The organism is Glaciihabitans tibetensis (assembly GCF_003003265.1).
Taxonomy (GTDB): Bacteria; Actinomycetota; Actinomycetes; order Actinomycetales; family Microbacteriaceae; genus Glaciihabitans; species Glaciihabitans tibetensis.
Window position 1 is genome coordinate 1 of record NZ_PVTL01000001.1, and the last position, 57,435, is coordinate 57,435.

The window sequence follows — 57,435 nt, forward strand, 5'->3', positions numbered from 1 at the left end:
CGCCAAGGGTTTGTGCGTTCCAGCACGAGTGGAGTTGACCATAAGGACTTCCTGTCTGCCACCAGAAATCCCTCACAACAGGCTGACACAGAGGGTCCAGAAACTGAAGTGTCACGTTGCGTCGGGTCCAAAAACTCACGTGTCTCGTTTGGTCGAAACCAACGAAACAGTTGCGACCAAACAAGTCACCTCGGCGAGGGGGTGGTACTGGGTGTGGCTGCAGTTGCGACTAAACGTGGCACTTCGGCGAGGGGTGGTTCTGGGTGTGGCTGCGGTTGCGACTAAACGTGGCACTTCGGCGAGGGGTGGTTCTGGGTGTGGCTGCGGTTGCGACTAAACCTGGCACTTCAGCAGAGAGTGACGCGGGGCCGAACGGGACACCGCGGCTACAGCTACAGCTACAGCCACTGCTACGGCTATTGCCGCTACGGCTACGGCTACGGCTACGGCTGCTGCTACGGCGTTTCCGTTTCCGTTTCCGTCGGTGCGTCGACGGGGGAGCCGCCCTCCAGGATTTCATCGGGAGTGACGCACGCACGTTCGGACGGAATGATGCTGACGGCGGCGGACAGGTCGGTCAGTGCGGTACTGCCACTGACGTTCTCGCTATTGACCACCACGGCGATGGCCGGGTCGCGCCCGTACGTAATGAAGGTGAAGTTCGGGTCGTCCTCGGGGTCGCGCAGCCAATCGATCCCATCGACGGTGACGCAGGTCAGGCTCGCGGTCGGGTCGGGCACCGCGACGCCGCAGTAGAGAAGCACGTCCGCGGGACTGCCCCAGGCACTGGTGGCCTGCGCGTTGGTATCGCGCTGACCCAGCTCGGCAACATACTCGGGCAGACGCGTGGTGACCTCGGCGCATTCGGGGTTCGCCGCGTCGGTCGCCGGTGTCAGCGGAACGGTCTGCGAGCATCCGGTCAATAAACCAAGGGCCAGCACCGCCAGCGCGGTCAGGCGAAGCGTCGCTCTCATCGCATTCAGACTACCGTGGACACCATGACCACAGCCGACACCCTCGACGGCATCGGGGAGTCGGCGACGCTGGCGCGAATCTTCCCCCGGTTGCCCGCGTCTTCGTTGCAATTGCTCGGCCCCGGTGACGACTGCGCCGTGGTGGCGGCCCCGGACGGACGCTTCGTCGTCACGACCGACATGATGATCCACGGGCCGGACTTTCGCCTCGCCTGGTCGAGCCCGCACGACCTCGGGTGGAAGGCTGCGGCGTCCAACCTCGCCGATGTCGCCGCGATGGGCGCGGTGCCGACCGCGCTTGTCGTAGCGATCGCCGCCCCCGCTACGTCGCCTGTTTCCCTACTTGAGGGCATCTCCGATGGACTTCGCGACGGTCTCGCCGCCCTCGCGCCCGGCTGCGGGGTGGTCGGGGGAGACCTGTCCGTCTCCAACACCCTGACCATCACCGTCACCGCGTTCGGCGACCTCGAGGGGCGCGCTCCCGTGCGGCGCTCCGGCGCGCGGATCGGCGACGTGATTGCTGTCGCGGGGGTTCTTGGCATGGCTGCGGCCGGGCTGCGCCTTCTGTTCGCCGACGCGGTTGTTGGGGGAGAACCGGATGCTACGGCCGCCGCGATCCTGCGTGCGAGGCATCCCGCCCTCATCTCGGCCCAGCTCGCCCCGACACCCCCGATCTTCGCCGGACGAATTGCCGCCCTCGCCGGCGCCACGGCGATGCTCGACCTCAGCGACGGGCTCGCCCTCGACGCGCGACGCATGGCCCGGGCGAGCGGAGTCTCGATCAACCTGGATTCTGGCGCCGTGGGATCTCGCGCGGCGCTCGACGGCGGGGAGGATCACTCGCTGCTCGCCGCGTTTGGCGCGGAGGCCCCGCTGCCCGCGGAGTTTCGGCGGATCGGCGTTGTGCAGGCCGCGGATCCGGGCCACGGACCCGGGGTGCTGGTCGACGGACAGCCGTACGATGCCCTCGGTGGATGGGACCCCTACGCGGGGTGGAATGGAGAAACCGGATGAGTCCGAACCAGCTGGGGCAGGCCGACATCTTCACGGCGATTGGCGATGCGCGTCGCCGCCGCATCCTGGAGTTGCTCGCCGAGAAGGAACGATCGGTCGGGGAGTTGACCATCGAGCTCGGCATCGCGCAGCCCTCGGTGTCGCAGCATCTCGCGGTGTTGCGCGGTGTCGGCGTCGTTGCGGTCGAGAAGCGAGGCACCAGCTCGATCTACCACCTCGAGCGCGACCCGCTCGCCGCCGTCATCGGCTGGATCGCCGCGCTCTGACCCGTTGTTCCGAACCGCGGGGCCCCCTAGAGTCCATCGTGAGTTGGGACACCCGGCGCGGCTGCGTCGTGTGCGAAGGCGCGAGACGAGGAGGAGATCACCATGAGCGGTCAGGTTGTGCACTTCGAAATCCCGGCAGAGAACGTCGACCGGGCGTCAGAGTTTTATCGTTCGGCATTCAGCTGGGACGTGACCCCCGTCAAGGGCATGAATTACTGGGGCCTGACTACCACGCCCCATGATGACGAGGGGTCTCCGTTGGCTCCCGGAGCGATCAACGGCGGATTGTTCGAGCGGGACGCGAAGCTGACCACACCGATTCTCACGATTGACGTGGCCGACATCGATGCCGCGCTGGCGAAAATCGAGGAGCTCGGCGGAGCGACCGTGCAACCGAAGGCGGACGTGCCCGGGATGGGGTTCTCCGCCTACTTCACTGACAGCGAAGGCAACCTCATGGGGTTGTGGCAGAACCTGGAGTAGAGGAGACCGGTTCTAGGACGGACGTAGCCAGAAGAGCGACGTGTCGCCGTAGTCCTTGCGCCGCTCCAGTTCGAGCCCCTCGGGCCAGACGGGAGCGGCGCCGCGGGAGCTGCGTTCGAGCACCACCACCGCATCCTCCGAGAGTCGATGCACCAGGGCGGCAAGGTTCGCTTCAACTTCGGCGTTCGAAAACTCGTAGGGCGGATCGATGAACACGATGTCCCAGGGTTGCCTTGGTGTGTCGAGAAACTGCTGAACCGCCGATCCCGACACGTCGATGGTGAGTTTCGACCCGCGCGGGGCTGCCTTGAGTACCGTCGCCGCGTTTTTTTTGCACGCGGTGGTCGCCGCAGACGCTTTGTCGACGAGGATGACGGATGCCGCTCCGCGGGACGCAGCCTCGAGACCCAGGGCACCGCTGCCGGCGTACAGGTCGACCACGCGGGCGCCGGAGATCACCCCGCGCGCGTCGAGGGAGGAGAAGATCGCCTCGCGCACGCGGTCGCTGGTGGGCCGGGTTCCGGCAGGGGGAACCACGATCGTGAGGGAGCCGGCAAAACCGGAAATGATGCGCGCCATGGTGCTTCAACGGTACCGCTCCGCCATTCCGACAAGTGACGGCGCCTCATGCGCGGAGCCGTTAGTGGCTATTCGACAACGTTTTCGCCCTGCAGCGCCGGAAAGCTCACAATCGGGGGATGGGCATCGTCGACCGTACCGTCAAACCAAGTTTCGCCAAATCACTGTTCCTGGGGCAGGTGGCGAGCGAACTGGTGATGCCCTATCCGAACTTCACCCCGGAGGAAGCGGGGCGGGTGGCGGCCGCGACCACCAGCGCCCGCGAATACCTCGCCGAGAGCTACGACCCGTGGGAGGCCGAGCGTGAGGGGTGGGTCGGCGACCGCGTCATCCGCGAGCTGGGAGAACGGGGGCTCACCGGACTGTTCATCGACGAGCAATACGGCGGCCTCGGGCTGAGCCAGACCGGGTACTGCCGGGTGATGGAGGAATTCGGTCGGGTCGACGCCGCCCTGAGCGTGGTGATGGGCGTGCACCAATCCATCGGGTCCAAGCCGCTCTTTCTCTACGGCACCGACGACCAGAAGGCGCGCTGGCTGCCGGACCTCGCCGCCGGTCGCAAACTCGCCGCGTTCGTGCTGACCGAACCGAACGTGGGATCCGACGCGTTCCACCTCGAGACCTGGGCCGAGCGGCAGTCCGACGGCTCGTGGCTGCTCAACGGCGAGAAACGGTGGATCGGCAACGGGGATCGCGATGTGCTCACGGTCTTCGCCCAGAGCGACCTCGGCCACGTCGCCCTGATCGTGGAGAAGGGCATGGACGGGCTGTCCACCGGACCCCGCTTCGAAACCCTGGGCTTGAAGGCGAACCACCTGCAGCGGGTGCACTTCAAGAACGTGCGGGTGCCGGCCGAGAATCTGCTCGGCGAGCCCGGTGACGGCTTTCGGATTGCCATGAATACCTTGAATAACGGGCGGATGTCGATGGGCACAGCCATTTCGGGTGGCATGAAACAGTTCCTCCAGCTGAGTATCGAGCACACCACGACCCGCCAGCAGTTCGGTCGCCCGCTGATCGACTTCGAACTTGTCGAGGACAAGCTCGCCTGGATGAACACGCAGATCTACGGCCTCGAATCCACCAGCTACCTCACCACCGGACTCGTCGACCGGGGCGTCGCCGACTTCGCGCTGGAGTCCGCGATGACCAAGGTGCGCGCCAGCGACACCGGCTGGTACGCCCTCAACCGGGCGGTGCAGGTTCACGGCGGCGAGGCGTACATGGCCGACCATCCGCTGTCGAAGGCACTGCGCGACTTTCGGATCTTCCCGATCTTCGAGGGCTCCAACGACGTGATGCGCGCCTATGTTGCGCTGAACGGTCTCAAGGCACTCAGCGAGGACCTCCCCGACGTCGCGTCGCTGAAGATCTCCGACCCCGCGAAGTCGCTCGGCATCATCGGTCCGTATATTGCTGGGCGGATGTCGCGGGCCCTCCGCCCCGAGAAGCTGCTTGGTGCCCACGCGGCCGTAGCAAAGCAGGCGACTGCGGTGTCGGAACAGACCGGGCGATTGCGGGACCGAGCAGAGGCGGCACTCCGCAAGCACGGCAAAAACGTGCAGGAAAAGCAGCTCGTGCAGAAGCGGTTGTCGGAAGCAGCCTCGGGCATCTACTCGCAGGTCGCGGTGATCAGCCGCATCTCGGCGGCGCTCAGTCGGGACGGCGTCGCCGCATCAGCCGACGAAAAGACCGTTGCGATCAACTTCTGCAAGAGCGCCGAGCGCGAGGTCGGCCGCCAGCTGCGCGCGCTCGAAATTAACGACGACCGGCACACCCGAATGATCGGCGCGTCGGTGAGAAAGAGCGCGGGGTACTCGTTCAGCCTGTAGGTGGGGGCGCAGTCGCCGGTTATTGGATGCGGTCGCGTAACTCACGCCTGTGGGTGCAGCGGCGCGCGCGTCGGAGGCGGACGATAACCTCAAACGGTGACAACGCCTTTCGACGTCGACCCGCTCGACGTAAAGCTCAGCACCGCGGTGGGTGGACGCACGGCGGCCGCCCTCAGCAAGGGCCTCGGTCTCGAAACGGTGGGCGACCTGCTCACCCACTTTCCCCGCCGGTACGCCCGCCTCGGAGAGTTGACCGCGCTCGCCGAGCTTGAGCTTGACGCGAACGTCACCATCGTCGCCGAGGTATTGCAGGTGGTCGAGCGCACGATGAAGTCGAAGCGCGGCAGCATCGTCGAGGCGAAGATCACCGACGGTAACGGCATCCTGACCCTCACCTTCTTCAACCAGGCGTGGCGCATGAAGGAGCTGAAAGCCGGGGTGCGGGGAATGTTTTCCGGCAAAATCAGCGATTACCGTGGCATGCGCCAGCTGGCCCACCCGAACTACCAACTCTTTGACACCGAGCTGGATGACGCGGGAGTGGCCATCGAGCTGCAGAAGGTTCTCAAACCCATCCCGATCTACCCCGCGACCGCTGCGATGCCGTCCTGGTCGATCCAGGACGCGGTCGGGTTGGTGTTGCACTCGCTCGACACCAACCCCCTCGTCGACCCGGTGCCGCTGGGTGTGCGCGCCGAGAAAAACCTGTTGCCTTTCTCGCGCGCGATCGAACTCATCCACCGCCCGGCGAAAGACGCCGACTGGCTGCAGGCGCGCGACAGCCTGCGCTTCCAGGAGGCGTTCGTGCTGCAGGCGGCGCTGCTGCAACAGCGCGCCCAGTTGCGCCTGGCGACCGCCGTCATCCGCACTCCCGGAGAGATGGCCACCGGATTCGACCGTTCGCTGCCGTTCACTCTGACGAGCGACCAGAAGCAGGTGGGGGAGGAGATCGCCCGCGACCTCGCAACCCTCGCCCCGATGAACCGGCTGCTCCAGGGTGAGGTCGGCTCCGGCAAGACCCTCGTGGCGCTGCGGGCGATGCTCTCGGTCGCGGACTCGGGCGGACAATCGGCGTTGCTTGCGCCCACCGAGGTGCTCGCCGCGCAACACCTGCGGTCAATCGTCGCAACGCTCGGGCCCGATCTCGCCGCCCGGTTGCGCCCCACCCTGCTGACCGGTCAGTTGAGCGCGGCCGAGCGCCGCAAGGCCCTGCTTGCCGCGGTGTCGGGCAGTGCGCACATTGTTATCGGCACCCATGCGCTGCTCGGGGACGCCGTGAACTTCTATGACCTCGGATTGGTAGTCGTCGACGAACAGCACCGGTTCGGGGTCGAGCAGCGCGAGGCGCTGCGGCAAAAGGGCACAACCCCGCCGCACGTTCTCGTTCTGACGGCAACCCCGATCCCGCGCACGGTCGCGATGACCGTCTTCGGTGACCTCGACATTTCGACGATCGCCGAGCTGCCGTCTGGGCGCGTTCCGATTAGGAGTTTTGTCGTTCCCTACGCGAACAAGGTGTTGTTCGGGCGCATCTGGGGACGGGTGGCCGAAGAAATTGGCCAGGGCCGCCAGGCTTTTGTGGTCTGCCCCGCAATCGACGCGAACGTGGTCGAACCCGCAGAGCCGCTCGAGGGCGAGGCCCGAACCGCGGCCGGGGCCGAAACCACGCCAGACAAGTCGGGCACGGCGGGGCCGGCGCAAACCACGGCGGCTGGTGCAACCGCGCGGCCCATCGCGACGGTGACCGACATTACCGAGCGATTGCGCCAGCGCCCAGAGTTGGCGCAGTCCCGCATTGCCTCACTTCACGGGCGGATGTCGAGTGATGAAAAAGACACGATCATGCGTGCCTTCGCCGCGGGGGACATCGACATCCTGGTCGCGACGACGGTGATCGAGGTCGGGGTCGATGTTCCGAACGCCTCCACGATGGTGATCCTCGATGCGGAGCGGTTCGGGGTGTCCCAGCTGCACCAGCTGCGCGGGCGGGTCGGCCGCGGCTCGGTGCCCGGAATGGCGATGTTTGTCACCGGGGCGGAGGAGGAGACTCTCGGGCGCGAGAGAGTCGAGGCCGTGGCATCCACCCTTGATGGCTTTGAATTGGCACAAAAAGACCTCGAACTGCGGCGGGAGGGCAATGTGCTCGGCGTGACGCAATCCGGCGGAAAGTCGAGCCTACGGCTGCTACGCGTCGTCAAAGACGAGGACCTCATCCGCGACGCGCGCGAGGTAGCCGACCGGATCCTTGGGCTCGATCCCACCCTCGACGAGCACCCGGCGCTGCGGGGCGCACTGCGACGACGCCTCGACGAAACAGAAGCCGCGTTCCTCGCTAAGAACTAGGCGCAGAAGGCCTGTCACAAGTCGGTAACGTGCACCCGATAGGGTGAAGCCATGAGCAGGATCGCAGTCGTTCCTGGGTCGTTTGACCCGGTCACTCTTGGACATCTCGACGTGATCGGCCGTGCTGCCGGGCTCTTCGATGAATTGCACGTGCTGGTGGTGCACAACCCCGGCAAAACGGCGATGCTTCCGGTTCCCCAACGGGTGTCGCTCATCCAGGAGTCGGTGGCTGAGGCGGGTTTGCCCGGCACCATTCTGGTGACCAGCTGGAGCGTCGGGCTGCTGGTCGACTACTGCACCGAGGTCGGCGCCAGCGTCATCATCAAGGGCATTCGATCTCAGGTGGATGTCGCGTACGAAACACCCATGGCGTTGGTCAACCGCAACCTCGCGGCCGTGGAGACGGTGTTTCTGCTGCCCAACCCCGCGAACGCCTACGTGTCGAGTTCGCTCGTGCGCCAGGTTGCCGCGCTCGGGGGCGATGTCGCGCCCTACGTACCCCGCGCGGTGGTGGACTTCCTTAAGCGAGACTTGTAAACATGCTTCCTCTCAAACTTGGTTATAAAGCTTCAGCCGAGCAGTTTGCGCCGCGCGAACTCGTCGAGATTGCGGTTGCCGCCGAGCAGCACGGCTTCGAGTCCGTCGCGGTGAGCGACCACTTCCAGCCCTGGCGGCACACCGGGGGGCACGCGCCGTTCTCGCTCGCCTGGATGGCCGCGGTGGGGGAGCGCACGTCGACGATCCAGATCGGCACCTCGGTGATGACCCCGACGTTCCGCTACAACCCGGCGGTCATAGCGCAGGCCTTCGCCACGCTCGGCTGCCTCTACCCCGGGCGAATCATGCTCGGCGTCGGCACGGGTGAGGCGCTCAACGAGATCGCCACCGGATTCCGTGGCGCGGGCGAACAGGACTGGCCCGAGTTCAAGGAGCGCTACGCGCGCCTGCGCGAAGCGATTGCGTTGATGCGCGCGCTCTGGAGCGAAGACCGGGTCAACTTTGAGGGCGAGTACTACTCCACCCACGATGCGAGCATCTACGACCGCCCGGAGGGCGGCATCCCCGTCTATATCGCCGCAGGGGGACCCTTGGTCGCCGGGTACGCCGGACGCGCGGGGGACGGCTTCATCTGCACCTCCGGCAAGGGAATGGACCTGTATACGGAGAAACTGCTGCCCGCGGTCGCCGCGGGAGCCGAGAAGGTCGGACGCGACGTCGGCGAGATCGACCACATGATCGAGATCAAACTCTCCTACGACCCCGACCCGGAGCTGGCTCTCGAGAACACCCGGTTCTGGGCGCCCCTGTCGCTGTCGAAGGAACAGAAGCACGACATCACCGACCCGTCCGAGATGGAGAAGGCAGCCGACGCGCTGCCCATCGAGCAGGTCGCTCAGCGCTGGATCGTCGGGTCGGATCCCGACGAGACCGTCGCGCGTATCGGTGAATACATCGACGCCGGATTCAACCACCTCGTGTTTCACGCTCCCGGGCACGACCAGGCCCGGTTTATGACCGCGTTCGAGAACGACCTCGCCCCGCGACTGCGCGCGCGCGGGTAGCGATGAGCCCATTCTCCATCGGGTATGCGGCGATGCTCGAACAGTTCCACCCCACCGAGGCCGTGGCGCTGAGCGCCTACGCCGAGAGCCGCGGGTTCTCCGGCGTCATGGCGACCGATCACTTTCAGCCCTGGGTTCCGCAACAGGGCGAGAGCTCCTTCGTCTGGAACGTGCTGGCGGCTCTCGGAGAGCGCACCACCGGCGACATCGGCCCGGGGGTGACCGCACCGACGTTCCGCTGGCATCCGGCGATGGTCGCGCAGGCATCGGCCACGCTCGCCGCCATGTACCCGGGACGGCATTGGCTCGGGCTCGGCTCGGGCGAGGCGTTGAACGAGCACGTGGTCGGACAGTACTGGCCCGAGGCGCCGGAACGCATCAACCGCCTGTTCGAGGCCATCGACATCATCAAAAAGCTCTTCGCTGCGTCCCTCGCGGGCAAGGACACCAAACACGCCGGTCAGTTCTACAAGCTCGAATCCACCCGTCTGTGGACTATGCCGGCGGTGCCGCCCGAGATTCTCGTCGCGACCGCCGGGCCCGTGACCGCCCGGCGAGCGGGCAAAAGCGCGGACGGCCTGATCACCGTGGCGGCCCCGCTGGAGAAAATCAGCGGCCTGTTTGCGCGTTTCGCCGAGGGCGCGCGGGAGGCGGGCAAGGATCCGTCACGCATGCCGAAGGTGCTGCAGCTGCACCTCAGCTGGGCTCCCACCGCGGAGGAGGCGATGCGCAACGCGTTGGTCGAGTGGCCGAACGGCGCGATGCGCTTTCCCAAAAGCGACATCCGCTCTCCCTACGAGCTTGAACAGATCGCAAAACTGGTGCGCCCCGAGGATTTCGACGGGCGGATGGTGATCGATGACGATCCCGATGTGCACCGCGAGCACATCCAGCGCTACCTCGATCTTGGTTTCGATCGCATCTACCTGCACAACGTGGGGCGCAACCAGCGCGAGTTCATCGACGTCTTCTCCCGCGACGTTCTGCCGAAACTGAGGCGTTAGTGCTCACCGTTTTTGCCATCCCCGGAATCGGCGAGATCACCGAGGGTGACGACCTCGCGGCGATCATCGGCGACGCGCTGGTCGCTGCCCATCCGTCCACCTCCCGGCCCGGTGTGGCGGTCGCTGTTCTCGAAGAGGGTGACATCCTCGCCGTGACGTCCAAAATCGTCAGCAAGGCGGAGGGGAGGATGATCCGTGCCGCAGATCGGGAACAAGCGATCACCGACGAGACCGTGCGCGTCGTCGCCAGCCGGGTGCATCCCGGTGGCGTGACCCGTATCGTCGAGAATCGCCTGGGCATCGTCGCCGCCGCGGCCGGGGTTGACGCGAGCAACACCCCGGAGGGCACGGTACTGCTGCTGCCCGTGGACCCGGATGCCTCGGCCGCTCGTCTGCGGCAAGCTCTGCAGTCGCGGTTCGGAGTGAAACTCGGCATTGTGATCACCGACACGCTCGGGCGTGCCTGGCGGGAAGGTCAGACCGACGCGGCCATCGGAGGTAGCGGCGTGCGGCTCATCGACGACCTGCGGGGAACCCACGACACGCAGGGGCGCGTGCTCGACGTGACCGCACCGGCGGTCGGCGATGAGATCGCGGCCGCAGCGGACCTCGTCAAGCGCAAGAGCGACGGGCTTCCTGTCGCGGTGGTGCGGGGACTCGGGCACCTGCTCGACACAGACGCGCCCGGCGCCCGGATTCTCAACCGCAACGGACCGACGGACATGTTCCGTCTGGGCACCGCGGAGGCCTGGCAGGAGGGGTACGCGGCGGGGGTGGCCGCTGCTGCTGGCGAGAACCACACATCAACGCGATGACCGGGTGGATCGTGGTGATCCCGGTGAAGGGCACCGAGCTGGCGAAGTCCCGGCTGGAGGTATCGCGCGAGACGCGCAGCGCACTCGCGCTCGCCTTTGCCCTCGACACCGTGCGGGCCGTCCTGGCAGCGGAGCAGGTGGCGGAGGTGCTCGTGGTCACCGCCTCGGAGGTTGTCGACAGCGCCGTCCGAGCCCTTGGAGCGGGGTCGATGCGTGAGTCGGATGCCGCGGGGCTGAACCGGTCGATAGAACAGGCGATCGCTGTGGCCGAGCGAAACAACCCGGGGGCCCCGGTCGCGGTGCTGCTGGGCGACCTCCCGGCTCTGCAACCGCAAGACCTCGACGCCGCGCTGGTCGCCGCAGCCGCGCACCCGCGCGCGATGGTGGCCGACGCGGCGGGCGTCGGCACGGTCCTGCTGTGCGCGCGGGATGTCGGCACCCACGCCGTTCGCTTCGGCGGACGTTCCCGTGCTGCTCACCTCGCCGAGGGTTATGTCGAGCTTGCTGTCGACGTGCGCTCGGGCCTCCGCCGCGACATCGACACCGTCGAAGACCTGACTGCGGCGCGCGCCCTGCCGCTCGGCGCCGAGACCCGTCGCGTGCTCGAGCGGCACGCGATCGCCGGTTCTGCCAACCCGACGGGCGCCAGCACCGGTTCTGCCATCCCGAAAGGCGCCAGCGCCGGTTCTGCCATCCCGAAGGGCGCTACGCCGAGCAGCTGATCCCGCGATCCTCGCGGTTCTCCGCTACGGCTGTGGGCCACGCCCGATGATGCCTTGCTTCCCCGCGTCCTTGCCGTGTTCGTCCTCGAAAGACTCGGTATCCCGGCGGGCGCGACGGAGGGTGCGGACGCTCACAGCGCTGATGAACACCCACCCGGCGGCAAGAACAAAACTGACCGGGTCGAACTCCCGCAGAATCGAGCCCACCGCCCACACGACGGCGAGACCGGCTCCGCCCCAGACGCCAAACAAGGCGCGAGTCCGCGCGCGATCGAGAGCCATTCGTTGCTGGATGAGTGACGCCACGTGCCCCGCCTCCCGGTTTTCGCCTCCGGTTCCTGCCGCCTGATCCAGTCCGTTCCTTCCATGAGCATAAATCAACGGGCGGGCGCTGTGGTGGTGGGAATGGCAAACGTCCCCGAGCTGTTGAAAGAATAGACATACCGCCCCATCACCACTATCCCGCGCTGTCGAGGGACCACACGCATCACGGGAGACACGATGACGATTCTGCGCTGGCTATTCGACGCCCAGCTGGTCATCGGCGACCAGACAGTGTTGTGGCGCGAGATCATCGGTAACGTGTTCGGTCTGTTGAGCGCGCTCGGCGGAATGCGCCGCAGGGCGTGGGCGTGGCCGGTCGGCATCGTGGGCAACGCGCTGCTGCTTACCGTCTTCCTCGGCGCGGTCTTCGACACACCCAACCCGGTCAACCTGCTTGGGCAGGCCAGCCGCCAGGTGATGTTTATTGCCGTGTCGATCTACGGATGGCGAGCCTGGACCCGCAGCAAAGGCAACGAGGGCAAAGCGGTCGAGCCGCAGTGGGCGGGTATGCGCACCCGCGTGGTTCTCATCATCGCCCTGGTCGCGGGCACCGCGGTGCTGACGCCGATCTTCCGCGCACTCGGATCCTACGAGCCGGTCTGGGCCGACGCCTGGATCTTTATGGGATCCCTCCTCGCCACCTACGGCATGGCCAAGGGGTGGGTCGAGTTCTGGTTGATTTGGGTGGCGGTGGATGTCGTGGGTGTGCCCCTTCTGCTGGGCGCCGGCTATTACGCCTCCGCTTTTATGTACATCTTCTACGGTGCCTTCACCCTCACCGGCTTCTTCGTCTGGGCGCGAACGCGTCGACGCGCGAACACGATCGCCTCTATTCCCGAGGTGCACACCGTCGGCTAACCGGGCGCGTCTATTCCCGAGGTGCACGGCGCCGGCTAATCCGAGTGGCCAGTTCGCGTTGGTGCAGTCCGCCGAGGGGACAGCTCCCGTGGGTGAGCCACCATCGAGCGGTCAGTCCCGACGCGATCCGGGCCGAGAATTTCCCACGCCTGTCCTGTGGATATTGGTGGATGTCGGGTTCTGTCCTGTCGAGCGTGCGCAGCATCGACTGCTGTCCACTCGGCGTCGCGGTGGCCGGAATTGCTTGCGTGTGAGCGCCGAAGCGCGAACACGATCGCGTCTATCCCCGAGGTGCACAGCATTGGCTGACCCGGCTAGCCTCGGCTGAACCGGCGAGCGTTGGCTGACCCGTCGAACCTAGAGACTCCGAACCCGGGTCGCGGCGTCCATTGCGTCGGCGGCGAGTTGCTTCGCCGTGGGCACGTCTCGCATCCACAGGGGTACGACTGTGGTGGCGATGCCCGCCGCCTCCACGTGGCTCGCGACCGCGGCATCCGCTTCGTCAATCAACCACGCGTCGAGAAGCCCGCCGGCGGCCCTGCTGCCGTAGTGCACAGCCACCGAGTCGGCCGCTGTGGCCACGCCGATGGTCTGGAGGCAGGCGTCGGCCATTCCCCGCACGACGGACCCGTTGATGATGGGGGACACTCCCACGACGGGAGCGGATGTCGCCGCCAGCGCCGCACGAATGCCGGGGATGCCCAGAATGGTGCCGATCGACACCACCGGGTTCGACGGGGCGACGAGTACAACGTCGGCGGCCGCGATCGCGTCGAGCACGCCGGGAGCCGGCGTCGACCGCTCCACATCGAGTTGGCGGAACTCGCGCGCCGGGATGGATGCGCGGTGGCGCGTCCACCACTCCTGAAAGTGCATTTCCGTGCCGTCGATGTCGCTGACCACGTGGGTTTCGACCTCGTCATCGGTCATCGGCAGCAGCCGCACGCCGATGTCCCAGCGCTGCAGAATGCGCTCGGTGGCGGCGCTCAGACTCATTCCCGACCGCAAGAAGTGGGTTCGAGCGAGGTGTGTGCCGATGTCGAGGTCGCCCAGGGTGAACCACGGCCAGCCCACACCATACGCCTTGAGCTCTCCGCTGACTCGCTCGGTTTCGCCGACACGGCCCCAGCCGCGCTCCTCGTCGTTCGCTCCCGCGAGCGTGTACATGATCGAGTCGAGGTCGGGAGTGATCCGCAGCCCGGTGAGCCACATGTCGTCGCCGGTGTTCACGATCGCGGTGATGTGCGCGGTGCTGCCTCCCGCGCCATCCGGGTGCGTCTGCCTGGCCCACGCTCGAACGCCGCGCAGGAAGCGGGCGCCGCCCACCCCACCGGAAAGTACTGTGATGTGTGTCATATCGTTTTCAGGTTATCCGGTTCCGGGCGCCGCCTGAAGGAACAACGACATGCCATGCGCGCCGGGTGCTGAGACTAGAACAGTGTCGGTGGGATCCTGTTCGGCGGAACTAAGCCGGTAAGGGTCACCCGCACCCCGACCACGCGAGGCAACGTCTGCTGTGTGAGTAGATCACGGCTGACGGCCGCCCAATAATTCAGATCAGAGGTTGGATCTGGTGCCTGGTGCTTGAGCACGATGACTGGGCCGACTGCTTCGGACTTCACAGTGAGGGAGAGTCCGGCCGCGGCCAGTCCGGCGCGCTCGGCGCGCCGGCACACTCGGAGGGTGCACGCGGCGACCAGCTCAGTGGGAGTCCAATCTGGCCTTGCGAACCCGGTGATTGACCCTTCAGACGATAAGGACGTCCTTCCCTCAACCGGGTGCAGAGTTGCCTCGTCGGTACCCTCACGGATGCGCTGCAGTCGGCTGGACATCGTGGTCCCGCAGACTCGCTTTAGCTCATCGGGGGAGATGCGGTCGAGATCGTGAAGACGATGGACGCCAATTAGCCGCAATCGTTCCTTTGTGTGTGCCCCAATTCCCCATACATCACCCACGGGCAGACTGCTCCTCAATTCCGCCTCCCGTTGTGCATCGATAACGTACAGCCCATCGGGTTTTGCTGCTCGGGACGCCAGCTTTGCCATCAGCTTCGTTCTTCCGATGCCCACACTCACCGGCAACCCCAGCTCAACCATCGCCCTGCGTCGAATAGTGCGGGCGAGTTCCACGGCCGCGCCGACGTCTGAGGTGCCGGGGTCAAGGAACCCCTCCTCCATGGAGCCAGGCTCCACTGTGTGCGCGCTTTGGTGGAAGATGTCAAAGAGAGCGTCGCTGGCTTCTTCGACCTCAGTTCGGGGAACGTCTATCACGACAAGCTCGGGGCAGATGCGCAGCGCCTCGTGCACAAGCATCCCGCCGCGGACGCCGCGCGCCCGCGCGGGGTAGTTAGGACTCGCCACGAAGACGTGGGCGCTCACGGCGACAGGAACCGGCACAAGGTCCGGACGCCGGCGCAAGACCACCGAGGCGAAGAAGGAGTCTGCGTCCGCGTGCAGAAGCACCATCAAGATCCTCCTCATCTTCTGTGTTTACGCCAAAGGTGCGCGGGGTGCGGATTGGACGAGCCTTCATCGCGCCAAGCGTCAGCCACCGCGATGAAAGTGAGACGCAATTGGGTGATGGTTTGACACGGCATTATGCGGAAAGTCGTGCTCATCGCCGGTGGCCAATTCTTGTTAATTTAGCGGGTTCCCGGCCTAATACTCGGCACAGTACTATGCCGCGGGCGGGGGTGGTGGATGAGGAAAGAATCCGTAGCGAAGTGAACTCGACGCCGACTTGCTGAGTTCGATTTCCTGAAGCCCTTCGCCCTGGGAGGCCGACGGATTCACGTTCTCCATCACGATGACTTGCACATTTGATGCGAGGTCTTCGAAGGACGCGTAGAAGCGTGCGGAGAAGTTTGGCGGGTCTATAGAGGGAGGATCTGACGACGAGGTAGTGCAAGCTCTAGTCGATGGAGCAGTATCAGGATTTATGAGGGGTCTCGTCGGCGGACTTGCCGTCGACGGTATTTCGAAGATCGTAAGAGCAAGGACGTAAGGAGATAGGGGAATGAGAGCCACTGTGATGGGCCGAAAAATATGACAATCTCCCTAGCGTCCAGTCAGGGCCCGGAACGCTGGGCGCCCCGTAATGGGGCGCGGCTCGAGCGAATATCAGCGTATTGACAGGCGCCGCATAGGGTCGACTCTGGCAGACTCGGCTAGGTGAACTCTTTTCCCGCCAAGTTCGAGCGGGGGCATGCCGACGTCGCGTTGGCCAGCGCCCTCCCCATGCCCGAGGACGAGTTCCTCGGGGCCGCGCACCAAATTCTCGCGGCCATTGAAACCGTCATTGACGGAAAGCGGGAAGCGGTCGAGATCGCCCTCACCGTTCTCCTCGCGGAGGGGCACCTGCTCATTGAGGATGTCCCCGGTGTGGGCAAGACGATGCTCGCGCGGGCGCTGGCCCGCAGTGTCGACTGCTCGGTCTCGCGCATCCAGTTCACCCCCGACCTGCTGCCCTCCGACATCACCGGGGTGTCGGTCTTCAACCAGTCCGACCGCGAGTTCGAGTTCAAGCCCGGCCCGGTGTTTGCCAACATCGTGATCGGTGATGAAATCAACCGCGCCTCGCCCAAGACCCAGTCGGCACTGCTCGAGTCGATGGAGGAGCGCCAGGTGACCGTCGACGGTAAAACGTACGAGCTGGCCCGACCGTTTACGGTCGTCGCAACGCAGAACCCGATCGAGATGGAAGGCACCTACGCGCTCCCCGAAGCGCAGCGTGACCGCTTTATGGCCCGAATCTCGATGGGCTACCCCGATCCCGCCGCCGAACTCGCGATGCTGCGCACGCGGGCGACCTCCAGCCCGCTGGACGCGATCTCACCCGTCGTGGGCAACGCCGAACTCGAGTCGATGATCGCGACGACCCGCAATGTCTTCGCCAGCCCCGTGATCGAGCAGTACGCCGTCAGCATCTCGCAGGCCACGCGCCGCGATCCCGACCTCCGCCTCGGAGCGAGCCCCCGGGCGACGCTGCAGCTGGTGCGCGCGGCCAAGACCCGCGCGGCACTTGATGGTCGTGCCTTCGTTCTGCCCGATGACATCATCGCGCTGGCTATTCCCGTGCTGGGCCACCGGCTCATCGCAGCGGGCCGGGCCGGCGCGACCATCGGCGGATACTCCGGCGCGACCGTCGCCCAGATCATCACGCGGATCGTCGCGGACACCCCGGTTCCGCTGACCTCCCGCGGTGTGCTGTAGCCAACGTGGCATCCTCTTTCACCAAGAAAAACACGCCTCCCTCGGTGGGGCGGGGCACATCGCACCTCACCCGCCGGGGCTGGGGCCTGCTGTTTAGTGCCCTGTTCTGCGTCATCGTCGGGTACGGAGCCGGCCTGATGGAGCTGCTGTACGCGGCATGTTTTCTGGGTGTGCTGCCGTTCGCGAGTTTGATTTTGGTACGGATGCGACGTCGCCGACTGTCGGTGACCCGCACCTTCGCACCCAAAGTAGCCTCCGCCGGGGCTCCTGTCCTGGTCGAGATCGAGCTGCGCAATCTGTCTGCTGGCGCGAGCAGCCCGGCGAGCTGGGCCGACCACATCCCGTGGTACCCGGGCACCGCGGGCCCCGGATTTCTCCCGGTTCTCTCCGGAGCCCTCCCGGGTTACGCCAATCCCGCCGCCGCAACCCGGGTGCGCTACACGCTCCGCCCCGGCACGCGCGGAGTATTTCCGATCGGCCCCCTCGCTATCGAGTACGGCGATCCCTTCGGACTGGCCGCCGGCAGCGCTTCCCTTGGCGGGGTCCAGCAACTGTCCGTCGTGCCCGCGGTGGTCCCCTTCGGGACTGACGGCCCGTCGATCGTCTCGGGCGACGGGTCGGCGAGGCTGGTGCAGCGGCGGTCCTCCGGCAGCGACGACGACCTCATCACCCGCGAATATCGCAGCGGAGACGCACTCCGGCGGGTGCATTGGCGCGCGTCGGCCCGCCACGGCGAGCTGATGGTGCGCCAGGAAGAGCAGCACACCTTCCCCGAGGCGCGCGTGCTCATCGACACTCGGGAAGACGGCTACGGCGACGCCTGGGCCGATCTCGGCGGTGAAGAAAGCGGAAGCGGATCGTTCGAGTGGGCCGTGCGCATGGTCGCCAGCCTCGGGGTACACCTGCACGCTGCCGGATTCCAGGTGCACCTGCTCGAGACCGCGTCTGCCCAGATTGCCCCGCTCGGTGAAACCAACCAGGGCCAGGGCCAGGAACTCGAATTTCTCCTCAGCCTCGCGGCGATCCGCCGCAGCGAAGAGCACGGCCGGCACTTCGGGGGCATTACCTCGGCCTCCACCTCGGCACCCACTTCGGCGTTCACTCGCCCGCCCGCAGCAATCCCGACGAGCATGCCCGATATTGCGCCGCGCGCCGAAGGCGCTGCTGGCCCCATTTTCGCCGTGGTTGCGGAACCGTCCGACGACACGCTGCGCTGGATCGTCGCCCAGCGGCGCACCCATGAACTCGGCGTCGCCTTTGTCGTCGGACGCCGCGCGACCCTCGCTTTCGAGACCCTTGCCGAATCGGGATGGGTGTGTGTGCCCGTGCGGGAGACGGATGATCCGGCGCTGGTGTGGGCCAGCATCTCCCGGTTCGCGGGACAGAGCGGGGGCGGCGCGCGATGAGTATGACGACACGGCCAGCCTCGGCCCGGCCCCCGGCGGCACGACCGGCAACGGCGGGTGCCGCGTCGGGCGCCAGCCCGACGGCGGGCACATCACCGTCCCCGCGCCGACGCCCCGGTGACACCGTCGGCAGCATCCGGGTGAGCGTGCTTCTCGCGGTCGCCCTCGCGCTGGCCGTCGGAAATCTGCACGGCGTGCTCAGCGGCGTGTTCTGGTGGATCGCGACCCTCGCCCCCATCGTTGTGGTGTTCGCGGTGGCCACCCTGACCCGTGTGCTGCTTCGCCGCCGCGGCTGGGGCACCCTGGTCGCCGCTGTCGCGGCGGCGGGACTCATCACCCTGCTCTTCGCCGCGGACACCGCAATCCTCGGAGTGATTCCGACCGGTGACACCTGGGGTCGGTTTGCGGTGCTCGCCGCTGAGGCCAGCGAGTCCATCACCGTGCAGGCGGTCCCCGCCGACGCCACACCCGGCATTTTGTTCCTCCTCTGCTCCGCGACCGCCGGAATCGCCATAGTGCTCGACATTCTCGCCTCCTGGTGGCGAGTGCCCGCGCTCGTCGGGATCCCGCTGCTCGTGGTGCTCAGCGTTCCGAGCACCATTGACCCAGAACTTGCGGATCCGTTCTTCTTCGCGTTGGTCGCCATCACCTACCTGATGTTGCTGCGCCCGCGGGTCGCTCGCAGTCGCCCGCCCGTCGCGATCGGGCTGGGCGCTGTCGCGGTGCTGGGCGCGCTGGTGCTGCCGCTTGTGTTGCCGCCGGTGGCGCAGCCCTCGGGTGACGCCGGTCCGGCCGGGGGTCTCACCACCGGCATCAACCCCATGCTCGACCTGGGCGAAGACCTGCGCCGCAACTCGCCGACACAGGCTCTGACCTACACCACGACCTCGCCGGAAGGTGAATACCTGCGCCTCACCACGCTCGAAGACTTCGTCGACGACGAGTGGGAACCGGTATCGATCACCCCGATACCCGATAACGACGTCAGCGCCATTGGAACCGCGCCCGGCCTCACCACCGCCGTACCGACGACACCGGTATCCACGAGCATCACGATCAATAACTCCAGCGGGCGGTGGCTGCCGGTGCCGTACCCGGCGGCCAGTATTTCCGGGCTCACCGGGGACTGGTTCTGGGAGCCGAACGGACTTTCGGTACGCAGCGCAGAGTCCAACATGCGTGGCCAGGCTTACGAGGTCACCAGTCTCAACGTGCAGCCCACGTCGAACCAGTTGGAAGCGGCCCCATCATCCGCCTCGCTTCGCCTTGCCCAGCCGCCCGAGGGGTTGGATCCCCTCGTGGGTGAGACCGCGCGCACCGTGGTCGCGGATGCACCCACCGATTACGCCCGAGCGGTGGCCCTGCAGGACTGGTTCCGCGGGGGAGAGTTCACCTACTCCGAGGACGCACCGGTCGAGGAAGGTTTTGACGGCTCCGGCCTGGACGTGCTCGTACCGTTCCTGGAAGCTAAAACGGGATACTGCGTGCACTACGCGTCGGCGATGGCGGTGATGGCTCGCACCCTGGGCATTCCCTCCCGCGTCGTCGTCGGCTTCCTGCCGGGCAACGAAGACACCAGCTCGGATGCCGCAGAATCGTCAGTGTCGGAAGAGGGAGAAGAGGTCGAGCTCACGGCGTTCACCGTATCGAGCCGCGACCTGCACTCCTGGCCCGAACTGTACTTCGAAGGATCGGGGTGGACTCGGTTCGAGCCAACGCCGGGGCGGGGGATCGAGCCCGCCTACCTTCCCACCCCGGTGGACAACCCGAGCACGCCCGATGTCGACGAGTCCCAGGTGACCCCGACCCCCACGGCAACGGCCGCGCCTCCCGTTGCACCGGCTCCAACACCCACCCCGACGACGAACGCGCTCGGCGGAACCGAAGAGGGAACGCGAACCCTGTCGCTCTGGGCTCTCGTCATTGGTCTCGGCGTCGTGCTCGTGCTCGCCGCCCCGGGGCTTGTGCGGGTCGCTATTCGCGCCGCGCGGTTCGGGTCGATCCGAGCGGGACGCCTCCCGGCCACCGCGGCCTGGTTCGAGGTCGTCGACACGGCGAGAGACCTCGGGTACGCGGGCAGCACAGTCGGAACGCCGAGGGAGCTGGAACACCGACTGCGCGACGCCGGTATCGCCGGTCCAACGCTGGCGGCGCTCACAACCCTGCGGGTGGCGGTAGAGCGGGAGGTGTATGCCGCGACTCCCGCAACCGCGCCCGGTAAAGGGCGACCAGCGACACCACCGCTGGCGGCGCCACCTCGCCTGGCCGCGGCTGACCCCGCGGAGACGGCCGAGGGACTCCGGGTGGTGCTGGCCGGGTTGCGGTCCCACGCTGGCCGTGTTGCGCACCTGCGGGCGGCTCTGGTTCCCGGCACGGTACGCGACCGACTGCGCGGTGGACGCCGCTGGACGATCCTGCCGCAGGCGTAACCGGCAGGCGTAACCCGAAGGCGTGAGTCGCCGACTGCCCGCTCGTGGCCGCAGCCGGCGGATGCCCTACCGGCCGGTGTCCTACCGGCCGTCGTCTCGGGCAGCGCCGCCAGCAGCGGGGGAGTACGCGATGAGCGGCCGCCCCGTTACGGGATGCTCGAGCACTGTCGCCTCGACCCGGTACACCTCCCGGAGCAGCTCAGGGGTGAGTACCTGGTCGGGCGTTCCGGATGCCACGACGCACCCGGCGGCAAGCACAACGATGTCATCGGCGTAGGCCGCGGCCAGGTTGAGGTCGTGCAGCGCGGCGAGCACCGTGACGCCGTCTCGGGTGGCGAGGCGCCGCACCAGCTCGAGTGTGTCCAGCTGGGCATGCACGTCGAGGTGGTTGGTCGGTTCGTCCAGCAGCAGGAGCTTCGGCTGCTGGGCGAGCGCCCGCGCAAGATGCACCCGCTGGCGCTCCCCTCCCGACAGGGAGTCGAACTGGCGGCGAGCAAACGACGTGATGCCCACCTCCGCCAGAGCGGCCCGCACCACCGACAGCTCGTCCGCGGATTCGGCGGCAAACATTGCTCGATACGGCACGCGACCGAGGCCGACGACGGACTCGACCGTCATGGGCAGTTCGGCCCGCGCATCCTGCTCCACGAGCGCCGCGGTTCTGGCCCGGTCGCGCCGCGGCACAGCGGCCAGGTCGACGCCGTTCCAGGCCACGGTGCCTGCAGTCGGGCGGGTGACGCCGGCCAAGACCCGGATCAGGGTGCTCTTGCCCGCGCCGTTCGGCCCGATCAGCGCGGTGACGGATCCGCTGGGCACTGCCAGGGCGACGGAATCCAGCAGTGTGGTGCCGTCGATCTGCATCGTGAGACCGGATGCCTCAAGCCCCAGAGTCACGAGAGCGGTTTCCGCACCAGGAGCAGCACAAACAGGGGCGCGCCGACCACCGCGGTAATGATTCCGACGGGGAGCTCGCGCGGGTCGAAGAGGGTGCGCGCCAAGGTGTCGCACCAGATGAGAAAGATCGCCCCGACCAGCGCGGACAGCGGTAGCAGCACGCGGTGCCGCGAGCCCACGACCAGGCGCACGGCGTGGGGAAGCACCAGCCCCACGAACCCGATCGACCCACTCACCGAGACCATGGCGCCGGTGAGGAGCGCGGTTGCCACCAGTAGTATCCAGCGGGTGCGGTCGACGTGGATTCCCAGCGCGGCGGCGGCGGTGTCGCCGAACGCGAAGCCATCGAGGCTCCGCCCGGCGAGAACAAGGGGGCCACCGACCACAGCGAGGGCGCCGACGGAGATCGCGACTGCGGGCCAGTCCGCCCCGGCAAGTGACCCGAGGAGCCAGCTCAGAATCTCGCGATACGAGTCCCCGGTCGCCGTCCAGAAGACGACAAAACTGGTCAGCGCCGAGCCGAGAGCCGACACCGCCACCCCGGCCAACACCGTGCGCGAGGGTGCGAGGCCGATGCCGCTCGCCCTCGCAATAATGAGGGTGAGCATGAGCGCGAGGAGCGCTCCGGCAAATGCAGCGACGGGGAGCAGCACGCTCACGCCGAGGAGAAGCACCGCGACCGCGCCGAGGGACGCCCCGGACGACAGCCCGAGCAGATAGGGATCCGCGAGGGCATTACGGGTCAACGCCTGCATGACCGCGCCAGCGATAGCCAGCCCGGCCCCGACCGCGCCCGCCGTGAGCACCCGCGGCATCCGCAGCTCCCACACGATCCCGTCGCGCAGCGGCGTCAGCGGAGATTCCCCGACGCCGAGGTGATGCAGCACACTCGCCCACACGTCGCCCGCGGTGATGTCCGCGGGGCCGATCGTAATGGCCACCGTCACGGTCAGCAGGAGCAGCACGCAGAGCAGCGTGGCCCACACCGCGGGCGGAACGAGGCGCAGGCCAGAACGGCGCATGCGTTACGGGATGCTCAGCGCGGCGAGCTGGGTGGCGAGGTCTGCGGTCGCCTCGACGTTCCGCACGCCCGCCTCGCCCGCCGCGAAGGGGATACGCAGGTACCGTCCGTTCTCCACCGCGGACAGGCCGGAGGTCGCGGGATTCGCCTCGAGGGCCGCGATCTTGCTGTCTGCGGAGTTCCAGCTCGCGTCCACGAGCACGATGACATCGGGGTCAGCGTCGACGATCGCTTCCCAGCTCAGCGAGGTCCAGGTGTCGTTGACGTCCGCGGCGATGTTCTCCAGGCCGAGGGCGTCGAGCATCATCTGGGGCGCGCCGATTCCTGCTCCGACATACGGAGTGTCTGTGCCGGACGAGTACCACAGGGCCGAGAGACCCCGGGAGTCCGCGTCGATTGCCGCGAGCTCGGCCTCTTGGTCGGCTACGACCTCGGCCGCGGCCGCCTCGGCACCGAATACGGTGCCGGCCTCGGCGATCTCGGAGAAGACCTCGTCGAAGGTCAGCTTCTCCGGCTGGTAGCCCGGTTCCTTGCACGCGGCAGGCGACACATAGGTGTCTATGCCGAGATTCTGCAGGACGGGGCGTTCGCCCGCCGTCTCTGCGGTGAAGTTCGACTCCCACCCGCCGTAGACAAAATCGGGCTCAAGGGCGATGACGGCTTCCTGGCTGGGGGCGAATTCGGAGATGAGGGGGATGTCGGCCGCCTCCGCGGACCACTTTTCTGGCACGTCGCCGTCGGGAAAGCCAGTGCCGATGATGCGGTCGCCGAGTCCGAGCGCGAGCAGCATTTCGGTGGAGGTGGACTTGATGGTCACGATTCGTTCGGGCGCGGCGGCGACCGTGAGATCGAAACCGCAGTTATCGACCGTGACTGGGCTGTCGGCGGAGGCAGGGTCTGCCGCCGGTGGGGTCGCGTCATCAGCGGCTGCGCTGCACCCGGCGAGGGTAAACGCGACGACCGCTACGAGGGGAAGAGTGATGGAGCGTGAGAGCACGGGAAGGACCTCCGGACGAGCAGGGCAGGGGTGTCCGCTCACCAGAATGGAAAGCGAAAGACCAGGCGCCTCAGATCAGAGGTCGACGCACCGCACCAAATCCGGTGCGGGGGTCTGCACTGCCCAGTGTAGAACCACGAGTCGCCTGCCGCACGCCGGTCGCTGCCCGCGAACCCTCGGCACACCCGTCAGCGAGTCGTCAGCTTGCTGACCAGCGCGGAGAGCCGTTCGGTGGGTTCCAGTCCGAGGGTGGTGATGAGCAGAAGCCGATAGCGCTCGAAGACCCGCAGGGCTTCGGACTGGTTGCCCTCGGCAAGATGGACGCGGATGAGCGTGGCGTGAGCACTTTCCCGCAGCGGCTCGACCTTCATCGCCGCGCGGGCCGCGGCCGCGGCCTCCGCCAGCCGGCCCTGCTCGGTGAGCGCCGTGGCGAGAGCCTCGAGCGCGTTCATGCGCACCTGGCGCCATTCTTCGGCCTCGGCGATGACCCAGTCGTCGTACCAGTCGGGGAGCAGTTCGCTCGACAGGATGGCGATCGACTCAGATGAGAAGTCCAAACTGCGCGTCGCGGCGTGCGGCTGGACAAGGCGGGCAGCCAGGCGCTTCGCGGCGCGCAGGTCAACGATCACCGAGGATGCCAGACTGAGCCCGGCTGGCGCCGCGAGAATCGCCTCGCGGGTGGGGCCGTCGAGCCGGGACAGTGCCGATCTCAGACTGATGCCCGCCCGCTCGTCGGTCGCATCCGGCCACATCCGCCCCGCCATGGCTGCGCGGCCGACCGCCCGGTCGTGCAGGGCGAGGAACACCAGGAGCCTTTGCGATCCGATGGACAGGGGCCCAACGCTCCGGCCTCCCACAGTCAGGGCAAAAGCGCCGAGCAGGGAAATCTCGATGGTGACAATGTTTGTGGTCGTCCCAGAAACTTCGTGGGTCGCAGCTTCGCGGGGACGGGGCGTTTGCCTCAGGAGAGCGGTTTCTTCGTCCACCCGGACGGTCGCCCACGCGACATCCACCGTCCTCACGGCGTCAACGCGGCGGTCACTGATCCAGGGCTGCCCCTGGTCTTCTGCCCGCCGGCTTTGCGCATGTCGATCCCCTGCGCGCCGGTTCTGGGGGGACCGTGTGTTCGCCCAGCGGTCGCTCCACCGGCTGAGTTCGACGATGGTGGATTCGAGATCCCGCCCCTTCGACGTCAGCTCGTAGTGGGCTTCGGGAGTGACGTGCATTACGCCGGAGCCGACGAGATCGTCCAGGCGCGTTGCGAGTAGTTCCGGCGCAACGCCGAGCGAGTTCTGGAAGTCCGCGAAGCGGGTCGTGTCTCGCAGGAGCGCCTCGCGCACGATCAGAAGAGTCCACCGCTCCATGTTCAACATAACGCCCACCACGTCTCTCGAATGGTGAAATGTTACAGGATGCGTCGAAAGTGGAGGACTGCTTCTTAACCCAAAAATAGTTCCCGTACCGGCGTCGAGAATGTCGGTACGGGAACTATCGTGGGTTTCTGTCGCCGTCGGATCCCGTCGGATCCCGTCGGATCCCGTCGGAACCGGGCGGATCAGTGCGTGGTGTGAGAGTTCCCGCGGACAGAGTCGGACTTGCGCTGGATATTGCGAGTGAGCAGAACAAGCGATCCGGCGAACAAGAGAAGCGCCGCGCCGAAGAACAGCGGGGTGGCAGACGCCACGCCGGTCTCTGCGAGGAGTCCCTCGCTGTCCGCTCCTTCGCCTGAGCCGCCGCCTCGCGGCGTCAGAGGCGGAGCGGGCGTCGGGGAGGGCGTGGCTCCCGGGGTTCCGTCCAGCGGTGAGGATGGTGGTGTCACTGGGGGCGTGCCACCGGGCGTCACGGGCGGCGTGCCACCCGGTGTCGCGGACGGGGTTCCAGACGGTGTCCCGGTGGGGGTACCGCTGGGCGTGGGTACCGGGGTCGGGCTATCGCTCGGCGTGGGCACCGCGGTGGGGGTACCGGATGGCGTGGGAACCGCGGTGGGAACGACGGCGGGCAGGATCCGGTTCTCGATCGACGCGCTGCAGGTCAGCACCGAGCCACCGCCATTGGCGGAGCCGTTGCACTGGTTGATGCTCACGGGAACCGCTCGGGTCTGCGTCGAGAGGGGATTCACGGAGCAGGTCACGAAGGAGCCACCGCCGTTGGTTGAGCCGTTGCACTGGTTGATCGTTGCGTTTGTGGTGTTTTCCATCGAGCTGCATCGCAGCGCGGCCGTGTAGTCCGGTGCGCCAGAAGCGTCACACTGCTTCACCGTCGCGGTGGTCGGTGTTTCCGTTCCGCCCGTGATGGTGTTGATGACGGCGACGCTGCACAACGCAACACCACCGGCGCCCGAGCCCGAGCCATTGCACTGATCAACCTCGGTGATCAGGAACGCATAGTTCGTGGTCTCCGCGATCACACAGGTTGCTTCGGGCACGCCCGCCGAACCGCTGCACTGTCTGATCGTCACGACGGCGCGTTCGGGAGTTGCGGCCCCGACGGAAAGATCAAGGAAGTTCTCGACGATAACGCTGCAGGTGAAGCCCTGCCCGCCGTCGTTGAGAATTCCGTTGCACTGTTCCACGGCGGTGCCGTTAATGGCGGCAGACGCAGTGTCGGTGGTGCCGATGTGCGCCCAGGCGAAGGCGGTCGCCAGCAGGAGGGCCACCACCAGAGCGAGCAAGCGACGAAGAGTGCGGGCGGGGGCGGTTGCGGGGGCTGCTGCGCCGGGTGATGAGGTCATCGTGCTCCTTGTGTTGCGAGCAGTGTCTCCGATGCCCCGTGACCGGAGCGTCACCGGCGTGTGACAAGCGCGCACGGTCGGTCTACCGCAGCAAAAGCAGCCAAATCCTCATCAAATCCGGCCGGAGTCACGCCACAGTCAGGCGCGCGCGGCAGCCGCGAGCAATGCGCCGACGGCGTCGAAGTCGTCGCGCACGAGCCCGGCGGTGATCCGAATGAACTGTCCGTCTGGTGCGGTCAGGAACGGCGTGCCCGCCGCGACCCGGATGCCAGCAGCGGCGAGTTGTACCACCGCCGCCCGCTCGTCTTCCACTCGCATCCACAGGTTGATGCCGTCCGGAAGGGTGGCCGCGTAGCCGTGCGCGGCGAGGGCGTCCGAGAGCGCTTTCTGGCGTCCGCGGTACACGCGCCGGGCGTCGCTGATCTGGTCGATGGTGTTCGCGCTGGTCAACAGGTCGTACAAGATCCTCTGCAGCATCCGCGGAGTCCAGCCGGGTCCAAGGAGTCGCCGGGCGACCAGACGGTCGATCAACGCACGTGGTCCTCCGACTGCCGCGATGCGCAGGTCGGGTCCGTGTGACTTCGAGAAACTCCGGATGTGCACCACCCGCTCGGGAAGGAAAGTTCCGAGGCTCACTTCCGGCACCGCGCTGATCGCGCCGGAGTGATCGTCCTCGATCACCACGGTGTCTTCAGCGAACCGGCTGGAACGGATGACGCGGGCAAGTTCCTCCGCGCGTTCGGCGGTCATCGAGACTCCCGCAGGGTTGTGGGTGCGTGGCTGCAGCACGATCGCGGCGGGGGACAGCTTGAGCGCTGCGGCAAGGGAATCGGGTCGGATGCCGCGTTCATCGAGTTCAACGGGAAGCCGCTCGATGCCCAGGTGCTCGAGAAGGTCGAAAACCGGGGGAAACCCAGGAGTCTCGACCACCACCCGGGATCCGAATCGCAGCACGAGGTCGAGCGAGCGGGAGATGGCATCCATCGCCCCGTCCACAACCGTGACGGCCTCTACCTCGTAGGGCCACGACGCGCGGAGGAGGGTTTCGAGTTCCGGGAGCACGGGGGAGTCGAGGTAGCTGGCGGTACCGGCCCGCGACGACACCCGCGACAGCGCGGGACCCAGGTCGGGAAGCAGGAGTGGGTCGGGGGTACCCGTCGAAAGGTCCAGGCGGGCGAGGGGCTGGTCAGCGAGGTTCCGGGAGCGCGGCGGAATCCAGGCGGTGCGAGCTGCCCGCACAAAAGACCCGCTCCGCCCGCGGGACACGATCAGTCCCACTCCCGCCAGCGCCTGCCAGGCGTGGCTCACCGTTGCCGGGCTCACGCCGAGGTCGGCCGCGAGTTCGCGCACGGTCGGCAGGCGATCGCCCGGAGCGAGATCGCCCGAACTGATCAACCGCGCAATGGCGCCCGCGATGCCGCTCGGGCTGGTTTCGTCGATCGCGAGGGCTACCGACTTCATCTGCAACCCCTTATGTTTTACGCCAGCGTCACAATCAGAAACGTAAGAGAAATGTTTACGCCGAATAATAACAAAACGTAGTTCATTCCTGGAGGTAATCTCATGGCCATTGTTCGCGCCGCTCTCACCCAGACGACCTGGACCGGTGATCTCGAGTCCATGCTCGACAAGCACGAGCAGTTTGCACGGGATGCCGCGGCCCAGGGTGCGCAGGTCATCTCGTTTCAGGAACTCTTCTACGGCCCGTACTTCGGCATCACGGAGGACGCCAAGTATTACGACTACGCCGTGCCCGCCGACGGCGAGCTTGTGCAGCGCTTTGCGGCGCTCGCTAAGGAACTGCACCTGGTGATGGTTTTGCCCATCTATGAGGAAGACCAGCCGGGCGTGTACTACAACACCGCGGTCGTTGTGGACGCCGATGGCACGATCCTCGGCAAGTACCGCAAGCACCACATCCCGCACCTCGACAAGTTCTGGGAGAAGTTCTACTTCCGCCCCGGAAACCTCGGTTATCCCGTGTTCAACACGGAGGTCGGGCCGATCGGTGTCTACATCTGCTACGACCGCCATTTTCCGGAAGGATGGCGCGAGCTCGGGCTGAACGGCGCCCAGATCGTGTTCAACCCGAACGCCACGAAGCCTGGGCTGTCCAACCGCCTGTGGGAAATCGAGCAGCCGGCCGCAGCCGGAGCCAACGGCTACTTTGTCGCCGCTGCGAACCGCGTCGGCCGGGAGGACAACGAGTATGGCGACCTCGCGGTGGATTTCTACGGCAAGAGCCAGTTCGTTGACCCCCAGGGCAACCTGATCGGGGAGTACGGCAGCGGCGAGCACGAGGAGATCGTGATCCGCGACCTCGACATGGACATGATTCGCCAGGTTCGTAACAACTGGCAGTTCTACCGCGACCGTCGCCCCGAGTCCTACACCTCTATTCCCAAGCCGTAAGCACCCGAGGCCGATGAAAGGGTATTCGCTCCCATGAAAACACTGATCAAGAACGGTCTCGTGGTTAACGCCACCGGCACCGGGATGGCCGACGTGCTGATCGACGGCGAGACCATCGCCGCGGTTGTGGCTCCCGGGTCGACCCTGCTCGGCTTCAACCTCGAGTCCAACGTCGATGTCGTTATCGACGTCACGGGTAGATATGTGATTCCCGGCGGTGTCGACGCGCACACCCACATGGAGATGCCGTTCGGCGGAACCAACGCCTCCGACACCTTTGAAACCGGAACCCGCGCGGCCGCCTGGGGCGGGACCACCAGCATCGTGGATTTCGTCGTGCAGTACCCGGGCGAAAATCCGCTCGAGCGGTACAACGCCTGGCAGGCGAAGGCGGCGGGAAACTGCGCGATCGACTACGGATTCCACCAGATCCTCTCCGACGTGCAGGATTCCTCCCTCACCGCGATGGACGAGCTCATCGAGGAGGGTGTCTCCAGCTTCAAACTCTTCATGGCCTACAAGGGCGTGTTCCTCTCCGACGACGGCCAGATCCTGAAAGCCATGCAGAAGGGAGCGAGCAACGGCGCGCTGATGATGATGCACGCCGAGAACGGCAGCGTCATTGACGTGCTCGTCAGCCAGGCCATCGCCGCCGGCAACACGTCGCCGTACCATCACGGGCTCACCCGCCCGTGGCAGGCAGAAGAGGAAGCCACCCACCGCGCGATCATGCTCGCCAACCTCACCGGCGCTCCGCTCTACGTCGTGCACGTCTCGGCGAAGCAGGCCGTCGACCAGATCGCGATGGCCCGGGACAACGGCCAGAACGTGTTCGGCGAGACATGCCCGCAATACCTCTACCTGTCGCTCGAAGAGCAGCTTGGCGCCTCAAGCGACGAGTGGGGAACGTTCGAAGGCGCCAAGTGGGTGTGCTCGACTCCGCTGCGGTCGCGTGCAGAAGGTCACCAGCACCACATGTGGCAGGCGCTGCGCACCAACGACATCCAGATGGTCTCCACCGATCACTGCCCCTTCTGTATGAAGGGCCAGAAAGATATGGGCCTGGCCGACTTCTCCAAGATCCCCAACGGGATCGGTTCGGTCGAGCACCGGATGGACCTGATGTACCAGGGAGTCGTCGACGGCCACATCACCCTCCCTCGCTGGGTCGAGCTGACCTCCACCACCCCGGCCCGCATGTTCGGCATGTACGGCAAGAAGGGTGTGATCCAGCCCGGAGCCGATGGCGACGTGGTCGTGTACGACCCGAAGGGACACACCTCCATCGGTGTGCAGAAGACCCACCACATGAACATGGACTACTCCGCCTGGGAGGGCTACGAGATCGACGGCCACGTCGACACCGTGATCTCCCGCGGCAAGGTCGTGGTCGACAACAACCAGTACGTGGGCACTAAGGGCGACGGCAAGTACTTCAAGCGGGGGCTGTCTCAGTACCTGATTTAAGCGGTGCGGATGCCTCGGGGCCGTACGCCCCGCGGCATCCCGCTATATCGAAATCAAGCCAAGAAACGGATCCCATGGACTTCGGAGCAGTACTTCAGACCAATCCGCCCGCATCGCGGACCGTCGCGCTGGCCAAGCTGGCGGAGCAGCACGGGTTCAGCCACGTCTGGACTTTCGACTCGCACCTGCTCTGGCAGGAGCCGTACGTGATCTACAGCCAGATCCTGGCGGAGACCCGCCGGGTGATCGTGGGTCCGATGGTGACTAATCCGGCCACCCGTGACTGGACGGTCACGGCATCCACCTACGCCACCCTCAACGAGATGTACGGCAACCGCACCATCTGCGGAATCGGCCGCGGCGACTCCGCGGTGCGGGTCACCAACGGAGCGCCCACAACGTTGAAGTCGCTGCGTGAGTCGATCCACGTGATTCGCGAACTCGCCAACTCCCGCTCGGTGGAATACAACGGCGCGACGCTGCGGTTTCCCTGGAGCGTCGGCTCCACCCTCGACGTGTGGGTCGCAGCGTACGGCCCGCTCGCCCTGAAGCTGACGGGTGAGGTCGGTGACGGGTTCATCCTGCAGATGGCCGACCTCGACGTGGCCGAGTGGATGATCACGACGGTTCGCGCCGCGGCCGAGAAAGTCGGACGCAACCCGCTGTCGATCAAGTTCTGCGTCGCCGCCCCCATGTACATCGGAGACGACTGGGCGCACATGCGCGACCAGAACCGCTGGTTCGGCGGGATGGTGGGTAACCACGTCGCCGACATCGTCGCGAAGTACGGCGAGGGGTCCGCGGTGCCGAAGGCGCTCACCGACTACATCAAGGGCCGCGAGGGCTACGACTACAACGAGCACGGCCGCGCGGGCAACACCCACACGAACTTTGTGCCCGACGAGATCGTCGACCGCTTCTGCGTGCTCGGCACCGCCCAGCAGCACATCGAGAAGCTCAAGGCTCTCAAGGAACTCGGTGTCGACCAGTTCGCCGGCTACCTGCAGCACGACAACAAAGAGGAGACGATGCGCGTCTACGGCGAGACGGTGATCCCCGCGCTCAAGGACCACATCACGGCCAAGGCATGACCGCAGCCGTCCCTAGCCTCTCGCTGCGCGCGAAGTCGACGAACGCGCGGGTGCGTCCCTATGTGTTTGGCGCGCTCGGACTGGTTCTGCTCGCGCTCGTCTGGGAGGCGTACAAGGCGGTCGGACCCGCTGAGGGGGTGATGATCGGCGACATCACCGTTCTTCCGCGCACGAGCGACATCGCAATGCCGCACCTCTGGACCATGTGGGAGCGGCTCGGCGAGCCCGTCACCTCGGCCGCGGGATCGCCCGCGCTCTGGTTCGCGGTGCTGCAGGCGGCCGGGTTCACCCTCGGGATCGCCGCGGTCGGCTGGCTGGTGGGCGTGAGCGTCGGGATGCTGCTCGCGATTGTTATGCAGCGCTTTCGCACGGCGGAGTCGGCCCTGCTGCCCTGGGTCGTGCTCAGCCAGACCGTTCCCCTCATCGCGATCGCACCGCTGGTCAAACGGTGGGGCGCGCAGATCGAGGTGGGTGCCTTCGACTGGGAAGACTGGATGTCGGTTGCCCTGATCGCTTCCTACCTTGCCTTCTTCCCCGTCTCCATAGGTGCGCTGCGCGGTCTCGGTTCGCCAGACAAGGCTCACCTCGAGCTCATGCACAGCTACGCCGCTGGCTGGTGGTCGACCCTGCTGCGGCTGCGGCTGCCGGCCAGTGTGCCCTATCTGCTGCCCGCCCTCCGACTCGCCGCGGCGAACGCGGTGATCGGCACGGTCGTGGCCGAGGTCTCCATCGGGCTGCGCGGGGGAGTGGGCCGCATGATGGTCGAGTTTGCCTCGGCCGCCAGCGGAGATCCCGCGAAACCGTGGGCCCCCATTTTTGGTGCGGTGCTGGTCGGCCTCATCGCCGCCGGTGTTGTTATCGTGCTCGGCCTCTTCGTGGGGCGTTATCGCAGGGGAGAGGTGTCGGCATGAACGCCGTCGAAGTCACCGGGGTGTCCAAGGTTTTCCGCGTCGCCAAGGGCGCGGAGGTCGTGGCGCTCGACAGCGTCAGCCTCTCGGTCGTTCCGGGCGAGTTCGTCTCGCTGATCGGACCAAGCGGCTGCGGCAAGTCCACCCTGCTGCGCCTCATCGCCGACCTCGACCAGCCCACCGCTGGAGAGGTGCTCGTCTTCGGCAAGTCCGCGCGGCAGGCGCGCATCGACCAGGACTACGGCATCGCGTTTCAGCAGGCGGGGCTGCTGCCGTGGCGCACGGTCACCGGCAACATCGAGCTGCCGCTCGAGCTGCACGGAGTCGGCAAAGCCGCCCGCCGCGCGAGGGCACAGGATCTCCTCGCTCTCGTCGGTCTCTCCGACTTCGCCGACCGGTACCCCGACCAGCTGTCCGGTGGCATGCAGCAGCGTGTCGCGATCGCGCGGTCGTTGGCGGAGAGCCCCGAACTGCTGCTGATGGACGAACCGTTCGGGGCACTCGACGAGATGACCCGCGAGCGGATGCAGACCGAACTGGTGCGTATTTGCGCCGAAACCGGCGCGGCGGTGGTGTTCGTCACCCACTCGATCCCCGAGGCCGTGTACCTCTCCAGCCGCGTAGTGGTGATGTCCCCGCGTCCTGGCCGGATCCAGGAGGTAGTGACCGTGGGGCTTGGGTCTGCGGGAACGCGGGATGATGCGCTTCGCGAAGACGCCGCGTTTTTCGCCTCGGTCAAGGCGGTCAGGGAGGCGCTGCACGGCGATGCTGTGCACGAGAAGGCCCCGCACAGCGTGCGTGGAGTGGAGACGCGATGAGTGCCACCTCGGGCTCGCGCTCGGCCAGTCCGCTCACGAGAGGTTTCTCCTCGGGTTCGCTCCGGGCGGTGACCGCTCCCATCCTGCTCGGCGTTGTGGTGCTTCTGCTCTGGCAGGTGGCGGTGGTGCTACTCGACATCAAGCCGTTTGTGCTGCCCAGCCCGGTGAACATTGGCACCCAGTTCGCCTCCAGCTTTGACTCGGTCTGGGCGGGCACGGTCGTCACCGGGACCAACGCGTTTGTCGGGCTGCTTCTCGGCGCGGTTACGGGCATCCTTGCCGCAATTGCCGCCGCGCTCGTGCGGGTCTTCGACGAGCTGAGCGTGCCGATCGTGACGGCGGCGGCGGTGATCCCGATCGTCGCCCTCGCTCCCGTGCTCTACACGATGTTCGGCGCGAACGTTGAGACCGCTCGTCAGCTGGTGGCGGCGCTCGCCGTGTTCATCCCGGTGTACCTGAACACGCTGAAGGGCCTGAGGCAGGTGCGACCCGTGCACCGCGACCTGATGCGTGCCTACGCGGCATCCCCCTGGCAAGCCACCCGCACGGTGACGCTCCCCGGGGCGATGCCGTTCCTCTTCACCGGCCTTCGGATCGCGTCCTCCCTCGCCGTGATCTCGGCACTGATCGCCGAGTATTTCGGAGGACCGGTAGGAGGTCTCGGCAAATCGATCACCTCCGCCGCGGCATCCAGCAACTATCCCCTCGCCTACGCCTATGTGCTCGGTTCCATCCTGCTCGGTCTCGTGTTCTACGCGGTGACCCTCGCTTTCGAGAAGCTCGCCTCCCGGCACAGCTCCTCGACCCCCTGAACCGCACCACCGATCGGCACCAATCCCAACCACCACCTCGACCGCACCACCCCGACAGCACCAAGGAGGAAGCACCGATGAATCACAGCAAACGTATTCTTCTCAGCGCCGCGAGCATGGCCGCGGCGACCGCGATCATTCTCAGCGGCTGCAGCAGCGACACCGAGAGCGGCGACGCCGACAGCGCCGACAGCGGTCTGACCTCGGTCACGCTGCAGCTGCAGTGGGTCGCCCAGGCACAGTTCGCCGGGTACTACGCCGCCGTCGATCAGGGCTACTACGAAGACGAGGGCCTCGACGTCACCATCGCCGAGGGCGGAGGGGACATCGTTCCCATCGACGCGCTCGCGTCCGGCGACGCGGACTACGCGATCTCCTGGGTGCCGAAGGTGCTCGGGTCGATCGAACAGGGCACCAACGTCACAAACGTCGCGCAGATCTTCGAGCGCAGCGGAACCACGCAGATCTCGTTCAAGGATGCCGGCATCGAATCCGCGGCCGACCTCGACGGCAAGAATGTGGGCAGCTGGGGTTACGGCAACGAGTGGGAGCTCTTCGCGGGAATGCAGCAGGCCGGTGTCGACACCACCGATGGCATCACGCTGGTGCAGCAGGCGTTCGATATGAACGGTTTCCTCGCGGGCGACATCGACGCGGCCCAGGCGATGACGTACAACGAGTACGCGCAGGTGCTTGAGACGGTGAACCCCGAAACGGGCGAGCTGTATACGGCGGATGACCTCAACGTCATCGACTGGAACGAGGAGGGCACCGCGATGCTCCAGGACGCAATCTGGGCCGACACCGAGAAGCTCGAGGACGACGAAGACTACGCCGCGCAGACCGTGGCGTTTATCAAAGCCTCGATCAAGGGCTGGGCGTATGTGCGCGACAACGCGGAGGAGTCAGCCACCATCGTGACGGCCGCCGGTTCCACCCTCGGTACCAGCCACCAGCTCTGGATGGCCAACGAGGTCAACAAGTTGATCTGGCCGTCCACCAACGGCGTGGGCGTCATCGACGAGAGCGCGTGGGCGCAGACCGTAGCCATCGCCCTCGACACGCAGAACGAGACCGGCACCACCATCATCACCGAGGAGCCGCCGGCCACCGCCTACTCGAACGAATACGTCGAACAGGCGATTGCCGAGCTTGAGGAAGAGGGAGTCGACGTGATGGGCACCGACTTTGCGGCTCTCACCGTCACCCTCGAAGAGGGTGGCAACTAGCCCGCCCGGGCTACACCAGAGCACCACCGAGTAATAGTGTGAGCGGAGGCCGGTGCGCCGGCCTCCGCTCACACGCGTGAAGGAAGAACCATGACCGACCCCGAGATGACCCGTCCTGACACGACTGACACTGCCCGGACCGACCCGGACCTGTCCGCAATAGATCACGTCACTGCCGCGGCCGTAGATGCGATCTCCACCGGCGACATCGCGACGGGAAGTGCCGCGTCTGTCGTCCACGCGCGCGGGGACAGGACTCGTGGTGAGCGCTCCGCGGCCGGCCCCGTAATCAGACCCGTAACCAGCCCCGCGGACGGGCAGCGCGCCTACGATCTCGATCGGGCCCACGTCTTCCACTCCTGGAGCGCCCAGGGTTCGCTCAACCCCTTCGTCATGGCTGGCGGGCTGGGAAGTACCATCTGGGACTTCGACGGCAACAGCTACCTCGACTTTTCCAGTCAGCTGGTCAACACCAACATCGGGCACCAACACCCGGCCGTTGTCGATGCCATCAAGGCCCAGGCCGACATTCTGACCACCGTTGCTCCCGCACACGCGAACCTCGCCCGGGGCGAGGCCGCCAGTCGCATCCTCGCGCTGGCAGGGCCGCGCTTTGGCAAGGTGTTCTTCACCAACGGCGGCGCCGACGCCAACGAGAATGCGATCCGCCTCGCCCGCCTGACCACCGGGCGCGACAAGGTGCTCTCCACCTACCGCAGCTACCACGGCAACACGGGCTCCGCGATTGTCGCCACGGGAGACTGGCGCCGGATCCCCAACGAGTACTCCCGCGGCCACGTGCACTTCTTTGGGCCGTTCGCCTACCGGTCGGAGTTCTGGTCGGATTCGCCTGAGCAGGAGTGTGAACGCGCGCTCATTCACCTCGAACGGGTCATCCAATCTGAAGGACCTGCCTCGATAGCGGCGCTGCTGCTCGAGACCATCCCCGGAACGGCCGGGGTGCTGGTGCCTCCGCGCGGCTACCTGCAGGGGGTGCGCGCCCTGGCTGACAAGTACGGCATCGTGCTGATCTTCGACGAGGTGATGTGCGGCTTTGGGCGTACGGGCAACTGGTTCGCGTTCCAGGGATTCGCGGGGGACGGCGAGGTCACTCCCGACCTCATCACGTTCGCCAAGGGCGTCAACTCCGGGTACGTTCCCACGGGAGGCGTCATCATCTCGGAATCGATCGCGAACGCATTCGAGGACCAGGTGTTCGCGGGCGGACTGACCTACTCCGGTCATCCGCTGGCGATGGCCTCGATCGTCGGGGCGCTGGACGCGATGGAGGCCGAGGGCATCGTCGACAACGCGGCCAGCATCGGGCGCGACCACCTTGCCCCGGGGCTCGCTGCCCTTGCCGCTAAGCACCCGCTGATCGGCGAGGTGCGAGGCGTGGGAGTCTTCTGGGCCCTCGACCTGGTCAGCGACCCAGACACGCGAGAGCCGCTCTCCGGAGCAGTCGTTGCCCAGCTGAAGAAAGAACTGCTGGCGCGCGGGCTGATGCCGTTCGTCGCCGACAACAGAATTCACGTCGTTCCCCCGTGTGTGGTGACGGCGGAGGAGGTCGCGGCGGCCCTGGAGATGTACGACGCCGCATTTACCGCCGTCGAAGCGGACCTTTAGAGAGAAGTTTTCCCCGGTTCGACCACAATGGCGGGCGGCGACGCTCATTGGCGCATAAGATAGACGGTTGTGTCACACTTCACCCCCACCCCCTTCACCGTCCCGGTGTTCGATCTTTTGCACCGGCCGGGCGAGATGCGCGAGCGCTCGCTCGACATCGTCGTCCCCGAGGGTTTCGGCAATGCCGTCATCGGTGTGAAGACCGGCGCGGAGATGCGCGTCGACGTGCGGCTGGAGTCGCTGCACGACGGCATTCTCGTCACCGGGAATGTCGACGTGGTGGCCGCCGGCGAATGCGTACGTTGCCTGATCGACGTCGAGGTTCCTCTCGAAGTCGATTTTGCGGAGCTTTTCGCGTATTCTGTGGACGAAGCTTTTGATTACACGGTTTCCGGCGAACATGTCGATCTAGAACCGTTGGTCAGGGATGCGGTCGTGTTGTCACTACCGTTTCAACCGGTCTGTCAGGAAGACTGCCTCGGCCTGTGCCCGCAGTGTGGGGTACGGCTTCTGGACAACCCGGGTCACAAGCACGAAGAACCCATCGATCCCCGATGGGCTGCACTTGCTGGACTCGATGGCCTGACCGAGGCCAACACCCAAGACGTCGATGGATCTGCGAGCAGTTCCACGGAAGAAAAGAGATAACCATGGCTGTACCGAAGCGCAAAATGTCCCGTGCAAGCACCCGTATGCGTCGCGCGCAGTGGAAGGCCACCGCGCCTACCCTCGTGAAGACCATTGAGGGCGGCAAGACGGTGTACAGCCTGCCTCACCGTGCGAAGGTCGTTGAGGACTCCACCGGAGCCCCCCTGTTCTTCGAGTACAAGGGCCGCAAGGTCGCGGACGTATAGTCCCCCAAGAACAAACGAGTCGGCCCGTGTCTGGTACTAACGCCAGCCGGGCCGATTTGGCGCGCGCTCTCGGTGTCGACGTCAGCCCCGCTCTTCTGGAGCAGGCGCTGACTCACCGCTCCTTTGCCTACGAGAACGGCGGCATCCCGCACAACGAACGCCTGGAATTTCTCGGCGATTCGATTCTCGGGCAGGCCGTGACCGTGATGCTGTACCGCGAGAACCCCACGCTTGACGAGGGTGACCTCGCCAAACGGCGGGCCAGCCTCGTCTCGACGCTGGCCCTGGCGGAGGTCGCACGCTCGATCGGCCTCGGTTCTCATATTCGCCTCGGACGGGGCGAGCTGCTCACCGGTGGCAACGACAAGTCGTCGATTCTCGCTGACACGGTCGAAGCCGTCATCGGCGCGGTCTACCTCGACGCTGGCGCCGACGACGCGACGGCCTTTGTGCTGCGCCTTATCCGCCCGCTGCTGGAGAACCCGGAACGTTTCGGAGCCGCGATGGATCCCAAAACGTCCCTGCAGGAACTGGCTGCGCGACTCGGTCGGGAAGCTCCCGTGTACACGCTCACCGACACCGGTCCCGATCACTCGAAGAAGTTTCGCGCGGTCGTCTCGCTCGATTCCGAGGACATCGCGTCGGGTGTGGGTTCGAGCAAAAAGCAGGCAGAGATGGCTGCGGCTCTCGAAGCCTGGACGCTGCTGCGCACCGCCGCCGAATCTGCAGTCGCGACCGCCGAGACCGGTGCGAGTCCCTCCCGGCCCGCCGCTGGCTCCTGAGCCGTGCCCGAGCTTCCCGAGGTTGAGGTTGTCCGTGCGGGGCTCGAGCCCGCCGTGACCGGTGCGGTCGTGGCATCCGTCACCGTATTCGACGAACGATCGCTGCGCCGCCACACCGGCCCCAGCGAGGACTTCGTCGAGCGGCTCGAAGGGTCGGAGTTCACCGGAGCCTCCCGCCGCGGCAAGTTCTTGTGGCTGCCCCTGGCCGGTGGCACCGAGGCCCTCGTTGTGCATCTCGGGATGAGTGGACAGGTGCTGCTGCGCGACCGCCAGTCCGACGACAGGCTCACCCGCATCCGCCTCGACGTGCGCCACCCCGTGCACGGAGACCTTCGCCTGAATTTTGTTGACCAGCGCATATTCGGGTCGATGGCGATCAACGAGCTTGAGGACACGGCGGATGTCGCGGGGCAGCGGATTCCCCGCCAAGTCGCACACATCGCCCGCGACCCGCTTGACCCGCACTTCAACGACGCGCAGTTCTTCGCCCAACTATCGCGACGCAACACCGGCATCAAGCGCGCGCTGCTCGACCAGGGGCTCATCAGCGGGATCGGCAACATCTACGCCGACGAGGCCCTGTGGGCGTCCCGCATCCACTACGACCAGTCGGCCGCAAGCCTCAGTCGCGCGCGCGCGCGAACCCTTCTCGCGGAGGTGCGCCTGGTGCTCGGCAAAGCGCTTGCCGAGGGCGGAACCAGCTTCGACGCCCAGTACGTCAACGTCAACGGCGCATCCGGCTACTTCTCCCACTCGCTGAACGCCTACGGGCGTCAGGGTCGGGAGTGCCCCCGCTGCGGCCGTCCCATCGTGCGGGAAAGTTTCATGAACCGAGGCTCTCACTTCTGCGCCTTCTGCCAGCGGTTGCGCTCGGCGTAGCGGTTGCGCTCGGTGTAGCGCTGCTTGTCGCGAACAGTTGCGCCCGGTGTAGCGGTGCCTGTCGCGAACGGTACTCGTCGCTGACTGGGTCGCGATCTGCCGCCTGCTATGTGCTGGGATTGCCGGTGCACGTCCGCCGAGCGGCCAGTCGCTGCCGCTTGCGAGCGCCGAGCGGCCAGTTGCTGCTGGTGTGCTTACGTCCACCGGCCAGTCGCGCACCGAGTTTGGCCCCGCGACGGCGTGTTGCTGTCCGTTCGATGCGGCGAAGATGGGGCGGATGTCGGCGCCTGTCCGTTCGGCGGATGGCTCCGAGATATCTCGCCGCCAGACTAGAAAATTGGTGCGAATCAGTGCGTTCGGCGTGTTTGTGCCGCGGGTGCTGCGGGTGCGTTCGGCACAGTCACGCGAGGTCAGTGCGTCGCGAGAACTTTGCGCCAGGCGCCGTCGTAGCCCACGGCGACAAAGCCGAGCGCCTCATTGACCCGCAGCATGTGCCGGTTCTCCTCCGCGTTGAACGTGGTCACGCTGGGGTAGCCGGGGTGCAACCGCTGCAGCTGCTGCAGGTTCGCCGCCTTGACCAGCATTCCCAGGCGGTGTCCTCGGTGTTCGCGAAGAACCAGGGTGTCCTCTTGCGCGACGGATCGGCCCCGATCGCCGGGAACGGACAGATCGGTGAACGCCACCAGCGTGCCGGTAGGGATGTACTCCGCGGCCGCCGTCAGCAGAGTGCGGGGGCTCGCCTCGGCGCGGTCGTCCTCCGCGCGCAAGCGGGCTGCATCCCAGGTGTCCTCGGTGATGTCGAGTCCGGCGGACGGCGCGTCGGTGCTCATCCGTTGGCTCATCACGGCGATGTCGTCGAGCCAGCGTTCTGGCGTGCGGCCCTGCCAGGTAATCACCCGGTAGTTCGGCCCGGCATGGTCGGAGGCGGCCCGCAGCTCGGCCTCCACCACTGTCAGATCCACCGGCAGCGCCAGCCGGCTGAACCTCTCCACCTGCTCGAGCGCGTAACCACGGTGCAGCGCGAACTGTGTGCCGGCACTGTGCAGCGGCATCGCGCCGAACCCGGTCGGGGACGGCAGCGTCTCGGCGTCGCCGCCCGCGGTGCCGATCCCCGCGCTTCCGATCCCCGCGCTGCCGATCCCCGCGCTGCCATCGGCGTCGCGCCCAACATCGGTACCAGCCACGGATTCGCCCAAGGGCTCGGCTCGGGACTCGGCCCGGGACTCGGCCCGGGACTCGACCAGGGATTCGGCCCGGGCGAGTTGGTACCCCTGCAGCACCCGGTAACCGCTCGCGAGGGCGACGGCTTCGATTCGGTCCAGCAGAGCGCCGCCGATGCCACGCCGCCGGAACTCCGGCAGCACATCGATGCTCGCCCAGGCCTCCGGCGCGGCGTCGTCCGCGATGGCCTCGTACACCGCCCTCCCGACGATCCGTTTGCCAACGCGTGCGACCACGAGACGGCGGGGTACATACGGATCGTGCCATTTCGGGAGCAGCTCAGTCGCGGCGAACGCGAGCTCGTAGGAGCCGATCTCGGCGGCCTCGACCGCGTTGCGCACGGCAAGGCTCTCGCGGAACGCGGCGGCGGCGGGATCCTCGCCCACACTCGCGTCATTCGACACGGCCGAAGGGGTGGGCACCTCGTCGATCACGAACTGCATCAGGTCTCCTCGCTGGCGCCATCCTCGCCGCACGTTCCGTTTCCAGTATGCGCTCCCGCGCGGCGCTGCCTCACGGGCAGATCACCCCTCCTCCGGTACCGTTGTGCCTGATGCGGCCGCGAGTCGTGCTATGGACGATGCCGGAAGGGAGTCGACGTGTACCTGAAAAGCCTCACGCTCAAGGGTTTCAAGTCGTTCGCCCAGCCCACAACTTTCGCCTTCGAACCCGGGGTGACCTGCGTGGTCGGCCCCAACGGGTCGGGTAAGAGCAACGTCGTCGACGCGCTCGCCTGGGTGATGGGCGAGCAGGGGGCCAAGACGCTCCGCGGCGGCAAGATGGAAGACGTCATCTTCGCGGGAACGTCTACCCGGGGCCCGCTCGGTCGCGCCGAAGTCATCCTCACCATCGACAACTCCGATGGTGCCCTGCCCATCGAGTACACCGAAGTCACCATCAGCCGCACGCTCTTTCGCAACGGCGGCAGCGAATACGCCATCAACGGCAAAAGCTGTCGCTTGCTTGATGTGCAGGAGCTTCTCAGCGACTCCGGCCTTGGGCGGGAAATGCACGTCATCGTGGGGCAGGGTCAACTCGACGCGGTGCTGCGGGCAAGCCCCGAAGAACGCCGCGGGTTCATCGAGGAAGCCGCCGGAATCCTCAAGCACCGCCGTCGCAAAGAGAAGACCCTGCGCAAGCTCGACGCGATGCAGGCGAACCTCACCCGGCTCAGCGACCTCGCCGGTGAGATCCGCCGCCAACTGAAGCCTCTCGGACATCAGGCAGAAATCGCCCGCGAAGCGCAGTCCATCGCCGCCATCGTGCGAGATGCGCGCGCCCGCCTGCTCGCCGACGACGTGGTTACGCTGCGCGAAAGCCTGACCAGGCACGGACGCAACGAGACCGAACGCAAGACCGAGCGGATCGTGTTGCAGGAACAGGTGGATGCCGCGAAGCTGCGAGCGGCGCGGATCGAACAGCTTCAGGTGGGCGACGCCGTCGATGCCGCCCGGCGCGTCGCGTTCGGACTCGAATCGGCGCAGGAACGGCTGCGCGGACTCTACAACCTGGCAAACCAGCGGCTGTCGTTGCTCGGATCCCAGCTCGACTCGTCCGCACTCACCCCCGGCGTCACCCAGCAGATGGTGGATGCTGCGCTCGACGAGGCCACCCGCCTCACCGCGGCGATTGCCGAGGCCGAGGCGGCGTGGCATCAGGCCCAGCGCGACACCGCCCTGGCGCGGGGCGATCTCGACGCGCTCGACGAAGAGATCTCTTTCCAGAGTTCGCTCATCTCTCGCCACGACCTCGAACTGTCGAAGCTCGGGGGGCAGGCCGACACGGCCGCGTCCCGCCTCGCCGCTGTGCGCGGCGAGGTGCTCCGGCAGCAGAATGCGCTCGACGCCGCCCGCGCCCGCCGCGATGCGGCCCACCAGGCGCTCGCGCTTGCGGAAGACGAGGCGGCACTCAACGAAGCCGTCGACACCGACCTCGACGCGCGGTATCAGGGAGCCCAGCAGCAGCTGGCGGCCGCGGAAACCGAAATCGACGCCCTGCGCGAGAGCCTGCACACCCTCGAACGGGAACGCGACGCCCTGGCCGCCCGGCGCGGCGCGCTCTCCAGCGCCCTGGACCAGAAGGACGGCTCGAGCGCTCTCGTGGCTGCGCGTCTCCACGGGATCCGCGGCCTCGTCGCCGAGCACATCCAGATCACGCCCGGCTACGAGGCCGCTATTGCCGCAGCGCTCGGCACCCTGTCGGACGCGGTCCTCGCCGACAGCCGTCAGGACGCCCTCGCGGCGCTCGCACACGCGTCCGCCGCGGAGATGGGTCGCATCGCCCTGGTGATCGGGCAATCCGAAGCCGCGATCGTGAACGCCGCCGTCCCCGGACTCGGCTCGTTTGACACGGTGGATTCGGCCGACACGGCGATCTCGGCCGCGCAGGTGGTGACCGCTCCCGACGGAATCCTGAGGGTGCTCGACCGGGTGATCATTGCGGAAGACCACGAAACCGCGGCCCGTGTCTGGGCTTCGTTGACTCCGGACCAGAGTGACATCACGGTCATCACCAGATCGGGGGACGTCACCAGCCGCCACGTCCTGCGCGGCGGTTCCGGTGCCAGACGCTCCCGGCTCGAGCTCGTCGCCGACCGGGACGCGGCGGTCGACCGCCTCGCGACGGTCGCCAGCCTGATCGAGGATGCTCGTTTTGCGCTCGCGGAACAGCGGGCGACCGTGCAGGCCGCGAAGCAGCAGTCGACCGAGACGCTGTCGGCTCTGCGCGAATATGACTCGCAGCTCGCGGCGCAGTCCGAACGGCTCAACCGTGCGCGTGCGCAGGCGGAGTCCGCCGAGGCGGAAGCACAGCGCCTCGAGCGCGGCCTTGCGCTGGCCACCGAGTCGGTCGCCGGGGCGGTGGCTGCCGCAGAGAAGGCCCGCGCCGAGCTTGACGTGGTGCGTTCTCGTCCCCGGCCGATGCTCGACGCGAGTGCCCGGAATGGATTATCAGCTGAGGTGGATGCCGCGCGCGAACGCGAAATCGAAGCGCGACTCCGAGTGGAGACCGCACGCGAGCGCGTTCGGGCGCAGCAACTTCAGGCGGCGCAGCTCGGTCGTCAGCGCGAAGCCGAGCGAGCCGCCGCCGACGAGGCCGCGCGTCGCGCAGTGATCCGCCGGCGCCAGGTGACCGCGGCCGAACGGGTCATCGCAGCGCTGCCCGCGGTGCTCGACGCCGTGGACCGCTCCGTCACCGAGGCGCGTGTGCAGCTGGCCGCGCGCGAGGCGGAACGCAGCCACCAGAACGAGGAGTTGGCGGCTCTCCGTCGCACGGAGTCCGAACTGCGCGAACGCCTTCACGGGGTGAGCGAGTCGGTACACGGCCTGGAGATGCAGATCTACGAGAAGAAACTGCAGCTGACCACCCTGCTAGAGCGTGCCGCGGCCGAGTTGGGGCTGGTGGAAGAGGTGCTGGTCGCGGAGTACGGCCCCGGGCTGCTGGTGCCTGCCGATATGGCGGACCCCGCGACATCCGCCGTGCCAAAAATATCATCCGACGGCGCCGACGAGCCGACCGAGGAGAGCGGCAGGCCGTACGTGCGCGCCGAGCAGGAAAGCCGCCTGGCGAAGGCCGAACGCAAGATGTCCCAGCTCGGACGGGTAAACCCGCTGGCACTCGAGGAGTTCGCCGCTCTCGAGCAGCGCCACCAGTTCCTCACGGAGCAGCTCACCGACCTGACCAACACCCGGCGCGACCTGCTGACCATCATCGACGAGATCGACGAGAAGATGCAGCTCATCTTCTCGAGCGCGTTCACCGACACCCAGGAAGCATTCGGCCGCGTCTTCCCCGTGCTGTTCCCGGGCGGAACCGGCAGCATCTTCCTGACAAACCCGGACGACCCGCTCACCACGGGCATCGAGGTGACGGTGAAGCCGGCGGGAAAGAAGATCGAGCGGCTGTCGTTGCTGTCCGGTGGTGAGCGCTCGCTTGCCGCGGTTGCGCTGCTCATCGCGATCTTCAAGGCGCGCCCGAGCCCGTTCTACATCATGGACGAGGTCGAGGCGGCGCTCGACGACGCGAACCTGGGGCGACTGCTCACCATCTTCGAAGACCTGCGCGAGAATTCACAACTCATCGTGATCACCCACCAGAAGCGCACCATGGAGATCGCCGACGCACTCTACGGGGTGTCGATGCGCGCGGACGGAATCAGCGCGGTGGTCGGCCAACGCGTAGCGCAGCCCGAGCAGCGCGCGAGCTGAGGCTAGGCGCTGCGGTTCTCCAGAGCCACGACCGGCTCGTGCCCGACGGATTGGTCCTCGACGGCCTCGGCCACAGCCGGCTCGTACTCGACCGCCTCGGCCTCAACGGGCTCGTCGTTGACGGTGAGAACGCGCCACTCGGCGCCCACGCGCTCGAAGGTCGCGACCGAGCCGTTGCGGATGGAGTCGAACGGCCGGCCGGCGAGCGACGCGAGCGTGTAGCGGATCAGCGAGCCATGGCAGACGATGATGACGTTCTTCGAGCCGTACTCGCTCGCGATCTTGTCGAGAGCGACCTTCGCGCGCGCGATCACCGAATCGAGGCTTTCGAGCCCGGGGTACTGGTGATCAGGCCAGCGTTCGGCGATGATCTCCGCGGTCGCGCCCTCGCCGTCGCCGTAGTGCCGCTCGATGAGCTCGTCGTAGCTCGGGCCCAGCTCGATACCGAGGCCGGCCGCGATGATCTCGGCGGTCTCCCGCGCGCGGGACAGCGGCGAACTCACGATCGCGTCCCACCGGGTGCCGGCGAGGACCTCAATGGCGTCGGTGGCTTGTTGACGTCCGAAGTCGTTGAGCGGGATGTCCGAGGAGCCCTGCAGGCGGTCGTCGCGGTTCCAGTTGGTCTGGCCATGTCGTATAAAGGCAAAGGTCACGCTTCTATCCTGCCCGCTCCGCGCCCGCTTCTGCGCCACGGCCATCAGAACAGGCGCTTGCTCCCCTCGGTTATCACCCGCAGCCAGCGGTAGCCGTACCCCTCCAGCGTGAAACTCACCGCGCCATCCGCCGAGATCGCGGTCGTTCCCTCGGCGAGAAGGTCGATCAGCTTGTCCGAGGAACCCAGATCTTCCAGTGCGAGCTCGACGGTCGTCGGTTCTGCACTCAGATTATGCAGCGCGATCATCCGACCCTCCGCATCACAAACGCTGTGGGCGAGCACCGCCGGGTTGGCCTGCTCCAACAGCGAGAAGTCCCCCCAGCCGATCTCGGCAGAGACCCGATAACGTTCGATGAGAAGGCGGATGAATCGCAGCAGAGAGTCGGGCTCGTGCCGCTGATCGACAGCGTTGACATGCTCGGGCGCGAAGCCCCCGGTCACCATGGGAGCGGTGAGCCGAGAGGGGCGAGCGTTCGAAAAGCCCCCGTTGGCGCCGGACGTCCACTGCATGGGGGTGCGAACCGACTTGCGGTCGCCGACGGCGAGGTTCTCGCCCATTCCAATCTCCTCGCCATAAAACAGCACCGGCGTGCCGGGAAGCGAGAACATCAGGCTGTACACCATCCGGATGCGGCGGGGGTCGCCACCCAGCATCGGCGGGAGGCGACGGATAAGTCCGCGTCCATAGATCTGCATCGACTCCTCCGCACCGAACGCCGCGAAAACCTCTTCGCGCTCGTCGTCGCTGAGCTTGTCGAGGGTCAGCTCGTCGTGGTTACGCACGAAGTTGGCCCACTGGGACTCAATCGCGATTGGCGGGCGAGCCGCCAGCGACTCGGCCAGGGGGCGGGCGTCCGACCGGGCCAGCGAGAGGTACATCTTCTGCATCGACATGAAGTCGAACTGCATGGTGAGCGCGTCCGCAGCGTCGCCACCGAAGTACTCGATCTGCTCCTGGTGCGGCAGATTGACCTCGCCGAGCAGGATCGCCTCGCCACTGCGGCGTCCGAGAAACGCGCGAAGGTCACGCAGAAAGCGTTGCGGGTCGTTGAGCTTGTCGTCGCTTCCCTCGGTGCCGCTGGTGTCCAGAAAGAACGGCACGGCATCGACCCGAAACCCCGACACCCCGAGCTGCAGCCAGAATCCCATGATCTTCGCGACCTCGTCACGCACGGCGGGATTGACCACGTTCAGGTCGGGCTGGTGCTTGTAAAAGCTGTGCAGGTAATACTGCTCCGTTTTCTCGTCGTACTCCCAGACGCTGGATTCCTCGCCGGGGAAGACTGTCGGGGCCTGGTCCTTGGGCGGTTCGTCCCGCCACACGTAGAAGTCGCGGTACGGCGAGGTGCGGCTGGAACGGGAGGACACAAACCACGGGTGCTTGTCAGAGGTGTGGTTCACCACGAGGTCGATGATGACGCGCATGCCCCGATCGCGCGCGGTGCGAATGAACTCCACGACGTCGCCAAGGTGCCCGAGGCGGGGATCGACTCCGTAGAAGTCGCTGATGTCATAGCCGTCGTCCCGACCGGGGGATGTGTAGAAGGGCATCAGCCACAGGCAGGTGACGCCGAGGTCGGCGAGGTAGTCGAGGCGGTGGGCGAGGCCGGCAAAGTCGCCCACCCCGTCGTCGTTCCAGTCCATAAAGGTCTCGACGTCGAGGCAGTAGAAGACGGCTGATTTCCACCAGAGGTCGCTGGTGTCCGTGATCCTCACTGGGACACGCCCTCGGTTGCGGGTGCGCGGAGTGCGGACGCGGCATCCGCCTTCTTCGAGGGAGATAGCGACGGAAGCACCTGCTCGCCGAAGACGTCGAGGAAGGCCGACTGCTCGCGCCCCACGTGGTGCAGGTACACCTCGTCGACGCCGACTTCGATCAGTTCGGACAGCCACTGCGCATGCTTGGCGGGGTCGGATGACACGAGCACCGAGTCACGCATCGCCTCCGGCGGCACATGCTTTGCGGCCTCATCAAACGCCTCGGGGGTGTCGAGATCCCAGCAGATGGGCGGCGCGAACACGTTGGTACGCCACTGGTCGTGGGCGATTGCGAGCGCCTCGTCCTCCGTCGCCGCGTAGCTGACGTGCACCTGAAGCGCCACGGAACCCAGCCCGCCGGCGTCACGGTACGCGCCGATCACCCGCTTGAGCGTGTCGATGGGCTGCGCGATGGTCGCGAGACCGTCCGCCCAGCCCGCGACCCACCCCGCCGTGGCCTCACTGACGGCGGCTCCGATCAACGCGGGCGGCGTCTTCGGCAGCGTCCAGAGCTTCGCCCGGTCGACCGTGACCAGGCCGTCGTGGCTGACCTCCTCGCCGGCGAGCAGCGCACGGATGACATCGACGCATTCGCGCAAACGGGCGTTGCGAATATCTTTGCGCGGCCAACCGCCACCGGTGATGTGCTCGTTGGCGTTCTCGCCCGAACCCAGGGCAACCCAGAATCGGCCCTCGTACATGGCCGAGAGCGTTGCGGCGGCCTGGGCGATGATCGCGGGATGGTAGCGCTGTCCGGGTGCATTCACCACGCCGAACGGCAGGCTTGTCGACTGCAGTGCAGCCCCCAGCCATGACCAGGCGAATGCGGACTCACCCTGCCGCTCGCTCCACGGCGCGAAGTGATCGGAGCACATGGCGGCGGTAAATCCCACCTCCTCCGCGTGCTGCACCGCGCGCAGCAGCTCTGACGGATGGACCTGCTCGTGGGAGGAATGAAAGCCAACAACTGTCATGCCTCGAGCGTATTGTCGGGACCTGAGGAAGTCCTCTCTATGCGGAAAGCTCGTCATCGTATGCGGTGAGCGCGACGCAAGGCCGTTTCCGGCGCCGCAGAAGAACTCCTAAGCTGGCTCCATGGCTTCACCCTGGTCCCTCTCCACCGCCCTGCGCGGGATGTTCACGAAAAAAACCATTGACGACGACACCTGGACGGACCTCGAAGACGCGCTGCTCACGGCTGATTTTGGGCCGGATGTCACGGACGCGGTCATCGATGAGTTGCGAGCGAGCGTGGCGAAGTACCACACGACCGATCCCGCGGACCTGCGACGTATGCTCCGCGAGACGCTCGAGGAACGCCTGTCCCGCCTCGACTCGACGCTCATGCTGACCAACCGCCCCGCGGTCGTGCTGGTCGTCGGGGTCAACGGCGTGGGCAAAACGACCACGATCGGTAAGTTCGCGAAGTTCCTCAACAACTACGGCCGCTCCGTGGTTGTCGGCGCCGCTGACACGTTCCGGGCTGCCGCGGTCGAGCAACTGGCGACCTGGGCCGAGCGCGGGGGAGCGTCGATCGTACGTCCCCAGCACCACGGTCAGGACCCGGCCTCGGTCGCATTCCAGACCGTGGAGCTCGCCCAACGCGAGGGCATCGAGATCGTTCTCATCGACACCGCCGGCCGGCTGCAGACCAAGAGCGGCCTGATGGACGAGCTCGGCAAGATCCGCCGCGTCATCGAAAAGCAGGCACCGATCGCCGAAGTGCTGCTGGTGCTCGATGCGACCACCGGACAGAACGGCCTGTCCCAGGCCATGGCATTCATCGAGTTCGCCGGGGTCACGGGGCTGGTCATCACCAAGCTGGATGGCTCGGCGCGGGGTGGCTTCGTGCTGGCGGTGCAGGAGCAGACCGGCATCCCGATCAAGCTCGTCGGTCAGGGTGAAAAAATCGGCGACCTCACCGGGTTCACGCCGCACGTATTTGTGCAGAACCTCATCGGCTGATCGTGTCCGAGGGAGATCCGCCGCCGCTCACCGGCCTCGCCCGGGTAGTCTCGCTCGCGGCGATCATGTTCACGGTCGTGGCGGGAACTATCTTTGTGATGGTGATCGTGCTGGGCAGTGGTGGCGACACGACCCTTGCCGCGGTTTTCGGCCCCGTCGCCATCGGTGCGACGATTCTGGGCCTCGCGTCCGCGGTCTCCGCGACGGTTCGGGCGCGCACGCGGGTGCTCGGCATCCTGTGCCTGCTCGTCCTGCTGCCGTGCGTGGTGCTGTCGCTGCTCACGCTGGTCGCGCTGAACACGTAGCTGCTGCTGCTGCTGCCACTGCGCCGCTGCCGCCGGTGCCGCTGCTACACCTCGAGGACCACTTTTCCGCGCACGGATCCGGAGCGCATGCTCTCGATGGCCGCGGCCGCCTCGCTCAGGGGAAACGTGCGATCGATTCGCGGCACGATCGAACCGTCGTCGACCAGGGCGGTGACCGCCTCGTAGTCCGCGGGATTTTCGCGTGAGACGAGCATCCGCAGTTTCTGTCGGGTGAAGATGCCGGTTACCATCGCGGCCAAGCCGCGTTCCATGCCGCCGAGGAGCGCTCCGCCGTGCTCCCCTCCGACCAGGATGAGGGTTCCCCGGCGCGTGAGAATCCGGCGCAGCATCCGAAGGGGACGGTTGCCGGCGGTGTCGATGATGACGTCCCACTGGCGGTCGAGCGCCGTCGCGTCGGTCGTGCGGTAGTCGATCACGTCGGTGGCTCCGAGGGAGTGCACGAACTCCATCTTTGCCGCGCTGCAGACACCGGTGACGGTCGCGCCCGCGGCGACCGCGATCTGCACGGCGAAGTGGCCGACTCCGCCGCCCGCACCCAGCACGAGAACGCGATCGCCGCGGGCAACGTGCGCGGCCCGCACGGCCTCGAGGGCGGTGACGGCGGAGATGGGAAGAGCCGCCGCCTGCGTATGGTCGAGCCCCTGGGGTATCGGGCGAACGCTCGCCTCGGGGGCGACGAGGTACTCGGCAAAAGCGCCGGCCGCCGAACCCATCACGTCGTCGCCGACGCTGACACGCGTGACCGCCGTACCGATCTCGACAACCTGGCCTGAAAAGGCAAGGCCCAGCCCCGGGTCGCGGGGTGCTCGCAGGCCAAACCCGAACAGTCGCATGAGGTAGGGCTGGCCCGTGACGAGATGCCAGGTGCCCGCGTCGACTCCGGCGCTGCGGACACGCACGAGTACTTCCTTCTCGCTGGGAACCGGCATGGCACGCTCGGCGAGGCGGATCGTTTCTGGGGCACCGTAAGCGGTGCGAGTTATTGCGCGCATGATCACTCTCAATCGGTAGTGGGGGAGGGGCCCTTCAGGGCCGGGTATTGGAACACCTCGTCGAGCGGCAGACCGAAGACGTGGGCGATTTGGAACGCAATCTCAAGCGAGGGCGAGTAGCGGCCCTGCTCGATGGCGATGATGGTTTGGCGCGTGACGCCCACCTGCTCGGCGAGGGCCGCCTGGGTCATCTCCCCGTGAGCGAAGCGGAGCGGGCGGATGCTGTTGGTGACGCGGGTGGCTTTCATGGTGTCGGCATTCCCCGCCGGTAGGCAGCCAATCTGGCGGCCGAGCCGACCACGGCGGACAACACGAAGCCGAGGTAGAGAAGATTGGCGATCCAGAAGTACTCGCTTTGGAGCATGGCGAGCACGAGGGCCCCGACGCCCCCCAGGACGATAAATGCCTGTCCAACGTGTTCACCGAGCCGTTCGATCTCCCGGTCCCGCTGGTCGGCCTGCCGTTCGTTCTTGGGTGCCGCAACCGCGATCGCGATGCCCGTGAGTATTCCCGCCACGATGGCCCCGCCGATGGTCGCAAGCATCAACGGGGCGTAGTCGACCTCCGTGAGAGGCCTGAAGCTGCCCGCGGTGAAGACCATCGCGAGGTACACGCTGTAGCCGATCACCGCAATGGCCGCATAGGCCCAGGCCTTCTTCTCTTCGAACGACATTTGTACTCCCATGTAAAACAAACCTGACATGACGAGAGTAAAACGACGTTGACCTCGTGTCAATAGTTTTTGACACGGAGAGTGGCGCAGGTGTGCGGGCGCGCGGCGCGGCGCCCGAAGCAGCGGGCCGAGAAGAGGCGCTCTTAGCCGAGGGCGGCCCGATACGCCGCGCCCAGCTCGACGTAGGTGACGGCGTTCTGGCGCAGTCCTTCTACTTCTTCGTCGGTCAGGCTGCGACGTACTTTCGCGGGCACGCCTGCCACCAGGGATCGAGGCGGGATGATGCTGTCCTCGAGCACGACGGAGCCTGCGGCCACCAGAGATTGTCTCCCCACGACGGCACGGTTAAGCACTGTCGCGTTCATTCCCACGAGACATCCGTCTTCGATCAAACAGCCGTGCAGCACTGTTGCGTGACCCACGCTGACGCCGGCACCCACGATCGTTGGGGTGTTTGGGTCGCCGTGAACAACGACGTTGTCCTGCAGGTTCGAGCCAGCGCCGATGCGTATCTCCGCACGATCTGCGCGCAATACCGCACCGAACAGCACGCTGGAGTTGGCAGCCAAAGTGACGGCGCCGATAAGTGTCGCGGTCGGGGCAACAAATGCGCTGGGGTCCACGGTAGGAGAGGTGCCGTCGAACGGGATAATCAGGGCCATGCGCTCAGCGTAAGACTCGGCTGGGCGATCGGAAGCACCGGCGTCGCGCACCGGTTAAACTAAAACCACCATGGCCAGCTTCGGAAACCTCTCAGATCGCCTCGCGACTACTTTCAAAAACCTCCGCGGGAAGGGCAAGCTCAGCCCCGCAGACGTTGACGGCACCGTCCGCGAGATTCGCCGCGCGCTCCTCGACGCCGACGTTGCGCTCGACGTCGTCAAGGAATTTACCGGGAGGGTGCGTGAGCGGGCCCTGAGCGATGAGGTCTCCAAGGCACTCAACCCGGCCCAGCAGGTGGTGCAGATCGTCAACGACGAGCTCATCACCATTCTCGGAGGACAACAGCGCCGCCTCGAATTCTCCAAACAGCCACCGACGGTGATTATGCTCGCCGGTCTCCAGGGTGCCGGTAAAACCACTCTTGCGGGAAAGCTTGCGAAATGGCTCGCGAAGGACGGGCACACCCCGATCCTCGTCGCAGCCGACCTCCAGCGCCCGAACGCTGTCACCCAGCTGCAGGTTGTGGGTTCGCAGGCGGGCGTTCCGGTGTTCGCGCCCGAGCCGGGCAACGGCGTCGGCAACCCCGTGCGGGTGGCCAAAGACGCGATCAAGTACGCAAAAGACAAACAGCACGATGTCGTCATCGTTGACACCGCCGGACGCCTGGGTGTCGACGCCGAGATGATGAAGCAGGCCGCAGACATCCGCAAGGCGATCAACCCCGACGAGGTGTTGTTCGTCATCGACGCGATGATCGGCCAGGACGCCGTGGCCACAGCGAAGGCCTTCCAGGCTGGTGTCGATTTCACCGCGGTCGTGCTGTCGAAGCTCGACGGCGACGCACGTGGTGGTGCTGCCCTGTCCGTTGCGTCGGTGACCGGCCGGCCGATCATCTTCGCCTCCACCGGCGAGTCGCTCGACGATTTCGAACCCTTCCACCCCGACCGCATGGCCAGCCGTATCCTCGACCTGGGTGACATCATGTCGCTCATCGAGCAGGCGCAGTCGGCGTTCGACGAGGAGGAATCGCGCAAGGTCGCGGAGAAATTCGCCACCGACACCTTCACGCTCGAGGACTTCCTTTCGCAGATGCAGCAGCTCAAGAAGATGGGCTCGCTCAAGAACATGCTGGGGATGCTCCCCGGCGCCCGCGGCATGAAGGAACAGCTCGAGAACTTCGACGAGAGCGAGCTGACCCGCACCGAGGCGATCATCCAGTCGATGACCCCGACCGAACGCCGCACCCCCAAGCTGCTCAACGGTTCGCGCCGCGCCCGCATCGCGCGCGGAGCCGGCACCACCGTGACCGAGGTGAACGGTTTGGTCAACCGGTTCGAGCAGGCCGCCAAAATGATGAAGACCGTCGCCAAGGGCGGAATGCCAAACATTCCCGGAATGGGCCCGATCCCCGGGGCAAAGTTCGGCAAGCCCAAAGTGCAGGCTAAAAAGGGCTCGAAGTCGGGCAACCCGGCCAAGCGTGCGGCCGAGAACGCTGCGTTGGCCGCGGGCTCCAAGCCCGGATCATCCACCGAACCCGCAGGGTCTGGCTTTGGCCTGGGCGGCAACAAGGGCGCGGCGCCGGGTGGCCCGAGCGAAGAAGAACTGGCCAGCCTGCAGAAGTTCCTCGGCCGGTAGGGTCCGGCGGGATCCGGCGGGAAGCGGCGGCAAGCAACTCCTCTTCTCCTTCTCTGCAGGTGGATGTCGCGAGCTCTCCACCAACCGCACAATCCACGTGTTCCCGAGGCCCCACTCGGGAAAAATTGGGGTATGGCCTTCACCGGGTTCCGCCCCACAGCTCACTCGACCGCGTTGCCGCTCGACGCTGGCGCGAGCGTGGGTGCGGCTGTTCCACTCGACGCACCGGAGGCACGAGAGGCACCCGACGGCGCAGCGGCCCGGGTGCCTGGTGGTGTTCCACTCGACGAGCCAGCCGAGGCCGCCGCCGATCTGGCACTGGCGGCGGCCTTCCGTACCGCGTTGGCCGTCGCGGGTCAGGTCCCAACCGAGGTTGCGCTGTATGACCTCGTCGATAACGCGACCGTCACTGAACTTCACCAGCTCGCCGCCGGACTACACCGTCTCGCCGGTACTCTCCTTGCGCTCACGGCGGGGCAGATTCAACGGCGTTCAGCCCCCGAGTTGGGAGCGCAGGGTATGGCACGCCAAGGTGGGCACCGTACGCCGGAGGAGATGACAAAGGCCATTGGCAAGCTCCAGCATCAAGACGCTGCGCGCGCCATCCGGCAGGGGCGGCTCATCCACGAAACACAGACCCTCGACGTCGCGAAAATAGCCGGGTCGCCACCCCCGCTCAACCCGACTACCGGTGAAGAAGTGACGGCGGCCGAGCCGTGGCTAGTCGATGTCGGACGCGCGCTCACCCGCGGCATGTCGCTGGAGGCTGCGGAATCGATCCGGCGTGGCCTCGGCGTTCCAACGGAGGGGGTATCGGCAGACGCATTGAGGGCCGCAGCACGACAGCTCTGTCGCGAGGCTGTGCACCTGGACCCTGACCGGCTCTACGCGAGAGCTCGGAGGCTGCGCGACGAACTCGACTTCGCCGGCATCGGACTCCGCGAAGAGGAGCGTCGCCAAAAACGCTCTCTGACGGTGACCAGGCAGCGGGACGGAATGGCGCGCATGGTCTGGATCATGGATCCCGAGACCTACGCTGTCGTCGGCGAAGTGTACGACCGTGCCACCTCGCCACGCCGCGGAGGCCCACGAACGTCAACCGGCGCGGCCGGCGAACTCGCTGCTCGAATCGCTGCAGACGATCGCACCACCGAGCAACTGGCATCAGACAGCTTCGCCCAGTTGCTACAGAACGGCGTCGCCACTGACCCGTCCATGGTCCTGGGCACCGGCACCCCCTCCGTGCGCATCCTGACCACCCGGCCGCTCGCGGGCGGCTCTGCGCCAGCTCGGTGTCCCGGTGGCGTGCAAGACGATCCAGCTCAGGACGATCCAGCCCAGGACGGGCCGGCCCAGGACTACCCCGCCCACCACCACATCGACCCACCAGGCCAATCGCGGGAGTCCGCGCCAGAAGACAAGTTCGGCCAATCGCGAGTGACCGCGCCAGAAGACCGGTTCGGCCCCGGCTGGATCGAAGGTCAGCAAGAACCCGTGTCCGCGGCCACGGTCGCCCGCGTCGTCTGTACGGGAACCACATCGACCGTCGAGTTCGACACCACCGGGCAACCCATCGACGTCGCCTCGGAGCAACGCCTGTATTCCCGTAAGCAGCGCCAAGGGCTGGGCGCCCGGGACGGTGGATGTCGGTGGGGAGACGCGTCCGGCGTGGGAACCTGTGATCGGCCGCCGTCGTGGACCGAGGCCCACCACATTGAGCAGTGGGACCGTGACGGAGGCCGCACCACGATTGTCAACGGCATCCTCCTCTGCAAGCACCACCACCTGACCCTTCACAACGACGGGTGGGAGATCCACCGGCGGCGCTCGACGTACTGGCTGATCCCGCCGAGGTCCGTCGACCCCGCGCAAACTCCGCGGCTGATGCCGACCCGGAGCCCCGCGTACCTACAACTCCAGCAGCAGCGTCGAGTCTGACCCGCCGCACCCGATCTCATGATTAGCTTGCCGCTATGACTTCATCTCGTCCGGTACGCCTCGGCGTCCAAGTTCAGCCGCAGCACGCTCCCTACTCGAAGATTCGCGACACGGTCGCCGAACTCGAAGACCTCGGTGTCGATATCCTGTTCAACTGGGATCACTTCTTCCCGCTCAGTGGCGAGAAGGACGGGCTCCACTTCGAGGCGTGGACGATGCTCGCCGCGTGGGCGGAGCAGACCACCCGCGTGCAGTTTGGTTCGTTGGTGAACTGCAACAGCTACCGCAACGCCGATCTGCAGGCCGATATGGCCCGCACGATTGACCACATCAGCGCCCAGTCCGGTGAGGGCAGATTCATCTTCGGTACGGGTTCTGGCTGGTTCGAGCGGGACTACGACGAATACGGTTACGAGTTCGGCACCGTTGGTCAGCGCCTGGACTCGCTCGCCGACAACCTTCCGCGCGTCGAGGCGCGGTGGGCCAAGATCAACCCGGCGCCGACTCGGAAGATCCCGATCCTGATCGGCGGTGGCGGTGAGAAGAAAACTCTCAAGATCGTGGCGAAGCATGCTGACATCTGGCACAGCTTCTCCGACGCCGAGACGATGAAGCGCAAGCTGGAGATCCTTGCGAAGCACGGCGAGGATGTCGGTCGTGACGTCAGTGAGATCGAGATCTCGACCGAACTGCGTTCCCTCGGTGAGGCTGAGGCTGACGAACTGTACGGACTCGGGACAACACTGTTTACGCTCGGCATCTCCGGGCCCGACTACCCGCTCGACGGTGTGAAGAAGTGGCTCGCCTGGCGCGACGCGAAAAACGGAGCGTAGCGGTCGAACTCAGTGCAGCCCGTCGCGCAGTTCGCCAACAAGCGATCTGACCACGGCTTTGAGATTGCCGTTATTCTGCCCGGACACCGCCAGCTGACGCTGGTAACTCGCTCCGCGGTCGAGCATGGTTTCGATTCCCATCAGCTCGTCGAGGCAGCCGAGGCGTTCGGCGACAGGTTCGAGCCGGTCGAGCAACGCCAGCAGGTCGTCCGTCACCAGCTGCTCGTTGCCGTGCGAGTCCTGAATGATGATCGCGTCCATCCCGTACCGGGCTGCGCGCCACTTGTTCTCCCGCACGAACCACGGCTGCATCGTGGGGAGGTCCAGGCCCGCGTCGAGCTTCGTCGAGAGGTCTTCCACCAGGCACTGGGCGAGCGCGCCGAGAGCCGCCACCTCGTCACTCGTGGCGAGGCCGTCGCAGAAGCGCAACTCGATGGTTCCCCACTTGGGCGACGGGCGCAGGTCCCAGCGCAACTCGGAGTGGTCTTCGATCACCCCGACGTGGGTCAGATCGCTCACCAGCTCTTCGTAGTGCGCCCACTCGCCGAGCTGGGGCGGCAGACCCGCGGTCGGCAACTGCTGAAACATCAGCGCGCGATTCGACGCGTATCCGGTCGCCTCACCCGCCCAGTACGGGCTGGAAGCGGACAACGCCTGAAAGTGCGGATAGAAACTGAGCATCCCGTTGAGGATGGGGAGCACCTTCTCCCGGTCCTCAATCCCCAGATGCATGTGCACACCCCAGATCATCATCTGTCGACCCCACCACTGCGTGCGGTCGATTAGGGTGGCATAGCGTTCGTGCCCCGGCGTTATTTCCTGCTGGAACCACTGGCTGAACGGGTGGGTTCCCGCACACATCAGGTCCACTCCCGCCGCGTCGGTCACTCCCCGGACGCGCTCGATCATGTGGTCGAGGTCAGCGACCGCTGCGCCGACACGGGGGTGGGGTGCACTCACGACTTCGACTGTGTTGGTGAGCAGCTCGGTGGTGATCTGCGGAAACTCGCCCGGCGCCCCTTCGCCCAGCTTCGCGAATACGTCGGGTGCGGCCGGGGTCAGTTCGCCCGTCGACGGATCGACGCACGCGATCTCCCACTCCAGGCCGATGCTGGACCGTGCTGACGGCGCGAATTCGATTTCCATGGAGAGAGTCTGGCAAGTTTGTCGCCCATTGGCGCGCACCACGGCCAAGTTTCGAGTAGTCCGTGCCGACTTCACTGTGCGA

The 57,435-nt window shown here is 66.4% G+C and carries 52 protein-coding genes; 32 read left to right on the forward strand and 20 right to left on the reverse strand.

What is annotated here, in order from left to right; translation table 11 throughout:
• Positions 1-455: 455 nt before the first annotated feature.
• Positions 456-974, reverse strand: a complete 519-nt coding sequence (locus B0I08_RS00005; protein ID WP_106208599.1) for a DUF3515 family protein — start codon at positions 972-974, stop codon at positions 456-458.
• Positions 975-998: 24 nt separating this feature from the next.
• On the opposite strand from B0I08_RS00005, the gene thiL reads away from it, so the two are divergent.
• The 3 genes from thiL to B0I08_RS00020 all read left to right on the forward strand — a co-directional run bounded on the left by thiL (position 999) and on the right by B0I08_RS00020 (position 2,737).
• Positions 999-1,988, forward strand: coding sequence for a thiamine-phosphate kinase (gene thiL / locus B0I08_RS00010; RefSeq protein WP_106209897.1), 990 nt, complete (start codon positions 999-1,001; stop codon positions 1,986-1,988).
• Positions 1,985-2,254, forward strand: a complete 270-nt coding sequence (locus tag B0I08_RS00015; RefSeq protein ID WP_106208602.1) for an ArsR/SmtB family transcription factor — start codon at positions 1,985-1,987, stop codon at positions 2,252-2,254. Before thiL ends, B0I08_RS00015 begins: the two co-directional genes overlap by 4 nt.
• A 102-nt stretch (positions 2,255-2,356) precedes the next feature.
• Positions 2,357-2,737 (forward strand): VOC family protein, encoded by a 381-nt coding sequence (locus B0I08_RS00020; RefSeq protein ID WP_106208605.1) that lies wholly within the window; start codon positions 2,357-2,359, stop codon positions 2,735-2,737.
• 12 nt (positions 2,738-2,749) lie between these two features.
• Here the strand turns inward: B0I08_RS00020 and rsmD are convergent, their stop codons facing one another.
• Positions 2,750-3,316, reverse strand: a complete 567-nt coding sequence (rsmD, locus tag B0I08_RS00025) for a 16S rRNA (guanine(966)-N(2))-methyltransferase RsmD (protein ID WP_106208607.1) — start codon at positions 3,314-3,316, stop codon at positions 2,750-2,752.
• 119 nt (positions 3,317-3,435) lie between these two features.
• Here rsmD and B0I08_RS00030 point away from each other — a divergent pair, with 119 nt between their 5' ends.
• From B0I08_RS00030 to cofC, 7 genes are all read left to right on the forward strand, one after another.
• On the forward strand, positions 3,436-5,148 hold the full coding sequence (locus B0I08_RS00030; RefSeq protein WP_106208609.1) for an acyl-CoA dehydrogenase family protein: 1,713 nt from the start codon (positions 3,436-3,438) through the stop codon (positions 5,146-5,148).
• A gap of 96 nt (positions 5,149-5,244) precedes the next feature.
• A complete protein-coding gene (locus B0I08_RS00035) occupies positions 5,245-7,491 on the forward strand; it encodes an ATP-dependent DNA helicase RecG (protein WP_106208611.1) in 2,247 nt (748 codons plus the stop codon).
• Positions 7,492-7,542: 51 nt separating this feature from the next.
• The gene (gene coaD / locus B0I08_RS00040) at positions 7,543-8,028 is read left to right on the forward strand and encodes a pantetheine-phosphate adenylyltransferase (RefSeq protein ID WP_106208613.1); all 486 of its coding nucleotides are present in this window, start codon (positions 7,543-7,545) and stop codon (positions 8,026-8,028) included.
• Positions 8,029-8,030: 2 nt separating this feature from the next.
• Positions 8,031-9,053 (forward strand): glucose-6-phosphate dehydrogenase (coenzyme-F420), encoded by a 1,023-nt coding sequence (gene fgd, locus B0I08_RS00045; RefSeq protein WP_106208615.1) that lies wholly within the window; start codon positions 8,031-8,033, stop codon positions 9,051-9,053.
• 2 nt (positions 9,054-9,055) lie between these two features.
• Positions 9,056-10,057, forward strand: a complete 1,002-nt coding sequence (locus tag B0I08_RS00050) for a TIGR03557 family F420-dependent LLM class oxidoreductase (protein ID WP_106208617.1) — start codon at positions 9,056-9,058, stop codon at positions 10,055-10,057.
• Positions 10,057-10,872, forward strand: a complete 816-nt coding sequence (gene cofE / locus B0I08_RS00055) for a coenzyme F420-0:L-glutamate ligase (protein WP_106208619.1) — start codon at positions 10,057-10,059, stop codon at positions 10,870-10,872. Before B0I08_RS00050 ends, cofE begins: the two co-directional genes overlap by 1 nt.
• Positions 10,869-11,594, forward strand: a complete 726-nt coding sequence (gene cofC, locus B0I08_RS00060) for a 2-phospho-L-lactate guanylyltransferase (protein WP_106208621.1) — start codon at positions 10,869-10,871, stop codon at positions 11,592-11,594. The genes cofE and cofC overlap by 4 nt, the downstream gene beginning before the upstream one ends.
• Before the next feature lie 24 nt (positions 11,595-11,618).
• Here the strand turns inward: cofC and B0I08_RS00065 are convergent, their stop codons facing one another.
• Entirely contained in the window at positions 11,619-11,900 is a 282-nt protein-coding gene (locus tag B0I08_RS00065; protein WP_106208623.1) for a hypothetical protein, read from the reverse strand.
• A 195-nt stretch (positions 11,901-12,095) separates the two neighbouring features.
• Here B0I08_RS00065 and pnuC point away from each other — a divergent pair, with 195 nt between their 5' ends.
• Positions 12,096-12,776 carry a nicotinamide riboside transporter PnuC gene (gene pnuC, locus B0I08_RS00070; protein ID WP_106208625.1) on the forward strand — a complete coding sequence of 227 codons (681 nt, stop codon included), beginning with the start codon at positions 12,096-12,098 and terminating at the stop codon, positions 12,774-12,776.
• Positions 12,777-13,133: 357 nt separating this feature from the next.
• Here the strand turns inward: pnuC and cofD are convergent, their stop codons facing one another.
• Positions 13,134-14,132, reverse strand: a complete 999-nt coding sequence (gene cofD, locus B0I08_RS00075) for a 2-phospho-L-lactate transferase (protein WP_106208627.1) — start codon at positions 14,130-14,132, stop codon at positions 13,134-13,136.
• Positions 14,133-14,206: 74 nt separating this feature from the next.
• Complete coding sequence (locus B0I08_RS00080) at positions 14,207-15,256, reverse strand: Y-family DNA polymerase (protein ID WP_106208629.1); 1,050 nt, start codon at positions 15,254-15,256, stop codon at positions 14,207-14,209.
• Between the two features lie 756 nt (positions 15,257-16,012).
• Here B0I08_RS00080 and B0I08_RS00085 point away from each other — a divergent pair.
• The 3 genes from B0I08_RS00085 to B0I08_RS00095 are packed head-to-tail and all read left to right on the forward strand — an operon-like array spanning position 16,013 to position 20,822.
• Entirely contained in the window at positions 16,013-16,987 is a 975-nt protein-coding gene (locus B0I08_RS00085) for an AAA family ATPase (protein WP_106209899.1), read from the forward strand.
• A 5-nt stretch (positions 16,988-16,992) separates the two neighbouring features.
• Positions 16,993-18,393 carry a DUF58 domain-containing protein gene (locus B0I08_RS00090; RefSeq protein ID WP_146134278.1) on the forward strand — a complete coding sequence of 467 codons (1,401 nt, stop codon included), beginning with the start codon at positions 16,993-16,995 and terminating at the stop codon, positions 18,391-18,393.
• Between the two features lie 2 nt (positions 18,394-18,395).
• Positions 18,396-20,822 (forward strand): transglutaminase TgpA family protein, encoded by a 2,427-nt coding sequence (locus tag B0I08_RS00095; RefSeq protein ID WP_181243093.1) that lies wholly within the window; start codon positions 18,396-18,398, stop codon positions 20,820-20,822.
• An 81-nt stretch (positions 20,823-20,903) separates the two neighbouring features.
• On the opposite strand, the gene B0I08_RS00100 is transcribed toward B0I08_RS00095, so the two are convergent.
• The 6 genes from B0I08_RS00100 to B0I08_RS00125 form a co-directional block, all read right to left on the reverse strand.
• Positions 20,904-21,716 (reverse strand): heme ABC transporter ATP-binding protein, encoded by an 813-nt coding sequence (locus B0I08_RS00100; protein WP_106208635.1) that lies wholly within the window; start codon positions 21,714-21,716, stop codon positions 20,904-20,906.
• Positions 21,713-22,738 (reverse strand): putative F420-0 ABC transporter permease subunit, encoded by a 1,026-nt coding sequence (locus tag B0I08_RS00105; RefSeq protein ID WP_106208637.1) that lies wholly within the window; start codon positions 22,736-22,738, stop codon positions 21,713-21,715. The genes B0I08_RS00100 and B0I08_RS00105 overlap by 4 nt, the downstream gene beginning before the upstream one ends.
• A gap of 3 nt (positions 22,739-22,741) precedes the next feature.
• Positions 22,742-23,734: a putative F420-0 ABC transporter substrate-binding protein gene (locus B0I08_RS00110; protein ID WP_106208639.1), complete on the reverse strand. Its 993-nt coding sequence runs from the start codon at positions 23,732-23,734 to the stop codon at positions 22,742-22,744.
• A 188-nt stretch (positions 23,735-23,922) separates the two neighbouring features.
• On the reverse strand, positions 23,923-25,107 hold the full coding sequence (locus B0I08_RS00115) for a BTAD domain-containing putative transcriptional regulator (protein ID WP_106208641.1): 1,185 nt from the start codon (positions 25,105-25,107) through the stop codon (positions 23,923-23,925).
• Positions 25,108-25,289: 182 nt separating this feature from the next.
• Entirely contained in the window at positions 25,290-26,465 is a 1,176-nt protein-coding gene (locus B0I08_RS00120; protein WP_106208643.1) for a hypothetical protein, read from the reverse strand.
• A gap of 138 nt (positions 26,466-26,603) precedes the next feature.
• Complete coding sequence (locus B0I08_RS00125) at positions 26,604-27,926, reverse strand: aminotransferase-like domain-containing protein (RefSeq protein ID WP_106208645.1); 1,323 nt, start codon at positions 27,924-27,926, stop codon at positions 26,604-26,606.
• A gap of 102 nt (positions 27,927-28,028) precedes the next feature.
• Here B0I08_RS00125 and B0I08_RS00130 point away from each other — a divergent pair, with 102 nt between their 5' ends.
• From B0I08_RS00130 to mutM, 12 genes are all read left to right on the forward strand, one after another.
• A complete protein-coding gene (locus B0I08_RS00130; protein WP_106208647.1) occupies positions 28,029-28,877 on the forward strand; it encodes a nitrilase-related carbon-nitrogen hydrolase in 849 nt (282 codons plus the stop codon).
• 33 nt (positions 28,878-28,910) lie between these two features.
• Positions 28,911-30,344 carry a dihydropyrimidinase gene (gene hydA, locus B0I08_RS00135; protein ID WP_106208649.1) on the forward strand — a complete coding sequence of 478 codons (1,434 nt, stop codon included), beginning with the start codon at positions 28,911-28,913 and terminating at the stop codon, positions 30,342-30,344.
• A 74-nt stretch (positions 30,345-30,418) separates the two neighbouring features.
• Entirely contained in the window at positions 30,419-31,435 is a 1,017-nt protein-coding gene (locus tag B0I08_RS00140; protein WP_106208651.1) for a TIGR03842 family LLM class F420-dependent oxidoreductase, read from the forward strand.
• Positions 31,432-32,346: an ABC transporter permease gene (locus B0I08_RS00145; protein WP_106208653.1), complete on the forward strand. Its 915-nt coding sequence runs from the start codon at positions 31,432-31,434 to the stop codon at positions 32,344-32,346. The genes B0I08_RS00140 and B0I08_RS00145 overlap by 4 nt, the downstream gene beginning before the upstream one ends.
• Entirely contained in the window at positions 32,343-33,161 is an 819-nt protein-coding gene (locus B0I08_RS00150) for an ABC transporter ATP-binding protein (protein WP_106208655.1), read from the forward strand. The genes B0I08_RS00145 and B0I08_RS00150 overlap by 4 nt, the downstream gene beginning before the upstream one ends.
• Positions 33,158-33,973: an ABC transporter permease gene (locus B0I08_RS00155; protein WP_106208657.1), complete on the forward strand. Its 816-nt coding sequence runs from the start codon at positions 33,158-33,160 to the stop codon at positions 33,971-33,973. Before B0I08_RS00150 ends, B0I08_RS00155 begins: the two co-directional genes overlap by 4 nt.
• Before the next feature lie 77 nt (positions 33,974-34,050).
• Positions 34,051-35,202 carry an ABC transporter substrate-binding protein gene (locus tag B0I08_RS00160; RefSeq protein WP_106208659.1) on the forward strand — a complete coding sequence of 384 codons (1,152 nt, stop codon included), beginning with the start codon at positions 34,051-34,053 and terminating at the stop codon, positions 35,200-35,202.
• Positions 35,203-35,292: 90 nt separating this feature from the next.
• Positions 35,293-36,828 (forward strand): aspartate aminotransferase family protein, encoded by a 1,536-nt coding sequence (locus B0I08_RS00165; protein WP_245884408.1) that lies wholly within the window; start codon positions 35,293-35,295, stop codon positions 36,826-36,828.
• A gap of 69 nt (positions 36,829-36,897) precedes the next feature.
• Complete coding sequence (locus B0I08_RS00170) at positions 36,898-37,476, forward strand: YceD family protein (RefSeq protein WP_106208661.1); 579 nt, start codon at positions 36,898-36,900, stop codon at positions 37,474-37,476.
• A gap of 2 nt (positions 37,477-37,478) precedes the next feature.
• Complete coding sequence (gene rpmF / locus B0I08_RS00175) at positions 37,479-37,682, forward strand: 50S ribosomal protein L32 (protein ID WP_106208663.1); 204 nt, start codon at positions 37,479-37,481, stop codon at positions 37,680-37,682.
• A 26-nt stretch (positions 37,683-37,708) separates the two neighbouring features.
• A complete protein-coding gene (gene rnc, locus B0I08_RS00180; RefSeq protein ID WP_106208665.1) occupies positions 37,709-38,464 on the forward strand; it encodes a ribonuclease III in 756 nt (251 codons plus the stop codon).
• A gap of 3 nt (positions 38,465-38,467) precedes the next feature.
• On the forward strand, positions 38,468-39,343 hold the full coding sequence (gene mutM, locus B0I08_RS00185) for a bifunctional DNA-formamidopyrimidine glycosylase/DNA-(apurinic or apyrimidinic site) lyase (RefSeq protein WP_106208666.1): 876 nt from the start codon (positions 38,468-38,470) through the stop codon (positions 39,341-39,343).
• Positions 39,344-39,753: 410 nt separating this feature from the next.
• Here mutM and B0I08_RS00190 read toward each other — a convergent pair whose 3' ends face one another.
• Positions 39,754-41,007: a GNAT family N-acetyltransferase gene (locus B0I08_RS00190; RefSeq protein WP_106208667.1), complete on the reverse strand. Its 1,254-nt coding sequence runs from the start codon at positions 41,005-41,007 to the stop codon at positions 39,754-39,756.
• A gap of 156 nt (positions 41,008-41,163) precedes the next feature.
• Here B0I08_RS00190 and smc point away from each other — a divergent pair, with 156 nt between their 5' ends.
• Positions 41,164-44,769 carry a chromosome segregation protein SMC gene (smc, locus tag B0I08_RS00195; protein WP_106208668.1) on the forward strand — a complete coding sequence of 1,202 codons (3,606 nt, stop codon included), beginning with the start codon at positions 41,164-41,166 and terminating at the stop codon, positions 44,767-44,769.
• 2 nt (positions 44,770-44,771) lie between these two features.
• Here the strand turns inward: smc and B0I08_RS00200 are convergent, their stop codons facing one another.
• The 3 genes from B0I08_RS00200 to B0I08_RS00210 are packed head-to-tail and all read right to left on the reverse strand — an operon-like array spanning position 44,772 to position 48,156.
• The gene (locus B0I08_RS00200) at positions 44,772-45,422 is read right to left on the reverse strand and encodes a histidine phosphatase family protein (protein ID WP_245884409.1); all 651 of its coding nucleotides are present in this window, start codon (positions 45,420-45,422) and stop codon (positions 44,772-44,774) included.
• Between the two features lie 44 nt (positions 45,423-45,466).
• Complete coding sequence (locus B0I08_RS00205) at positions 45,467-47,140, reverse strand: alpha-amylase family protein (RefSeq protein ID WP_106208672.1); 1,674 nt, start codon at positions 47,138-47,140, stop codon at positions 45,467-45,469.
• Positions 47,137-48,156, reverse strand: a complete 1,020-nt coding sequence (locus B0I08_RS00210; RefSeq protein ID WP_106208674.1) for a TIGR03885 family FMN-dependent LLM class oxidoreductase — start codon at positions 48,154-48,156, stop codon at positions 47,137-47,139. The genes B0I08_RS00205 and B0I08_RS00210 overlap by 4 nt, the downstream gene beginning before the upstream one ends.
• A 121-nt stretch (positions 48,157-48,277) precedes the next feature.
• On the opposite strand from B0I08_RS00210, the gene ftsY reads away from it, so the two are divergent.
• Positions 48,278-49,147 carry a signal recognition particle-docking protein FtsY gene (gene ftsY, locus B0I08_RS00215; protein ID WP_106208676.1) on the forward strand — a complete coding sequence of 290 codons (870 nt, stop codon included), beginning with the start codon at positions 48,278-48,280 and terminating at the stop codon, positions 49,145-49,147.
• A gap of 2 nt (positions 49,148-49,149) precedes the next feature.
• Positions 49,150-49,452 (forward strand): hypothetical protein, encoded by a 303-nt coding sequence (locus B0I08_RS00220; protein ID WP_106208678.1) that lies wholly within the window; start codon positions 49,150-49,152, stop codon positions 49,450-49,452.
• A 44-nt stretch (positions 49,453-49,496) separates the two neighbouring features.
• On the opposite strand, the gene B0I08_RS00225 is transcribed toward B0I08_RS00220, so the two are convergent.
• From B0I08_RS00225 to B0I08_RS00240, 4 genes are all read right to left on the reverse strand, one after another.
• Positions 49,497-50,465, reverse strand: coding sequence for an NAD(P)-dependent alcohol dehydrogenase (locus B0I08_RS00225; protein WP_106209903.1), 969 nt, complete (start codon positions 50,463-50,465; stop codon positions 49,497-49,499).
• 8 nt (positions 50,466-50,473) lie between these two features.
• On the reverse strand, positions 50,474-50,713 hold the full coding sequence (locus B0I08_RS00230) for a helix-turn-helix transcriptional regulator (protein WP_106208680.1): 240 nt from the start codon (positions 50,711-50,713) through the stop codon (positions 50,474-50,476).
• Positions 50,710-51,168: a hypothetical protein gene (locus B0I08_RS00235; RefSeq protein WP_245884411.1), complete on the reverse strand. Its 459-nt coding sequence runs from the start codon at positions 51,166-51,168 to the stop codon at positions 50,710-50,712. Before B0I08_RS00235 ends, B0I08_RS00230 begins: the two co-directional genes overlap by 4 nt.
• A 113-nt stretch (positions 51,169-51,281) precedes the next feature.
• Positions 51,282-51,800, reverse strand: a complete 519-nt coding sequence (locus B0I08_RS00240) for a gamma carbonic anhydrase family protein (RefSeq protein WP_106209905.1) — start codon at positions 51,798-51,800, stop codon at positions 51,282-51,284.
• A gap of 70 nt (positions 51,801-51,870) precedes the next feature.
• Between B0I08_RS00240 and ffh the strand changes: the two genes are divergently transcribed.
• The 3 genes from ffh to B0I08_RS00255 all read left to right on the forward strand — a co-directional run bounded on the left by ffh (position 51,871) and on the right by B0I08_RS00255 (position 56,207).
• Positions 51,871-53,436 (forward strand): signal recognition particle protein, encoded by a 1,566-nt coding sequence (gene ffh / locus B0I08_RS00245; RefSeq protein WP_106208684.1) that lies wholly within the window; start codon positions 51,871-51,873, stop codon positions 53,434-53,436.
• A 132-nt stretch (positions 53,437-53,568) separates the two neighbouring features.
• Positions 53,569-55,374: an HNH endonuclease signature motif containing protein gene (locus tag B0I08_RS00250; RefSeq protein WP_181243094.1), complete on the forward strand. Its 1,806-nt coding sequence runs from the start codon at positions 53,569-53,571 to the stop codon at positions 55,372-55,374.
• Positions 55,375-55,409: 35 nt separating this feature from the next.
• Entirely contained in the window at positions 55,410-56,207 is a 798-nt protein-coding gene (locus tag B0I08_RS00255; RefSeq protein WP_106208688.1) for an LLM class F420-dependent oxidoreductase, read from the forward strand.
• Between the two features lie 9 nt (positions 56,208-56,216).
• Here B0I08_RS00255 and B0I08_RS00260 read toward each other — a convergent pair whose 3' ends face one another.
• Positions 56,217-57,353, reverse strand: a complete 1,137-nt coding sequence (locus B0I08_RS00260; protein ID WP_106208690.1) for a glutamate--cysteine ligase — start codon at positions 57,351-57,353, stop codon at positions 56,217-56,219.
• Between the last annotated feature and the right edge of the window lie 82 nt (positions 57,354-57,435).

Excerpts from the sequence above, each read along its gene's own strand:
- B0I08_RS00030 (WP_106208609.1), top strand. The coding sequence starts at position 3,436 with ATGGGCATCGTCGACCGTACCGTCAAACCAAGTTTCGCCAAATCACTG.
- B0I08_RS00150 (WP_106208655.1), top strand. The coding sequence starts at position 32,343 with ATGAACGCCGTCGAAGTCACCGGGGTGTCCAAGGTTTTCCGCGTCGCC.
- B0I08_RS00085 (WP_106209899.1), top strand. The coding sequence starts at position 16,013 with ATGCCCGAGGACGAGTTCCTCGGGGCCGCGCACCAAATTCTCGCGGCC.
- rsmD (WP_106208607.1), bottom strand. The coding sequence starts at position 3,316 with ATGGCGCGCATCATTTCCGGTTTTGCCGGCTCCCTCACGATCGTGGTT.
- B0I08_RS00115 (WP_106208641.1), bottom strand. The coding sequence starts at position 25,107 with ATGTTGAACATGGAGCGGTGGACTCTTCTGATCGTGCGCGAGGCGCTC.
- B0I08_RS00125 (WP_106208645.1), bottom strand. The coding sequence starts at position 27,926 with ATGAAGTCGGTAGCCCTCGCGATCGACGAAACCAGCCCGAGCGGCATC.
- pnuC (WP_106208625.1), top strand. The coding sequence starts at position 12,096 with ATGACGATTCTGCGCTGGCTATTCGACGCCCAGCTGGTCATCGGCGAC.
- B0I08_RS00145 (WP_106208653.1), top strand. The coding sequence starts at position 31,432 with ATGACCGCAGCCGTCCCTAGCCTCTCGCTGCGCGCGAAGTCGACGAAC.
- B0I08_RS00165 (WP_245884408.1), top strand. The coding sequence starts at position 35,293 with ATGACCGACCCCGAGATGACCCGTCCTGACACGACTGACACTGCCCGG.
- cofC (WP_106208621.1), top strand. The coding sequence starts at position 10,869 with ATGACCGGGTGGATCGTGGTGATCCCGGTGAAGGGCACCGAGCTGGCG.
- B0I08_RS00120 (WP_106208643.1), bottom strand. The coding sequence starts at position 26,465 with ATGACCTCATCACCCGGCGCAGCAGCCCCCGCAACCGCCCCCGCCCGC.
- thiL (WP_106209897.1), top strand. The coding sequence starts at position 999 with ATGACCACAGCCGACACCCTCGACGGCATCGGGGAGTCGGCGACGCTG.
- B0I08_RS00155 (WP_106208657.1), top strand. The coding sequence starts at position 33,158 with ATGAGTGCCACCTCGGGCTCGCGCTCGGCCAGTCCGCTCACGAGAGGT.
- B0I08_RS00235 (WP_245884411.1), bottom strand. The coding sequence starts at position 51,168 with ATGTCAGGTTTGTTTTACATGGGAGTACAAATGTCGTTCGAAGAGAAG.
- ffh (WP_106208684.1), top strand. The coding sequence starts at position 51,871 with ATGGCCAGCTTCGGAAACCTCTCAGATCGCCTCGCGACTACTTTCAAA.
- B0I08_RS00250 (WP_181243094.1), top strand. The coding sequence starts at position 53,569 with ATGGCCTTCACCGGGTTCCGCCCCACAGCTCACTCGACCGCGTTGCCG.
- B0I08_RS00105 (WP_106208637.1), bottom strand. The coding sequence starts at position 22,738 with ATGCGCCGTTCTGGCCTGCGCCTCGTTCCGCCCGCGGTGTGGGCCACG.
- ftsY (WP_106208676.1), top strand. The coding sequence starts at position 48,278 with ATGGCTTCACCCTGGTCCCTCTCCACCGCCCTGCGCGGGATGTTCACG.
- B0I08_RS00160 (WP_106208659.1), top strand. The coding sequence starts at position 34,051 with ATGAATCACAGCAAACGTATTCTTCTCAGCGCCGCGAGCATGGCCGCG.
- B0I08_RS00225 (WP_106209903.1), bottom strand. The coding sequence starts at position 50,465 with ATGCGCGCAATAACTCGCACCGCTTACGGTGCCCCAGAAACGATCCGC.
- B0I08_RS00240 (WP_106209905.1), bottom strand. The coding sequence starts at position 51,800 with ATGGCCCTGATTATCCCGTTCGACGGCACCTCTCCTACCGTGGACCCC.
- B0I08_RS00130 (WP_106208647.1), top strand. The coding sequence starts at position 28,029 with ATGGCCATTGTTCGCGCCGCTCTCACCCAGACGACCTGGACCGGTGAT.
- hydA (WP_106208649.1), top strand. The coding sequence starts at position 28,911 with ATGAAAACACTGATCAAGAACGGTCTCGTGGTTAACGCCACCGGCACC.
- B0I08_RS00140 (WP_106208651.1), top strand. The coding sequence starts at position 30,419 with ATGGACTTCGGAGCAGTACTTCAGACCAATCCGCCCGCATCGCGGACC.
- fgd (WP_106208615.1), top strand. The coding sequence starts at position 8,031 with ATGCTTCCTCTCAAACTTGGTTATAAAGCTTCAGCCGAGCAGTTTGCG.
- B0I08_RS00095 (WP_181243093.1), top strand. The coding sequence starts at position 18,396 with ATGACGACACGGCCAGCCTCGGCCCGGCCCCCGGCGGCACGACCGGCA.
- B0I08_RS00260 (WP_106208690.1), bottom strand. The coding sequence starts at position 57,353 with ATGGAAATCGAATTCGCGCCGTCAGCACGGTCCAGCATCGGCCTGGAG.
- B0I08_RS00230 (WP_106208680.1), bottom strand. The coding sequence starts at position 50,713 with ATGAAAGCCACCCGCGTCACCAACAGCATCCGCCCGCTCCGCTTCGCT.
- B0I08_RS00210 (WP_106208674.1), bottom strand. The coding sequence starts at position 48,156 with ATGACAGTTGTTGGCTTTCATTCCTCCCACGAGCAGGTCCATCCGTCA.
- coaD (WP_106208613.1), top strand. The coding sequence starts at position 7,543 with ATGAGCAGGATCGCAGTCGTTCCTGGGTCGTTTGACCCGGTCACTCTT.
- B0I08_RS00020 (WP_106208605.1), top strand. The coding sequence starts at position 2,357 with ATGAGCGGTCAGGTTGTGCACTTCGAAATCCCGGCAGAGAACGTCGAC.
- rpmF (WP_106208663.1), top strand. The coding sequence starts at position 37,479 with ATGGCTGTACCGAAGCGCAAAATGTCCCGTGCAAGCACCCGTATGCGT.
- B0I08_RS00050 (WP_106208617.1), top strand. The coding sequence starts at position 9,056 with ATGAGCCCATTCTCCATCGGGTATGCGGCGATGCTCGAACAGTTCCAC.
- cofD (WP_106208627.1), bottom strand. The coding sequence starts at position 14,132 with ATGACACACATCACAGTACTTTCCGGTGGGGTGGGCGGCGCCCGCTTC.
- B0I08_RS00190 (WP_106208667.1), bottom strand. The coding sequence starts at position 41,007 with ATGCAGTTCGTGATCGACGAGGTGCCCACCCCTTCGGCCGTGTCGAAT.
- B0I08_RS00005 (WP_106208599.1), bottom strand. The coding sequence starts at position 974 with ATGAGAGCGACGCTTCGCCTGACCGCGCTGGCGGTGCTGGCCCTTGGT.
- B0I08_RS00015 (WP_106208602.1), top strand. The coding sequence starts at position 1,985 with ATGAGTCCGAACCAGCTGGGGCAGGCCGACATCTTCACGGCGATTGGC.
- B0I08_RS00080 (WP_106208629.1), bottom strand. The coding sequence starts at position 15,256 with ATGAGGAGGATCTTGATGGTGCTTCTGCACGCGGACGCAGACTCCTTC.
- B0I08_RS00255 (WP_106208688.1), top strand. The coding sequence starts at position 55,410 with ATGACTTCATCTCGTCCGGTACGCCTCGGCGTCCAAGTTCAGCCGCAG.